This is a genomic window from Mycoplasmopsis ciconiae (genome assembly GCF_036350065.1).
GTDB classification, from domain to species: Bacteria; Bacillota_I; Bacilli_A; order Mycoplasmatales; family Metamycoplasmataceae; genus Mycoplasmopsis; species Mycoplasmopsis ciconiae.
Genome location: NZ_JAZDWZ010000003.1, coordinates 1 through 57,671 on the forward strand (window position 1 = coordinate 1; position 57,671 = coordinate 57,671).

The window sequence follows — 57,671 nt, forward strand, 5'->3', positions numbered from 1 at the left end:
TTTTTATCATTTACTTTAAAAACATGTTCACCTAATAAATGTTGTTCCCAAGCGTGAGTAAAATTGTTAAATCTAATTTTTGGCTTACTCTCTGATTCAGAAGCAGACATTTTATCCAATAATGAGGTTTTTTATTTGGTTTATATAAGTTCATTTTTGTTATCAGGTATTTTGATCTATTGAATTTCTTTTTATAAAACTAGAAAATTCAAATGTGGAATTTAATTTTCATAATTTGACCTTTTTTAAAATTTAGAAACGATATTGTGGAAAAAAACTGGAAAAATAAAACCTAATAATAATTGGTAATAGAATTAAGTCATCAATTTAAATGTAATTTAAAGAAGGTAACATGAAAAAATTCAAAAACTTAAAATCCATTTTATTATTAACATCAGTATCGGTGGCAACATTAATTACAACCGCTGCATGTTCAAATAAAAAAGAAGATGATACTCAAAAACCAACACTTGAAGATAAAAACCCTTCTTCTGGTTCACAAACAGAAACTGAATCACAAGAAACACCAAAACAACCATCTCAAGATCAACAAAACCCAACTCAAGATCAACCTAAAAATGACAATGATTTAGCTGAAGGAACAATCAAAGACGATAACTCTAAGGACACACAAGATTTAGATCCTTCAAAAGCTAGCGAGGGAAATGTTGATGTAGATTCAGGCGGTACAGCACCTAGCACTAAACCACAAGAGAGACCACATGTTTCAGGTTCTACACCTCAATTAGCACAAGACAATCCTCAAGAATATAAGCAATTAAGTGAAAAACAAAGATTTGATGTAGATTTTCAAGCTTATAAAAATGCATTTTTAGACAATTTAGTCGCTTCAGGCACATTAAGTAAAGAACCAAATTATTCAGAAAAAGCCCAAAACACAGCACAATACGACGCAAAAGCGCAAAAATTATCCCAACCTTCGCTAGAACAAGCACAATTTTTAGGTTTTAGCTATGGAAAAGAAGATCCTAAAAATGCAAATCAAACTAAGTTAATTATTAATAGTGATGCTAAACCTTCGACAAGCAGGTATTGAAATTCACAACCTGATAATTTAGGTAAAGCTAGATACATTCCTAACCAAACATATAAAAATATTGCTTTACAAACTTTTTCATTAGAAATTATTAATACATTACCAGGTTCATCAAATAAAGATGCCAAAACAAGTTTTGGAACAGCTTGAATTTTAGATTATCAACTTGATGAAAGTGGTCAATATCCAACAAAATGATATTTGGCAACAAATGTTCACGTAGCTAATGCATTTTTAAAATTAGGTGAAGATGGAAATTATAAATCTAGAGCTTATGGTGAAGAATTAGGACAAAAAAGAAAAGATTTATTAGCGCAATTAGATAAAGTTAAAAAAGATAATGATAAAGTTGCGCAAGAATATTTATCATACGAAAAACTACAAAATTTAAGAAAATTTTTAAAAGACTATGATCAAGCTGATCAGAATCACATTAATGATGAATTAGTAAAAATTGCACAAGATTTATATAAACAAACCGTTGCTCAAGTTCAAGAATTAGAAAATGAAATTGCTTACTTAGAAACTAAAGATAACACTTCAACACAAGTAACCAAATTAAAAGCCCAAAAAGCTACATTAACTAAAGAGTCTAACGATTACACAGATGTTATTAAAAATCAATTTTCTTCACAAGCTAAAATTTCAGCAAAAGTTTTTATGAAAAGTTTAATTACAAAATTAGCGGCAGAATTACCAATTAAAGATGAAGCTCAAATTGATGAAAAATTAAATGAGTTACTTGTTAAATATAATGAATTAATCAAGCAACAAAAACAAATTGAAGCAGATTTAAATAATTTTGCTGGAGTAACTTCGGCGGTAGTTTTACATAAATTTAACGAAGACTTGCCACTTAATCAAACACTAAGAACAACAATGTTTGACCCAAGAAGCGAATCATTTACCTTTAAACCAGAGCAAATTAAAACAGTTTATTTAGGTTTAGATTTTCTTAAAACTTCGCCAAAAGATTATGTGCACAGTTCATACAAATATCTTGATGCAGAAGAAATGGCCGATTTTGCTGTTTTAGAGTTTGATTTGACAAATTCACAAAACAAATATTCATACATTCAAAATAACACAACTAAAGATTTACAAAAAGAAGTGGTTGTACATGATGCACATGAGCTAGCTCAAGCTTTAACAAATAATTATGCAAAACTAGCTAAAGAAAATCAAGTACACTTTAGCGCTAAAAACTTATATGATCAATATCAAGAAGACAAAAATGCAAAACTACCAAATCAGCAAAACACCCAACCTTTACAACTACCTAAACAATCATTTAACTTATATGCTGTAGGATTCCCTTTAGCTGATTTTGATGCACAATTATCTAAAGACTTTAACAAAGACACAAATCCTTTAAGCGAACCTGAAAAAGCTTCGCTTAAATACACAACAAGTATTTGAGTTAACAAACCAACTGACATTTCTAAAGATCCAGCTGATGTAAATGGTTTAAACCATCAATACGGAAAAGGATTCACTAGAGCGCTAACATGAAGAAATTTCATAGATAAACCTGGTATAGTTGATGCTTTAATTGTTAATCCACAACTTAGTGGTGACAAACCTTTTGAGATTTTTGTTAACGATAATAATAAATCAACATCAATAGAAAATTATAAAAACTCAGTTGTACAGAACAAACCATTTAAAAATAGTTACTATATAACATACGGATTAAATTATGCACTAGGAAGTTGAGCACCTTTAGGTGGGGCTAGCGGAAGTAGCGTTAGAGATAATGACGGAAATGTTGTGGCTATAAATTATTTTGCTAACCAAGCCGCCTTAAGTAGTTTAGCATTTGCCTTTAGAAGTAACGGTATTAACTATGATGGCTTATATGGAAATTACAACATGGAAAAATACGATTTAATTTATGGTGGAGCTCCACAACAGAGAACATCATATAGACAAGCTTTACAAAGTTTATACGGAAACAAAGTAAAAACAAACCTATTTCCTAATGGAACAGACGAATCTAAAATTCCTGATCAATTCAAATTTAAGTAAATTTAATTACAAAACACATTTACATACTTGCGTAAATGTGTTTTTTCTTTTAAAAAGATATAATTTAAATACTAATAAATAATAATTTGGGAGGAAATGGATGATAAAAGAGTTAAAAAACATTAGGACAACATCGATCATTAGTTTAGTGTTTGCTAGCATATTTATAAGTATTTTGGTTATTTTTAGTATTTTTTTATTTATTGATTTAAAAGGATTAATTATTAAATTTGAACAAAATCAATTATCAGATGAACAAATAGTTGAATTTTTTAAGAATATTTTTATATCATTATGATTTTTCTTAGTAATTAGTTGAATTGCTAATTTGGTTACATCAGTTTTATTAGCTGCTAGTGCAGACAAATTCAAACATCTTACAAACCAAAAAACAGAATTAATTTTGAGTATTATCGGGATCTTTTTTGTTTTTTTAAGCTTCGCTACAGCAATTATGCTAATAACCAAAACTAAAAAAATAACCAATAACCTTAAAAATGTTCGCGATGGAGTTATTTTAGAAGAAACAGATAAAATTGTGGCTAATAACTATAAATCTCTAAAAAGTGTTAGTGTTTCTTTTGTTGTTTTATATATTATTTGAATGGTCATTTTTATCTATTTAATAGCTATAGTTATTTTTTCTTTAATAGTATATAAAGTATTTAACACAACCCAAGGCAATATTTTTGTAACAGAACATAGATTTCAAATCTATTTTATTGCGAATTTATCATTTTCTGTTTCATATATTGGCTTTTTACCAATAACTTTATGTTTAATTATTTTTAAAATAGTGTTACTTATTTTATTATTCATAAACAAAAATAAACTTAATTTAGAAGTAGAAGTGATTTTGGCTTCAATTGGAATTATTGTACCTATCTTATCATTGATAACAGCGGTTATAGCGTTATTTAAAATTAATCAAAAATACAAAAATGAAGTGCACTCTCTTCCACAATGAACACTAGAAAACGTTTAAAAAATATTCAAGTTATTCGCTTGAATATTTTTTTTATTTTTTTGCCTACAGAATCTAATAAAGAATAAAATGTGGTAATAAAATTCCACAAATTAAGGCAATACAAGAGTGTTCATAATAAATATGGAAAAAAACTGGAAACATACTATATATAAATATATAGGTATAAAATTAAGACAAATTGTTTGAGGCAAATTGAAGGGGCACAGATGTTTAAAACAAGAAAAAGAAAATTGAAAAATTTAATAATAATGAGCGCTTTAACTACTTCATTAGTTTCTTTAAATGCTTTGTCATGTCAAAAGCAAAATGATGAACTCAACACCCAAAAAGATGAAAATGTTAATGTTGAAGACAATAGTGTAAAAAAGACAAATCAATCAAATCAAAATAACCAAGACTCACTAGATACAAACAAAACACAAGAGCAAGAATCAAAAGTCAAAGAAAGCGAGAATCTTCCTCTTATTGAGGTGGAAGATTTATCTTCAATTAAAGAAGATCACAACAAAGACACCGCAAGCTTAGATCCTTCCCAAGCTAGCGAAGGAAGTTTTGAGGCTGAAGGGAAAGCTACTAACTTAGATTTTTTTGATCCTAATGAAATTAGAAGCGAATCTAAACCGAACATGGATTTAAATGAATATGCTAAGTTGGATGAAAATCAAAGATATGATGTAGATTATGAAGCTCACAAAAAAGCGTATTTAAATCGCTTTGGTGATGTTGTTTACTCAAGTGATAATAAATTTGGAGATGCTATTGTTAATGCTAATCAATACAACACACAAGCGCAAAAACTATCACAACCTTCAAAACAACAAGCACAATTTTTAGGTTTAAGTTACGGTCAGCAAGATCCTAAAAATAATAATCAAACAAAATTATTAATAAACAGTGACAACAAACCGGCCACAAACAAATATTGGGCTACAGCTCAAGGCAATAATGGTAAAGCTAGATATTTAACAAATCAAAAATATAAAAACATCGCTCTACAAACGTTTTCAATTCAATTTATAAATGCAAAACCTAATTCAAAAGATTTTCAAACACATTTTGGAACAGCTTGAATTTTAGATTATAAACTAGATGAAAATGGAAAATACCCTACAAAATGATACCTAGCCACAAACGTGCATGTAGCAAATTTATTTATTAAAAATGCTCAAGATGGTAATTACAACTCTCGCTCTATGTCTGAAGAAGAAAAAAATAACTACAATCTTATGAGCCAAAAATTATCTACTTTACAAGAGTCACAAAAACAAATTACTGACGAGTATTTACCTTATGATCAGTATCTAAAATGAAACGCTGACTTACAAAAATTTGACTCATATGATAAAAGCGAAAAATCCAGAGTTGTTTATGATTTAAATTTAATCGCTACACAAAGGCATCAAAATTTAGTTAAACAAATGCAAAGTATTGAAAATGATATTAATTATTACACAAGCACAAACAAAAATTCAACAAAAGTAACTGAATTAAAGGCACAAAAATCATCACTTTTACAAGAATTAAATCGCTTAGGTGATTTTATTAGAAGTGATTTTCAAAATGCTCAAAAAATTTATTTAAAAGAATTAATTAACGAAGCTAAAAGTAAATTAAAAATTCAAGACTTGCAAATGATTGAACAAAGACACCATTCTTTAGAAGTGCAATATACAAAAAACAGCGAAGAAATTAAGTCAATTGAAGCTAAAATGTCGCTGATGCCTTTTTATACTAATAAAGTGGTGCTTTCTAAATTCACTGAAGATACAGAAATTAATCAAACACTAAGAACAACCGAATATGATCCTCGTTCAATATCATTTATTTTTGAACCTTCCCAAGTTAAAACAGTGTATTTAGCTTTAGATTTTCTTAAAACTTCACCAAAGGATTATGTACATAGTTCATATAAATATCTTGATGCAGAAGAGATGGCGGATTTTGCTGTTTTAGAGATAGATTTAGAAAATAATTCAAACAATTATGAATACACTCAAAACAACAATATAAAAAATTTAGTTAAAAAAGTTCAAGTAAATGATGCGCAAGAGTTAGCTAGAATTTTTAGTAGCGATTATGCAAAATGATCAAAACAAGATCAAGTTTCATTTAGCAATAAAAATTTATACGATACATATGAACAAGATAAAAAACAAAAAATTAAAGTTAACAACACACAAGTAGATAAATATAAATATAACTTATATGCACTAGGATTTCCGCTTGCACAGTTTGATGGGCAACTACAAAAAGATTTTAATCCTAATTTCTCAAGTAGAGCAGTTGATGAAATTGAAGCAGATAACAGAAGTACAAGTATTTGAATTAACAAACCTTCCTATTTATCAAAAGGAGTAGAAAACGAAAAAGATTTAGATCATCTTTTAGGTAAAGGTTACAATAGAAGTTTAACCTTTAGAACTTTTAAAGATAAACCAGGAATAGTGGATGCAATTATTGCCAATCCTCAAATTAACGGAAATAAACCTTTTTCATTGTTAATTAATAGTGATAATAACAAAAGTGGTATTGAAAATTTTGACTCTAGCGTTATTCAAAATAATAAATTTACAAATAACTACTATATAACATACGGACTAAATTATGCACTAGGAAGTTGAGCACCTTTAGGCGGAGCTAGCGGAAGTAGTGTTAGAGATAATGACGGGAATGTTGTGGCTATAAACTATTTTGCTAATGATGCGGCTTTAAGCAGTTTAGCATTTGCATTTAGAAGTAACGGTATAAATTACAACGGTTTATACGGAAATTACAACATGGAAAAATACGATTTAATTTATGGAGGCGCTCCACAACAGAGAACTTCATATAGACAAGCCTTAGAAAGTTTATACGGTAAAAACTTTAAAAGTAATTTATTTCCTAATGGTGTTGGTCAAGAACAAATACCTGAAGAATTTAAATTTAATAACTAATTAGACAAGGAGCTATTATGACCAAAGCAAAAGCAAAAAAATTATTAATAGCAGCATCTATGATAGGTGGAGTGGTAGTTGGAAGCTTAAGTGTTTCAGCAATTATTATTAGTTCAACAAGCCAAGACACTACATCAGCAAAATTAATCATTAATGATTCAAACGACAAAAACATTTTGCGTTCTGAAGAAATTGTTTATAACGACAAAAACAACTCTATTTTAGATAGAAACGTTGAAGTGGTTACAAAAGAAAAAGAAGAAGATAAAATCACAACAATTAACTTTGTTTTAAAAGGCGAAATTGTTGGGGTAAAAACTTTTGCTAATTTACAAACAACTGAAGATATTGTTTTAAGCGATTATTTACCAACAGGTTTTAAATTAGCTAAAGAAGAAAATAAAATTGTTTTAAACGAAGTTAATAATGTAGAAGTTATTCAAGAAGATGTTAAATTTACAACAGTTTTTGATTTTGTTTATAACAACACAACAATTAAAGAAATTACTATTCAAACAATTAATGATGAAGCTATTGATGTTCAAAAAATCTTACCTGCAGAATTACAAGCTGAATATAGAATTAAATTTGAAGAGGGATTTAACTTACAAATAGGAGCAACAAACAAAATTCCTCTCGAAAAAATAACTAAAAAATTTGTTACTAAAATTATTTATAAAACAGCACAAAAAACTCTTTTAGAAAAAGATTTTACAACTTATGACGATCAAAAAGTAAATTGAGAGAGTGCAATTCCTCAAGGTTATGAATTAGCTAATAAAGAACAAGAAGTTGTGATTAACAAAAACCAAACTAATGAAATTCTTTTAGTTGAAATTAAAAAAGAAGAAGTTGAAGAAGAAATAAAAGAAGAAGTAGTGGTCCCTAAAGTCGAAGAAGTTGTTATGGTCGAAACTACTCTTAAATTCCGTAATTTCGGTAAATTCTTTGAGGAAATAAAAATTTCAACACCACAAGATTCAACAATTAATGCGGCTCAATATTTACCACAAGGATATTCATTTGTAAAACAAAACACCGACAAATCAGGTGGAATTATTATTGTTGATGTTAAAAAAGAAACTAAAGAATATACAACAACATTACGTTTTATAAATAATGGCCAAGTTGTACATACAAAAAGTAATATAAAAACTTATGGAGACAACCCAATTCAAGTTAATTTATATTTACCTGAAGGTTATGAACTAGTTAATAAAAATCAAACTGCTGTATTAGGACAAATTAACGACATTCCAGTTAATTTAATTGAGAAAAAAGCAGTGGAAGAAAACCCTAAAGAAGAAACAACTCCTGCTGTTGTTATAAAACCAAAAGAAGTTGTTGAAGAAGAAATAAAAGTAGTTACTCCTCCATCAACTACAGTTACAGAAGATACTAAACCTCAAGCACCAAAAGAAGAAAAAAATCCAATTGAGATTGATAAATCTTTCGAAGTTCTTAAAGAAACAGAAGCAATCAGAAAAAAAGAAGGTAACTTCAACACAACTTTAGATAATCAACCAGATATAGATGTGAAATTAGAACCAACCAAACCAACTAGCTCAGCTGACAAAGAAGAAATTATCAGAAAAGCTCAAGAATCTGTTCAAAGAATAAAAAGAATTGCAGATAAATATTCAAAAGCTTCAAGTTTAACAGACGCAGATTGAAAAGAAATTCACGACGCATTAGGAGTGACAAGTCAGTGAGAAGATAATTTCAACTGATTTAAAAATAATTTATACGATTTAAGTCCAGGTAGAGATAACTTTACACACTTTAAACTCTCACTTGATTGAGTAAATAGAGAATTTCAACAATATAAAAACAAAGGAATGATACCTGTTTTAAACTGACAAGGTGGTGGTATTATTTATGCATTTGATTATGTTAATGAAAAAGATAATCCTGTATTAAATAGTTATATTAAATTAAACGAATCTAGAACATTTGGAAGCAGCAATAAATATCCACATCGTGATCCTTCATCAGTTGCAAATGGAGACTATCCAGGATGAAGTAAAACAGCTGTAACAAACGAGTATTCACAATTTGGTGCTAGTGTAAATGACGGAGTAGAAATTTTCAAATATACAATTAATCCAGATAATAACACCCCAGGAAACAGAGAACCAAAAGTTATAGCTGTGTTAGATGCTACAAACAAAAACGGATACGCTAAATTCCTTGATATTCTTAAAAAAGCTGATCAAGCAGGAAAAAGAATTGATGGTATAGTAATTAAAAGAATTGGTGAATTAAATGAATCACAAAGTTTCAGAGATACTTTAAAAGACATGCCTGAATCAATTAAAAAAGTTTCATTATTCTTTACTGGTAAAGACACAAGTTCAGTTTATGCTTTAAAAGATAAAAAAATTGATGAAGTTGAGATTTTTACAAGTGGTTCATTTACAAAAACATATGATAAATACTGAGGAATTGATCCTATTTCATTTAAAAATACTAAAGTTATTAGTTTTGATTGAAACGCTCACCAAGATTACGGAACAAATGTTAACGTAAGTCAATCAATCGTATTCAATACTTTAAGATTCCAATCAAGCAGTATAAGTGAAATTAACGAAGGTCTATATATGACTTTTGTCTCAAGACGTGGAGAAAGAATTTTCCAAGGTATTATGCCTGGAAGTTATCCTACAATTTTAGATTTTTCTAAAACTTCATTACAATCAATGAAAGGGCTTGATTTACACGGATACGCATTTTATGAAGTTGTATTCAACTTAACATCAAACACATTTACAGTTGATTTAACAACATTATCACAGCAAAATTGAAAAAATCTTTTAGTTAAAGGACCAAAACGTCCTGAAATTAACTTTACAGGAAAACAAATTCAAAACTTACACTTAAAAGGTTCGACAATTTCAAACAATTACGGTCAAGATCTATATGGATTAATGGAAGGTTTAAGAAACTACAGTCTAAATGTTTATGTAGATTCAGAAGCTATGAAAAACGCAATTTTAAGCACTAGCGCTTGAAGAAGTTTCGGTTCAAACAAAAGAATTTTTGTTGGTAATCCACCAGTAAACTCTAATGGTGCTTCATCATCATTTAACGCTGGAGGTTTCGATGACTAATTCACACGCTTCAGTTAAAACAAAAAAGAACAACTCATCTTTTTTAAGTGAATTTAAATTTGAAGTAAAAAAATATTTTGTTTTTAATGTTAAAAATATTCTCTTATGGATTAATTATTTATTTATATTCGCCTTAAGTGCAGCTTATTTATTCTTAGTGCCAAGATTCTTTAACGAAAAAGGAATATCGTTTAACACGCTTTTTGATTTTAGTTCTTATCAAAATCAAGGTTACAACTTTGTTTCTTTATATTCGTATTTCTTTATGTTCTTAATAATGCTAATAACATTAACTAAAAACGCAAATAATATTAAAAAGAATTTCTTTAATTCGCTTTATTATCTGCCTTGATATGTATTATATTTATCACTTTCTATAGCCACACTAGTAATTTTAGATTATGGTAGTGATTCTGATTTAATGTTATTGTTTTACAAAAATTTAATAATTATTCCATTATTGCTTTTAAACTTCAGTTTTGAGTGATTCTTAACTATTAAAAAATATAAAGCAAGCCCAATTAACTCCAAAGAACAAAACTTTTATTATGTATCAATATTTTTTAGATTTGTTATTATTGCTCTTTATTTAACTTTATTCTACTTATTTATAAGCGGTAACAACAACAAAATTTTAAGTGTAGATACTTTATTTGTCGAAAATCAATTTATTAATTTTTGAAAAGCCAATTTATTAACTAATCATTTTGTTAATGTTATTTATTTAACATTGGCCATTAGTGCAATGGTTTTTGTTGTAATTCTCTCAAGAATTAACTGAGTTTTAACAACTAATAAAAAAGAAAAAATTAAAAACTTTTTTAGCACTCAAACATATGTTTTATTAAGTGTTTTTGTTGCTGCACTAATTTGATTTGCTTACAATTTAATTACATTAGACTTTAATGATTTTATTATCATTAAACCAAAATTAGATTTTTATCCTTTTGTGTTTTATTTATTGCTAAATATCATAATTGTTTCTATTGTTACTTTTTTAAGCTACTCTTCAAAACTCAAAAGTTTCTCAGTAAATATCATTAGTTTTATTAATCTATTGGCGATTTTGGTAATTTTTAGCTTATCAATTATTTTAAGAAGTTTTGATATTGATCGTTTAAATGATACTGTTATTGTTTTTATTAATGCTTTAGCGATTTTACTTTTATTTATCAATTCAATTATCAAAACCAAAAACAAAAACTTGTTCACATATATTATTTACACAATTTTATTTATATCAATCTACTTCATTTTAATTTTCCAAATTTTTGAAGTTTATTTACTTAATCACAATAACAATCAACTCTCAAGTATTCCAAGTCCATACAAAATTGTTGATTTTTGAATAATTTGATCAATTTTAGTTCTTTTTGTTTATTTATTCGCCCAAGCTGCAATTTGATCATATAGCGGATATGTAATATACAAACATAATAAAAAAAATAGAAAGTTAGGAGTAAAAAATGTTTAATAACTCAAAGACCAAAAAAATAAGAGACAAAAACAAAAGCGATTATCAAAAATATCAAGAAATGGTTTTTAAAGATTATTACACTCTTAAAAATTCTGATTCTTTTATTAGTTTTGACCAAATTAAAAATCAACTTTTGATCATTAATCACATAAGTGAAGATGATTTGGTAACCGTACAACTTTTTGATGAAGCTCAAAAGCATTTTCTAAAACATGAACAACTTATTTACAGAGATTTTGTTTTAGGTTGAACTAGAAATCCACGTTTTAGCTTAACACAATTAATTCCAAGTATTAGTGATTTTGAAAGTTCTAATGTTTTAAGTTTTAATATCAACACAAGCAAAGACAAAAGAACAGATTTTATCATTAGTCAATATAATGATTTAATTACAAGATTACTAAAAGAAAATAACCCAATTGAAATTCTTAAAGACGTTATTTTATATTTTGATTCTAACACCAAAAAAATAAAAGTATTTTTCGCGCCAGGTTTAATTAAAGATGAATTTGAAAAACTTGACTTCTAAAATCGAAAGTCTTGAAAAAATTTCAAAAATATTAGAATCAAAGAAAAATATAACTTTAATTAACATATTAAAGTTATCTAAACAAGTTGGAAAATATTTTGATAGAGCTCAGCAATCTAAAGATTTTATTGATTTTATTAACTCTAAATATGAAATCAACAATAATTTATTAATTCCCCAAAGTTCTATTTTAAAGCCGAATAAGAAAAATAAAGAAGCGCTAAATTATCAATATCCTTGTATTTATGTTTATGTTTCTGAAAAACAGGAAAATAACTTAAATTTATATAGTAAATTCGAAAAACAACTAGATAATATCGTTAATTTTAAAAGAGATTATTTTATTGCTATAGGAGAGAGCGCTTTAAAATATACTCAACAAAAAAACGCTAATGTCATTTTTTCATATAAGGAAAATGATGTTGAATATTTAAGTGATTTCTTACCTAAACTTATTGATAAATTTATCAATAGTAATGGTTTTCATAATGTTAAATTTATTATTAACTCTTCTAAAACTAAAGACAAGATTCTTAATGTTTTACCCATAGATAAAATTAATTTTGAATTAAGTCACAAAAATAACATCTTGAATGAGAAATTTGATATTAAAAACTTAAAAATTTATCCAGATATTGAAGAATTTGCCAAAAGCGAAGTGACAAACTATTTAAATTATATGATTTTAAGTTTACTAGTCGAAAGTGCGCTAATTAGAGAAAAATATATCTTAGTAGATCAAAATCAAAAAATTAATGATCTAGATAAAAAAATAGCATTAAAAACACGTATGTATTTAAGAGCAAAAAGAGAATTAGAAGTTGAAGAAATTTCAATTTTAACCAAGAAAAAAGATTTATTACACACAAATGAGGTAAGTGATGATCAAAATTAAATTTGTTTCTTCAGATTATTCTAAAACTTACATTGAAGCACTTAATTTACAATTAAACGTACACAACAAAGATCGATGAGAAAAACTTAAAACTAACTCTATCGCCAGCTTTGAAACTTGTTTTTTTAGAATTGAAACTTCTAAAAATAACTATCAATACTACATTTTAAACAACGTCTTTATGATTTATGTTAATAACACAATTACAATAAATTTTAAAAACAAACTAACACTTTACACACAAACTAACAATTCTAGCCAAATTAAAGATTACACAAATATCATTAAAGCACTTAAAGAAGAATTAAGATACTACAACTCATTAAATAACTTAAATATTTCAGAAGTTGAAGAAACTAAAATTAATTCTTTAAAACAAAAAATTAATAAATACGAAATTTTAAATAACTTCTCACTAATCAAAAACACAAAGGAGACTAATAATGAAAATTAGAAAAAATAGATGACTAATTTTATCTGCATCATTAGTTCCTTTAAGCGCTTTTAGTTTTGTTATAAGTGCTAACGAAACTGAAACAACCACTAATAATAACCAAAACCCTGATAATAACGACGCTTCAGACGAAGAAACTAAAACAATTTCGCCAGATTTTGATACTTTCAAAGAAAAAGCGGCTGAAAAAATTAAAATCAGGCTCGAGACTTTATTAGTTGAAATTAAAAAAACTTTAAACCAGCAAGTTTTAAGTTTAAACGAAACTATCGATAAAATCGCTGAAGCTGATTTTAAACCTACTTTAGCTAAACTTATTTATTATCAAAAGTTTATCCAGTATTTTGATAAAAATAAAGATAAAATTGTCAATGACTTTAGTGATTCAGCTCTAAACCCTACATTTTTAAATGTTTTAAGTAGTGTTAAAAACTACTATAAAGCTGACATAACACTTTTGGATGAAGATTATAATCCAATTATTTTTTCTAAAGATAACCCTCAACAAAATTATGATCAAATAGTAAAAAAATATAACGGACAAATTAATGATGTAACACCAAAAACTTCAGAAAATGTTGTTACTTTAGAGGAATTAGAAAAAACAATTAATGATTATTATGACGCTTATAATACAGAATTAGAGAAAATATTAACTAATAAAGATGATTTACCTAAATTAGAAGAAATTAAATTTTCTAATAACGAAGAAGATAAACAATATTTAGATCTTAAGGTACCAGAAAATTACGCTAATTGAGATGAATATTTTAAAGAAAAATTACAGTTAAGAAACACAATTTTTGATATTGAACAAAATAAAAACTATACTCAAGAAAAACAACCTCCAACACCTACACCAGCAGAGGATCCTTCGAAAAATCCTCCTATAGTTGTGGATGATTCGCAAATTGATAAACAACTTAACAAAATAATTCAAGAAAATATTTCAAGACTGCCAGCTTATATCGATGTTAATGCTTTTAATATTTCGCCAATTAACTTAATTAATGAATTCAAGCAAGATCCTATTGAATTCAATAAAAAAGGCTATTTAGTTTTTGAAAATTCAATTTTAAGCCGTTTTGACTATCAATTAGTTAATTTAGAAAATGTTGAAGGGCATTTAGTGGCAACAGCCAAAATTTATGATCGTCTAAGCAAAAGTTTTTCAGCTGAATACAAAGTTAATGTTATAAAAAGAAGAGATGAAAGTGTTCAAATTAAATACAACATCTACAATAAAATACTTTCAAATTTATTTAAAAACTTTTATGAAGCGCTTGGTATTGGGGATATGATGCTCTTTAGCTCATTATCAAACAAAGACATTAGCCTAAGTGTATATAGAATGATATATGTAGCTGTACAACTTATTAATAAAGAAGAGTACAAAAATCAATTAAAACAAATTATCGCCAACGATACAAGCGTGCTAAATAACTTAGTAAATCAAAAAATTAATTCAGATTTTGAATCATTAAAAACTAATGATTTAACTTCTGATTTAGTTAGTCAATTAAGTTTACTTGTTAATAAATCTTTAAGTAATTCATTAATTAATGGAAATACCTTTTTTAACTTTCTAGCAGTTGAATATGACAAAGTATTTCGCGATCAGTTTATTCAATATATTCGTGTAAATAAAGAAAAAATTCTTGATCAATTTAGACTTTTAAGACTAGATCCTCAAAAATTAGAAAACGCTGTTCAAACTACAAGAAAAGATATTTCATACTTAAGAGGAATAACAAGTGAAAACAATTATTCTGATTCGCATATTGAAAATATTTTTAGTAAATACAAAACTATTCAGTCTCAAATTTACAATTTAGGAGTAGTTTCTACAACAACATACAAAAACTTCAGTGAAGATGCGCAAATACAAGAAAAATATAAAACCGCTTACAATAATTTAATAGTAGAGAATAAATTTGTGATTACAGCAAATAAAATTCTTTTAATTATTTTAGGTTCTATTATTTTACTTTTCTCACTGATTTTAAGTGCTATAAGTGCTTTAATGTATAAATTTAAGCGTTCAAAAATTATACAAAAAACAAATTCTAAAATTTGATTCTCCTTAGCAATAAGTGGTGTTTCATTTGTGATTGGTATAATCATTTTAGTTTTAGGATTAATTTAAAAGAAAGGCAAATATGAAAAATACAAATATTAAAATAAGTGCTGTTTTTGACTATGTTATAGAGATAGAGGGAGAATTTGATTACGAAAATAATCAACTTTTTTGCTTAGAAAATGATCCTAATACTAAAGTAATGGTAATTAGTGCTACAAAAAATAAAGCCTATTGTTTAGGAGATAAAACAGCAGACGAATACAAAGTAGGTCAAAAAGTTAAACCAATTGAGCAATCAACAACAATTACTACATCAAGCAAATTATTCGGAAGTGTTATTGACATATTCTCAAATGTTTTATATTCTAAAAATACTAACACAAGCGAATATGTTTATCCTAATACAAGTAGCGCCTTTAATAAACCAAACCAATTAATGGATTATTTACCACTTAATGAACAACTTAATACAGGTTATAAAGTTATTGATTTATTAATACCTATTGGTAGAGGACAAAGAGAATTAATTATTGGTGATAGAAAAACAGGAAAAAGTTTTATCGCTTTAAATACAATAATTAATCAAAGAAACGAAAATGTTAAAAACATTTATGTAATGATAGGTCAACAACAAAATCAAGTAGCTTCAGTGTATGAAATGTTAGATAAATATTCAGCATTAAATAACACAATTATTATTTATGCACCTGCAGACAAGCCATATCAGCAATATTTAGCTCCATACATTGGTATGGCTCACGCTGAAAATATAGCTCATGAAGAAGATGTTTTAATTGTATTTGATGATTTAACTACACACGCAAACATTTACAGAGAGATGGCGCTTTTAACAAACAAACCAGTAGGTAAAGAAGCCTTTCCAGGTGATATGTTCTTTGCTCACAGTAGATTATTAGAAAGAAGCGGTAAATTCGTAAACAAAAAAAGTATTACAGCCTTACCAATAGTTCAAACAGTAGATAACGACATCACAAGCTTAATAGCAAGTAACTTAATTAGTATTACTGATGGGCAAATTGTTACTAACTCTAACATCTTCGCATCTAATAAATTACCTGCTATTGATGTTGATTTATCAGTTTCACGTATTGGTGGAAGCGTACAAAAACCACATATAGCCAAAAGTGCTAGTGAAATTAAAAAAATATATACTTCATACAAAAGACAAATGAAACTTAGTTCCCTTAAATATGACTTAAACGATAAAACTGGAAGTTTAATTTTAAGAGGACAATTAATTGAGCGTTTATTTAATCAAAAAGGTGTAAGTTTATATTCTGAAAAAAATACATTTTTATTTTCAAAAATGATTTCATGAGGATTATTAGAACACATTAATGAAGTTGATTTAGCACTTAAATTCTTAAATGTTCTTATTAAAGAAAACCAAATAGCTTCAAGTGTTTTTGAACAAATCTTAAGCAACACAATTAAAGATGAAGAATTAGCTAAAGACTTTTTTGCCTTTAGTTTAGACCAATTTGCTAAAGCCAAAAATTTAAAATGAAAACTTAAATTTAACCATGATTTTGTTAAATTTGAAACAGAAGAATTTAAAAATATAGTACAACTAACAGGAGAGTAAAATGAGTGCAAAAATATCTAAATTATGAAATGATGTTATCGAAGTAGAATTTAAAAATGAAAATGCCGCTAGCGTTGATTACATTTTGACTACAGAAGATAAATTAGCAACATTTATTGTTAAAAAAATTATTAATGACTCTAAAGTTTATGCTGTTGTTATTGATTCTTCTAGAAATTTAAAATTAAATGAAGCTTTAGTAAATACTAACCAAAAATTCCAAGTAGCTGTTGGTGAAAGTGCTAAAAACAACATTTTTGACGTTAAAGGTAATAGTTTATTAAATAAAAATGATGATTTAAAATATGTAGAAATTAACTCAACAATTAAAAACAATGACAACTATCAAGTTCAAAACGAAATTTTAGAAACAGGAATAAAAGCGATAGACTTTTTCATTCCTATTTTAAAAGGTTCTAAAATTGGAGTTTTTGGAGGGGCTGGAGTTGGTAAAACTGTTTTAATGAAAGAGATTATCTTCAACCTTTCAAAAAATCAAAACAAAACTTCTTCAATTTTTATTGGTAGTGGAGAGCGTAGCCGTGAAGGGGTTGAATTATATAATGATTTAAAATTCTCTAATTTAATGAAAAACTCTTCAATGTATGTTTCAAAAATGAACGAAGCAGCCGGAGCGCGTATGACAATTGTGCCTGCTGGTATTACTGCTGCTGAGTACTTAAGAGATACCCAAAAAGAAAATGTTTTATTATTCATTGATAATATTTTCCGTTTCTTACAAGCTGGTAGTGAGGTTAGTGCCTCTTTAGATAAAAAACCATCTTTAGGTGGATATCAATCAACACTTAATACAGAAATATCAGCTGTTGAAAATCGTTTATTTAGTAATCAAAACGGTTCAATAACATCATTCCAAACCGTTTTCTTACCTATGGATGATTTAAGTGATCCTTCTGCTGTTGCAATTTTTAACCACCTTAATGGTAGTTTAGTTTTAAGTAGGGATGTAGCAGCACAAAACATTTTCCCTGCTTTTGATGCGTTAAATAGCTCAAGCAGCAGTGTTGATCCAAAAATTATTGGTCAACAACACTATGAAGCGATTTTAGAAACAAAACGTGTTTTACAAAAATATAAAGAATTAGAAGATGTTATTTTAATCTTAGGTTTTGATGAATTAGATGAAGAATCAAAAAGAGTTGTTAAAATAGCCTTACAATTACAAAACTTCTTTAGTCAATATTTCTTTATGACAGAACACTTTACACACGAAAAAGGAGTTTTTGTCCCTAGAGAAAAAACAATTGAAAGCGTAAGTAGAATTTTAAATGGTGAATTTTTAGAAATTCCCGCTGAAAAATTTGCTTATATTCAAAGTGTTGACGACTTAAACAAAACAAAAACTCAACAATAATTAAAACCCAACTAAAGCTAGTTGGGTTTTTAAATTCACTATTATCCTGACACCAACAATTGAGCCTAAAACAAAAGCACGCTAATTAAGCGCGCTTTTTGTTATTGTTGATTATCTTCTTTTTTCTTTTTGGCAGCTATTAGTCATCATATTAATGCTGAAGCTGGAATTATTAATAGTAATAGTAGTAATCAATAAAGATTGTCTTTAGTTTGTAATTTAGGAGTGTAAGTTTTTAAAATACTTTGAATAATTTTTGGTAAGTCTTGAGAATTAGCTACATTAGTGTAGTTATTTAATTCTTCTTGAGTTACTTGTGTTTTATTAATCATTTCAAAAATTTGGTTCTCAAGTATAATTTGTTTTATTTTTTGGTTTTGTTGTGAATTATCTTTGTTTGCTGCTTGAATAAATCCATCTTTATTCACTGATTTAAGTGATTCACTCATATTGACAAATGTAACGATTTGACTTGTGTTTTGTTTAATTTTATTAAGTAAGTTTTGATTAATTTGATCAAAAGTATTTTCTAAGTTAAGTTGATTTTTAACTTCACTTAAATTATTAACAAGTTCTTTAATTTGATTAATGTACTGGTTATATTTGTTTTTGTCTTCAGAATTTTGGTAATCTAATTCTTGATATTTTTGGAATAAATCATTTAAATTATTTAGTTGTTCAATAGCTAAAAGAGAATCTTTTGCACTTTGAGTAAAAGTTTGATCGTCTTTAATTTGAGCAATTAAATCTTGAGTTTTATCTTTAAGTATTTGATCGTATTTATTAATTAAAGACTTTAGGTTTTGCAATATTTGTTCTTTAAGAGAATCATCTTCATTTACAGGTTTTTGTGCTGAAGATTCATCTATAAAATTATTGATTATGTTTTCAGCTTCAGTTATTGCGTTATTAAAATCATTAGTAAAATCTATTTGTTCAATTTGATTTTGAGCTTGATTTTTAAGATCTAAATCAGCTTGATCATTGTTGTTAATAACATCTTTAAAGTATGATTTTAAATTATTTTTTAATTCTTGTTCTAAGTTATTAACTTCAGCTTTATTTCAGTTATTATTTTCTTTTTCAACAAAGGTATAATTACCAAAATCATCTTTGTTTATAGGTGTATTTGTAATTAATTTATTAGCTAATTCAATACCGTCACTAATGTTTTTGATTTGAATATCGCTTGCTGGATATTTGTTTAAATCATACGCTTGTAAAATGTCTTTAGTAGTTTTTAAATCTCCCATAGCAGCATTTAAAGAATCAATTTCTTCAATTACTTGCGCTGAAGTTTTAAAAGTGTTATTTTGATATTTAGAATCTAAAAGTTTAGGGTTATTAACGGATTTTTTTAATTCATCTTTAGCGTAAGAAATTTGATCTTTATTTAAATTTGGATAATCTGAATCTATTTTGTTTGTTAATTGTTGCTTAAGAGTGTTTTCTACTTGCGCTTTTTCAAAATTACTTTGAGCTTGTTTTAGTGATGTAGAAGATTTGATTAAGTCACTAAAGTTTGATATTTCAATATTTGAAAGATACTCTAAATTAGCTACTGCTAAGCTTCAGTTTTGTTTTTGTTCGTTTAATTGTTCAATTTCTTGATTATTTAAATGTGCGTAGTTTAATTTATCAATAGCCTCTTGAATTTGTTCTTGTGTTGCTGGGAATGTGTTTATAACATTTTTGGCAAACTCTAAAGCCTCATCAACTTTTGGAGTTTTGTTTTCAAGTTGTAAAACTTCGTTGTATTTATTAAACAATTCATTTTTGTTTTTCAAATCTTGTAGTTGTTCAAAAGTTTTTATATATTCTAAATACATATGTCAACTTGAATCTTGAACTAAAGTTTTAGCTTCATTTAATTTTGGAATAATTTCGGAAGCTAAATCTGTTTTTTGCTCAAGTGATTGCACTAAAATACTTAAATTGTTTTTGGTTTTAGTCATTAAATTTTGTGCAGAAGTGTTGATACTTTCTAAATCATTAATTGAGTTTGAAACTTTATAAACATCTTCTTGAGAGTGTTGTAAATTATTTTGGTAGTAATTTAAGATTTGTTCAGCAGTAAAAGTTAATTGATTTAAGTTAGTTTTTAACTTTAACGCTTCAGTTTGTGTATCTGGGTTTAAAAGATCGTTTCACTCTTGTGATTGATCATAAATTTCTTTTAAATGCGCTAAATCAATTTTAAAATTAATTAAATCAATATTGTCATTAATTTCTTCGATACTGTTAGAAGAGTTGATTTGATTTTTAATTATTTCTTTTGTGTTTAAGTCAATTTCATTAGTTTGATTTAACAAATTTAACGCATATTCTTTAGCTACTTCAATTAACTTATCATATATATTATTAATTTGTTCAATATCAGAAGCTTGTTCAAAGTTATTTTGTTGTTTGAAATTATCTTTGTTAGGTATTTTTGACAAGTTAATTAAATTATCTAAATTATCTTTAGCTAAGTTAGTTGCCTCATTTAAGTTTTGTTCGATTTCAACAAAATTTGAATAGTATTCTTTAGCAATATATTGATTTTTTTGGTTTTGATCAAGTGTTTTAGAAGTTACTATTAAAGCATTTGCATTTTGTTTAGCGATATTTAAGGCTTTGTTTTCAATATTGGCTAAATCTTGCGCTAATGATTTGGCACTATTTAAAGCTAATATTTCTTTGGCTAATATCTCTTTATTTTCTTCATTTAAAAGTGTTGGATTAACATTGTTAATTTCATTTAATAAAGTTATTTTAGCTAAATTAATATTTGCACTTAAGTCCGCACTTAAGTTTGCAATTAATTCTTCGACATTGTTTTGTAATGTTGTAAATTGCTCTTTATTTACAAAATTTGTGTTAGAAATAGTTTCTATTTGTAAATTAAAATCATTTAATCTATTTTTATATACAAGCAACTCTTGCTCGATATATTTAGCAAAATCAGCATTTTCAAATTGACTTAAGTTAAATGCATAATCACGTGCTACATTTAAGTATTCACCAATTTTATTATCTAACATTATTGCTAAATCTTTGACACCATTAGCAGCAGACTGAGAATCTTGTGTTAAGGCCACTAATTTAATAGATTCTTTTTGAGTTAGATAAATGATGTTAGATAAATCAACATCATAACTAAAGTTATTAATTTCTGCTCAAGTTTGGAATAAATTGTTTCTTACTGTGTTAACGTAGTTTTTGTCAGTGTTAGTAGCTGTGTTAAGTAAGTTTTGAGCATCATTTAAAGCATCTTCAAATCTGGTTTTTAAATCTTCGTTAGCTAATTTATAAGAATTAGTTTTTCTAAATTCAACTGGATTAATATCATTTACTGTATTTTTTAATTCAACATAAGCATTATTTAAATCTTTGGTTGATTGTAAAATTGAAGCTAAAGCGCTTGAATTATCAACAACAGATAAATTGATATTTGCATTAGTTTTAATTGACTCATCAATGATTGAGAGCTGATTAATTTCATCAATTGCATTTAATTTTTTAAGGATTAATTCAACAGAGGCTGTTCTGGCTGCTACTGTTTTTCACTCATTTAAAAGATTGTTTTTCAATTGAGCATTATTTAAAGCATCAATACGCACTTTAGCTTGTTTCATTAGTGCGTTTAAACTTGTAGCCAATTCAACAAATCTGCTTTCAGCGTCTTCTGAAATAATTTTTTCTTTATATTGACCTAATTGTGTTTGGTTTAAATAACCTAAATCGACAATCTCTTGGTATTTGGCCTTTTTGAAATTATTATTTGTAATTGCTTCATTTAAAGCGTTGTTAACAGCTTCTTTAGTTGTTGCGCTGTTAATTTGGTTTTTAAATGCATCTTTTTTATTTTGTCTTAAAAATTCTTGTTGATTTAAAGTGTTTATAGCTTGTTTTTTAAGATTATGTAATTCAATTTGATAATTTAAGTTATTTAAATCAGCTTCTAAAGTGCTTTTTAAGTTTTCAAATTGATAATTATTATGCGGAAGTGTTATTTTTATATCGTTTTTAGCGGTATTTATTGCATTAGTTAAGGAACTAAAAGCAGGGCTTAAGCTTGTAGCTTCAGTAATTTTTGTTTTTATTTGTTCAATAATATTATTAATAGTTTTGAGATTAACATCTCCATTAAGTTCATTAAATTTGTTTTTTATGTCGTTGTTTAAGCTTGATACGTTATTTTTTAGATTATTAATATCACTAATACTACTTAATGTTGCATTAGGATTATTTGTGTGTGTTGTTAAGTTTTTAAGAGAATTATCAAAATTTGTTTTAGGTTGAATTGAACTGTAGGCATATTTATTAAGTTCATCTTTGGTTGTTGTTTGTGTTAAATTGTTATTTTTGATATTTGTGTATTTTGTAACATTTTCAGAAGCTTGAACTAATGTGTTATTTAACTGCACACTAGCATCAATAAATTTTGCAGCTTCTTCTAAATTAGCTGAATTGATCATTAATTCAACAATTTGGTTATAGTAATGAGAATTTAAAGTTGTAGGTATTTGAGCAATTAATTTATCTAATTCCTCTTTTCCATTTAAAGCTCTTAAAGCATCATCAAAAGCTTGATTGTAACTTTTGATGTTATTTAAAGATTGTTGTGATATGTATTTATCAGCTCCAAATTCAATTAAGGAAGCGTCCTTGGTTTTATCTAAATTAGCAAAAGTTAATTCAAAGTTATCTCTTTTTTGCTTATTTGAAAATTTATAAGCTACTAGGCTGTTTATGTATTTTGAGTTTGTTGAATATTCTTCAAATGTTATTTTTGTACTTATATTTTGCTTAACTTTAGGACCTAGAATTTTGTTTTGTTCAGCTAAGATTGATTGTTGGTTAATTTCAAAAATATAACCATATCATTTTTGTTTATTTGAATCGCTAAAGTGTTGAGGATTTCAATCGTTCATCAAACCACTTAAAAGTGCATCTTTTTGTTGTTGTGTTAATACATTGTTAGCTAAATTTAAAGTAGATGCACTTGGGTTTTGAACAAGAGCGTTTTGTTTTACTAAACGAAGTAAAACATCTTTATTAATTCCAGTTTGTGTAAGAGAAACGCTAACTTCGTCTTTTCATGTTTCGTTTTTGTATTTTAAATCTTGAGCGTTTTTAAATGTGTTTCCGTGATTTGGTCTTTCAAAGACTAATCCTCTTTTAGAAACATTAAAGAAAGCGCTTTGAGTTTGTCCATCTTCTAATTGCGGAAATTTTATAACAGAACTTACATATTGAGTGTTCATTTCGTAGTTTTTAATAAAACTCACCGAACCTTTATTTCAAATGAAGTTATATTTGAAATTTTTGTAATTACCATTTAAATCTACTTCAACGCCACCTCTGTAACTGTTAATAAAATTCAGACCTTTCTCTGGGTCATTTTGAAATCAAGTTAATAGTCAATCATATGTTTGCCCATCTTTATTTCAACTTGGCATATAGTCATATTGAGGTTTTAAAATCGGTTCAACATTTTGTATAGTTTGATTAGGATTTAAAGGGTTTTTAAATGAAATATTATTTATTGTGTTTTGAATATCAAGAGTAACGGGTATGTTTTCATTTATACTACTTGAGTTAAAAAATGAAGTTTTACTTCTTATGTATGAAGCTTCTCTTTGAGGGACAAAGTTAGGTTTTTCAGCGTTATCTTGTTGTTCGTAGTATTGTCACACATTTGCGTTACTACTTTCGCTTTTTGGGGCAACAAAAATAGAAGAAACGAATGAACCTTTTTGTGTGCTAGAATTATTTGTATAGTTTTGTGGTCTTCTACTTACTCTTGTTAAAAATTTAACTTTTATTGTTGGTAATATGTCAGAGTTTTCTGTATCTTTTAAAAGACCATCTTCTGTAATTGAATCTTTTTTAGCCAATCTAAGTTGCCCTGTTAAAACAGAACCGATTTGATCATAATTTATTTCTGCAAACTTAATTTTTGAGCTTTCGCTAATTAAACTAGCTGCTGTAGCTTTATTAACATCACTTGAAAATAATTTATCAGTCAATTTAGTTTTAAATGAGTTTGCGTTTTGTTGGTTAGCATCAACTTCTCAGTTATTAAAGAATGATAAATTACTTAAAACAGCAACGTTTTTAGAGTCAGAATTAGGGATTAAAGAGTCAAAGACAAAATTAGGTTTAATGTCGAAACTAGAACTTAAATCAGCATTTGAAATTATTGATGATTTAGGGTTATCTTTTAAATCGTCAAAAATTTTATCTCCTAATGGTGATTTATTTTTTGGGAAATTAGGGTTATTTTTATTACTTAAAATATAACTGATATTAGAGTTGGTTCCAATTCAAGGTAAGTAACTTTTATTAACTTCGTCATTTTCAAAGAAAATAATTTGTCCATCATACCCTTCTGTGGATCTACTTACTTGTTGTGCTCTTCAATTCCCCTTAGGTCCAAAAGGTTTAAATCCTGAACCTTGTGTACCAGCACCAACATTATCAAAAACAGGAACATTATCTTTAAAACGTTTAATAGCACCAATAATTAATGAACCAGGAACAATTTCAATGTCTTGGCTTAAAGCGATGGCAAAGTTGTAAACTTGCGGTATAAATTGAATAGGGCCACCGATTTTTGGGTTATCATAATTTGTTGAAACATTTAATTCTCTGTTAAAATCAACCATTGCAGCACTATTGAATTCAAATTCTCATTGTTGATATTGTTCATTTTCATTTTCGTTTGTAAAATTACTTCAATTTTTATTTCAAAAACCGCCCGGTGTATTTATCTGTGAATCGTTAAAAGTGTACTTGTTTTTAGTTTTGTTTGAAGGTGTATAAATTTTAAGCGAATCATCAATAAATTTATCGTTATATGAGTGTTGATAAAAAGAATTACTTACGTTTCAATTATTATCTAATTGAGAAAAAGCAAGATTTTGAAAATTATATTCTTGAAATGCATTTTCAGATGTAAATCAATTGTATTGAGAATATTGGTAATCTACACCTTTATATTTATATCAAGGTAGGTTTTGATTGTTATATTCTTCAGTAGTTTGTGTGTTGTTAGCGGGGTTAATTCAATTTGTATCAATATTTTGATCTTGATTTTCTTTTTCTGTCCCACTACTTAAGGATAAAAATGGAAGAGTCAAAAGTGATGTACCTAAAAGTATATTAAGGCTATTCCTTATTTTATTCTTTTTCATTATTCCTCTTTTCTTATTAAATAAGACTTTATGTTTTATTTGGAAATTATATATTTTTAGAATTATAAAAAAATTTAAAGAGGATTGTATTATGAGTGGTTTGTGGAATATTTCACACATTGCGAATATTGCTTATTTATAGGTGTTTTAGTATTTTTTTAGAACTTTTTGAATAAGTAATTGCGAAAAAAATTGAAAAATTTTCGCGCACGCTTAAACAAATTTAGCTTTTATAAAAATAAATAAAAAAACCCACCTGTGCGGGTGGGATAATATTGCCTATACTCGTAGCAAATTTTTTTATATATTTATAGCATAATGCTTTTTAATTGTTATCATCTCACAGATAAGAGGTCAATCTTAACTGTTCTGTTAAATTATACTATAAAAAAATAATTTCGTAAAAAGTTTTTTATTTTTTTGTTTTTATTTCGTTTTTAGGTTTATTTTTATTGAAAATTACATCGAAAATGTCATCGTAATATTTGACTGGCACATATGTTAGTGATTGTTTTATTTCATCAGGGATATCTTTTAAGTTTTTAACATTATCATCTGGAATGAAAACAACTTTAACACCTTTTTGAGTTGCAGCAAATGATTTTTCTTTTAAACCACCAATTTCTAATACTTTACCTCTAAGTGTAATTTCACCGGTCATTGCGTATTTAGAAGGTACTGGTTTTTTGGTTAAACTACTTATAATTGCAGTGGTAAAAGTAACACCAGCACTAGGTCCATCTTTAGGAACAGCTCCTTCAGGAACGTGAATGTGAATTGTGTTATTTTCAAAATCAAAATCGTTAATTCCGAATTTTTCAGCGTTAGCTCTAACATATGTTAATGCTATTTGCGCTGATTCTTGCATAACGTCTTTAAGTTGTCCGGTTAACTTAATTTCACCTTTACCTGGATATGTTGTAACCTCTATTTGTAAAGTTGAACCTCCATAAGAAGTGTATGCTAATCCATTAACAACACCAGGAAGAATGTGTGTATCCTCTGTTTCTTCTTTATATTTTATTACACCTAAAAGTGATTCTAAATTATCAAGTGTTATTTCAAATTCTTTTAGCGAAGGATCATTTAAGTGTTTTACAACAATTTTACGCGCTAACTTATCTAAAATTCTTTTTAGCCCTCTAACTCCAGCCTCTAATGTGTAATGACGAATTACATATTTAAGTGTTTCATCATCTATTTTCATCATTTTTTCCTTAAGTGAAACTTGTTCTAACACTTTAGGAATAAGGTGACTTCTGGCAATTTTTACTTTTTCAGAAATTGTATAAGGGTTCAATTCAATAACTTCAACCCTATCAATTAACGGTCCTGGAATATCTTCATATGAATTAGCTGTAGCGATGAAAACTACTTTAGACAAGTCATATTCGTGTTCAAGGTAGTGATCTTGGAATTTAGCGTTTTGTTCTGGGTCTAAAACCTCTAACATAGCGCTAGCTGGATCACCTTTCATATCACTAGCCATTTTATCGATTTCATCTAATAAAATAAGTGGGTTAGAAATCTCGCACTTAAGCATACCTTTAATAATTTTTCCAGGCATACTTCCTACGTAAGTTCTTCTGTGACCTCTAATTTCAGCCTCATCATGAACTCCACCTAAACTAATTTTTAAGAATTTTTTATTTAAAGCTTCGGCTATGGCTTTACTTAAAGATGTTTTTCCTGTCCCCGGAGGACCAACAAGTGTTAAAATAGGCACATTGTTAAATGTTTCTTTTTGGTTTTTAACTTTTTTATCTTCTTTAAATAAATTCAAATCAATTTGATAATCGTCATCAATATTAATTAATTTTGCTTCGTTTTTAGCTTTATTTTTCTTTTTATTATTAACCATTACGGCAATATATTCGATAATACGTTCTTTAACTTCATCTAAACCATAGTGGTATTTATCTAAAGTTTCTTTAACTTTGTTGAAATCTAAAAAGTCTTTTTCAACTTTTCTTCATGGTAATTGTTTTAATGTTTCAATGTATGTTTTTGAAACATTAGCCTCAGGACTAGCAGGCATAATTGATGCTAATTTTTTAGTTTCAGCTTCGATTATTTTTACAACTGATTTAGGGTAGATGAATTTAAGTTTAGGGTCTTCGATCTCTTTTTCGTAACCACCCTTATCTTTGCCATCAATTTTATCCAAACGTTGTTGAATGGTTTTCATTTTTTCACGTAAAAGATATTCTTTTTGGTGATCGTACATGTTTTTATTCATTTCAACAACAATGTCATTTTCAATTTGTAGTGCTGTAGTTAAATTGCTTAAAAACTCTGTTCAGACTCTGTATTTACTCTTAAGTGAATTACACTCTAAATATGACATTTTGTCAAGGCCATATAAATTGTCGCGAATAAAAGAAATTAAAATATCTACTAATATTACACTGCCATCTAATTCATTAAATTCTTCTGAACTTGAATCTTCGAATTGAAGTTGAATAATTTCTTCAAAAGTATAAGGCTCATCAGTACTTGGGTTGATTACAGTTATGTGATCATCAATTTTCTCTTGATTTTTAAATGCATCCCTTAAGATATTGACCATTGATGATATATCTTTTTTAGGTATGCTTTTTAGATTATCTTCTTCAATAAAGTCAAATCTAACTATTGTTTCAAGATTAATACCTTTTTTAGTAAAAGTTTTATATTGATCACTTTCAACTTCTGTTAATAAATCAAGTGATTTAGTTTCGATGTATTGAAGAAGTGAAGCTGTGCAATTTACCTTTTTTAAACCTTTAAAAATTAAATAATCAACATTATCAATTTTCTGTATTTTTAAAGGTTTAGCATAAATTCCGGTGTTAAAAATTTTGTTCTCATTTGAATAAACAACAATAAAACGATCAAATTTTTTGGTTTTAAATTCTTTAATAAAATCATCATTTTGGATCGGAACTCTATATACGGCTTCTGGATAACTTATTTGTGATTGGTCACAAACTAAAATTTTTGCTAACATCTATCCTCCTAATTTCTAATAAATTTTAGCAGATTAATAATTTATTTGCTAAAAAAATAAATTATTTTACAACAAAGTTTATTAATTTATTTTTTACGTAAATAACTTTAACTATTTGCTTGTCTTCAAGTCAATTTCAAACGCTTTCTTTTGCTAAGTTTTGGATATTTTCTTGAGATTCATTAATGTTTACTTCGATTTGATTTCTAAGTTTACCATTAACTGTAACTCCATATGTTATAGTATCTTTAATTAGTGCTTTTTGGTCTATTTTAAAGTCATATAAGTTTTTAAGATCAAAAAACTCTTTAGATAATTCTCAACTTAAATGAGGAGCAAAAGGTTCTAAAATATTAAGAGCTACATATAAATATTCTTTTAACAAGACTGAGTTTGTAATATTATCATACGCATTTAAAGTTTCCATGCATCAAGAAATAAGTGTATTAAAAGCAAATTCATTTTTAGGATTTTCAAATATTTCTTCTAGTTTGACTAATCCTTGATAAAGTTTTCTTCTAGCATTTTTTTCTTGATCACTTAATGTCATTGAATCAATAACACTTATATCGTCTTCTTTATTCACTTTTAGTGATAAATCATAAACTCTTTTTAAGAATTTAAAGCAGCCTGCTACAGCTGTGTCACTTCATTCTAATTCTTTTTGTGGTGGAGCTGCAAATAAAATAAATAATCTTGTAGTATCAGCACCAAAATCCTTAATCATTTGTTCAGGGTCAACAGTGTTACCTTTAGATTTTGACATTTTTGAACCATCTTTAAGTACCATACCTTGAGTTAAAAGATTTAAGAAAGGTTCTCTAAAAGGTACTAAATTCAAATCACTTAAAGCTTTAGTGAAAAAACGAGCATATAACAAGTGTAAAATTGCGTGCTCAATTCCTCCAACATACTGATCCACTTGGTTTCAGTATTGTAGATGTTCTTGGCTAAAAATCATTTGTTCACGTAATTGTGGTGGTGTTGTGTATCTTAAGAAATATCAACTTGATTCCATAAATGTATCAAGTGTATCGGTTTCTCTTTTTGCTGGATTGCCACATTTTGGACACTTTACATTAATTCATTCTTGGTTTGTAGTTAAAGGATTTCCAAAACCACTAAATTCAACTTGTGTTGGCAGTGTAATTGGAAGATGTTCAATTTTTTCAGTTACTACACCACAATTTGAACAATTAACTAAAGGAATTGGTGTTCCTCAATATCTTTGTCTTGAAATCCCTCAATCTCTTAAATTGTATTTAACGCTTTTGGCTAAATTAATTTCTTTTTGAATTGTTTGCTCTTCAAAGGCTAAATTATTAAATTCCATAAACTTTTGATTTGCTTCATTTAAGTGCGAAATAATCATATATTGTTGTTCAGGGTTAACCGAAGAAAAATCAGTAATTATAATTTCAATATTTTTATTATTTATTGGATCATAGGCAAATAAACCGCTTTTAATGCAGATTTTTTCGTTGAAAATTTTTGAGTTAGTATTGGCAATAATTTTTTGAGCTAAATTTTCTTTTTGTTCATCTCATAAGTTAGTTAATTTTAAAAGTTTAACTAAATCACTATTAACATTAGCTCCGATATAGTCAGCGTTATTAATAAAATCTGAATTTTCTTCAAAAACATCTAAAACAAAGTCACTTACATTTAAATGTTTTAATGAATTTGACTCTAGTTTGAATTCAAGTTCATAACCTTCTTTACGACCGATTCAGTTTTTTTGCATCGCTAAAACTTGAGCAGGTCAATGATTTTCTAGTGTTTTTAAATCATCTAATAATTCTTGTGCATATTCAGTGATTTTTAAATAATATTGTTCCATTTCTTTTTTAACAACAACTGAATCACATCTTCAACATTGATTATTAATAACTTGTTCGTTTGCTAAAACTGTATTGTCAACTTCACAAAAATTTAATAGTGTTGTTTTTTTGTAAATTAAACCTTTGTTTCATAATTGAATAAATAAAAATTGTTCTCATTTAGAATAAATAGGATCGGCTGTTATGCACTCATAGTCTCAAGCGAAACTAATTCCTAATTTTTTAAATTGAGCATTCATTTTTTCGATGTTTTTATATGTTCAATTTCTTGGGTGAATTTTGTTTTTAATAGCTGCGTTTTCAGCTGGAAGACCAAAAGCATCTCATCCAAAAGGATGTAATACATTGTAACCTTTACGTCTAAAATAACGGGCCATAGCCTCGCTTAAAGAATAATTTCTAACGTGACCCATATGAATATTTCCGCTAGGATAAGGGAACATACTTAAAATATATTTTTTTGGTTTAGTTAAATCTTGTGAAGGTTCAAAATAAGAAGTTTCGTCTCATATATTTTGTCATTTTGCTTCAATTTGTTCAAAATTATATTCTTTGTTCATGTAATTTCCTTTTTTCTTTTAATAAGAATAGTAAGATTTATTTTTAATTCTGCTTAAAATGTTTGTGTTTTCTTCGAAAATCAAAACTAACACAACAAATGTAGAATTAATCAGTAAATTCATCGCGTTAAACGATGTATAAAGTGCATAACTACCTAAATAATAATCAGGGATATAAAAGAAAAATACTTTAAATGTTGAATCGTATTTTTCAAGAAGTTCACCTAAAGAGACGTGATTTAAAATTCTAAATAATTTAAAATAAATCAAATTAAAAATAAATGTGTTTAATGTGGCCATAATTAAAGCTGCAAAAGTAATTGTAAAAATCACAACCACACTCATTCTCACAACTCTAAAAAAACGCGTTTGATAAGGTGTAGAATTTATTTTTTCTTTTCTATAGAAAAACAAATGTTTAATCCCCAAAAACACACCAATAAAAAGCATTTGCGTCAAAATTAAAATAAAAACACCTAAATAACTTGTAGCTATATCACTTGTGTGTGAAAATAGTGGTGAAATTAAAAATCGCGAAATTTGTAATAAACACACATATACAAAACCAACATAGTGTCAAGTTACAAAAACAAACACAATCGATAAGTCAAAACTTAAAAAATCAGCAAAAGGAAATTTCAAAAATGAGCTACCATAGCTAACTAAAAGCGTTAAAGCTAATAAAATAGAAGTTAAAACAATTTTGTGGATGTCAAAAAACTTCCTTAATTTCTTATTTTTTTGTTTTTTTTGCGTGTTTTTCATCATATCCCATTCTAATAAAAATCGTAAAAAATTAAATTTAATTTAATTTTACTTTATTTTTTATTTTTTTGCTTAATTACTGTTAACAAAATCAAAAAATGTAAGCGAATGTTTCGCTTACATTTTAGGTAGTATTATTTTAGTCCATAAGCTAAAAAGAAAATTAAAATAACGATACCAAAGAAAAATAAAGTTGAAATAGCATCACTTAAAGTAGATAAAATTGGTGCAGACATAACTGCTGGGTCTTTTTTAAGTTTAACAGCTATAATCGGTATTATTGTTCCTAAGAATTTAGCTAATATAATTACAAATCATAAGCTTAAACTACTTGCTAAAATCATAAAAGCTGTATCAACTAATTTAGTTTTGTGTTCAGCTTCAACTGTAATTTGGTTGGCGATTAAAAAGTAAATTATTAGTCTAATTATATTCGCGATAAACAAAATTGCACCAATAATAAGACTAACTTTAAACTCTTTTCATACTGCTGTTTTAACTTTTTCTTTAGGGATTTCACCTAAAGCAACAGCACGGGTGATTGTGGTTGAACTTTGGCTACCGGCGTTTCCTGCTGACCCACTTATAACTGGAATAAGCGATACAATAACAGCAGTAGAAACACTAGCTCCTAAACTTTCAATAAAATGCTCACTAATATTAGTGAAAGCTTGAATAATAGCTTGACTTAAAGTGGCGCTAACCATTAGAATAATTAATCAAAAAACACGAGATGAAACAATTTTTTTAGTTGATGTTTTTAAATATGACTCTTCAGCTGCATCTGGATTAATTCCGGCTAATTTATACATATCTTCGGTTGCTTCTTCTTGAATAACATCAATAACATCATCAGAAGTTATCATCCCAATTATTCTTTCATCTTTATCAACTACAGGTAAGCTGGATAAATCGTGTGTTGAGAAAATTTGTGCCGCGTGCTCTTTGTCATCGTAATTTTGAACACTTGTAACAGGGCTCATAATATCTTCAATTAAATCGCTCTCGCTAGCAAAAACAATTTCTTCCAAAGTAACGCTACCCAAAAGTTGTCTATGTTCATTTGTAACGTAGAAATAGTGAGTGAATTCTTTGTTTGTATTCTTGTAGTCTCTTTTTAATTTATTTAAAGCTTTTTTTGTTGTTAAATTAGATTCTAAAGTAGATATGTCAACGGACATAATGCTACCTACTTGATCTTCTGAATAACTTAGGATTTGATTTACTAAATTACGCTTTTCTACAGACGTTTTAGCCAAAATAGAAACTTGTAAGTTAACAGGAAGTTCTTCGATTAAATCAGCTAATTCATCACTTTGGAGTTCTTGAAGAATGTGAATACCATCTTCATCGCTAAATTTTTGAACTAAAGCTGTTTTTTGATCATCTTCCAAATAAGAAAACAATTCAGCAGCGTCATCTTTTTTGAGTGTTCTTAAAAAATAAAGCTGATCAATTATATCTAAATGCCCTAAAGCTATAGCAATGTCAGCCACAGGAAACTCATCCATAAAATCTCTTATTTTACGAATACTTTTAGAGGCGATTAATTCTCTCATTTGTTCTATAATTAAGTCATTTTGCTCTTCGTATTGAATTTCAAAATTATTTTCCATATCTACTCCTTTCTAGATTAAAAAACGATTTTTTCAATCGTTTTTTAATCTTGTAAATATTTGATTAATTGAACTTGGAACTCATCAACATGAATTTCAACGATATTCCCTCTTTTAGCAATAGAAACAGCTCCAGTTTCCTCAGAAACTACAACAGTAGTAGCGTCACAAATTTCACTAATACCCATTGCTGCTCTATGTCTAGAACCGTAACGGTTATCCATACTTTTACGTGTTATTTTGTAAAAAGTAGAAGCATAGTAAATTTTATTATTTCTAATTACAACAGCACCATCGTGCAACGGACTTTCTTTATTAAAAATACTAATAAGTAAACTTGAAGAAATATTGGCATTTAAAATAACACCATCAGTTCTAAGATTATCGATATTTTCGGTATTTTCAATTGTTATAATTGCACCGATTTTGTGTTTTGATAAATAAACAACAGTTTCTCTTAATTGGTTAATTAACCTAGCTTGTGAAGATTTACCAAGTTTGTTATATTTTGATTTTACAATTTGTGTTTTAATAAAACTAATAACATAAGGAAAGGAAACTAAAATAACAATAACTATTGTTAAAAATAAAGTTATATAAATTGCTATTTGCATATTACTTAACTCCTAAACCACCTAAATATAAAGCTAAAAATATTAAACCAATTAATACAAATAATGTAGTAAACATTAATATTAATTTTACTTTTCAATCTCTTTTACTTCAGTTGTAGGCACTAAAAACTTTAAATAAATCTTTAGGTGCGTGAACGCTAACCTTAGAAGTTTTTTTAAGTTGCTCAATATTTTCTTCGTGTTGCTTTTGTAAAAATTTAATTCTTTGCGCAATTAAATCTTTGTTATTTTGATCCATTTTGTCTCCTTTGATTGTAATTACAATAAATATAATTATATTCTATAATTATAAACCTAAAAAGCTGATAATTTTGCATATTATTTTCGCAGTATATTAATAAGCTTTAATAAATTAATTTGACTAATAACATTGTAAAAAAGCATTATTAGTCAAATATATGTATTTCATTTTAAATATTTATACAAATTAAAAAAGTACTTCATTTTTTAGAAGTACTGTTATTGATTTATAAATCAATAAAAATATAAAAGTAAAAATCTTTATTTTATAAATAAACATTTAAATTTTATTTATTTCAATAAGACTGTGAGGAACATCTTTAGTTTTGGTTTGAATAACTTTAAAAGTCGCAACTCTATCTAAAGTATATCTAGTGTTTTTAGTTAATCTTTGTCGTTGAGTTTTTAAAAGTAATCACTTACCAATTGTCATTTCTCACTCTTGATCACTAATGTCTTCATTATCCAATTCAAGCTGTTTAAAAACATTTTTAAGTGGTGTGGTTGAATAAACACGAGATTTTTCTAAATTAATTTCGAAAATATTTTCTTCTTCATCTGTTTCATCGTATATTTCGCCAACTAACTCTTCTAAAATATCTTCAATAGTAATGATACCAATAACATCACTAGAGTTATTATTTTCAATCACAAAAGCCATTTGCGCCCTAGCTATACGCATTTTATCCATTGCGCTGCTAAGAGTTGAATTTGCACTAACATATGGAACGGTTTTTAAATAATTTATTATTTTCCCTTTTTGTAAATTAAAAATATCTTTAAGTAAAACTATTCCTATTAGTTGTGAATTTTTCATAACAGGCAAACGTGAATAATTTGTTTCTTTAAACATATCTAAAGCTTGTTGGATGTTTGCTTTGTAATCTAAAAATTCAACATTTTTTAATCTTACATAGTGACTGCTTACTTTAGTTGAATCCAAATCCAACGCCTTTTGCACTAATAAACTTTCAGCTGATTGAAGAACTCCCTCATCCTTAGCGATATCTACCATTGTTTTTAGTTCGTCTTCGCTGTTAGTTATATAAACTTTTTTACCCAATTTTGAAATTGGGATAACAACTCAAAAGAAACATCAATAAAACACTTCGATTAAAATACAGAAAGTTTTTAAAAATATTTCTGGTTTATTTTTTGCCAATAATTTCGGAAGAATTTCTCCAAATATAACAAGAATTGGAGTTACCAAAACAGTTGAAATCAAAGGTATATAAGTAGAATTGTGATCAGTTAATCAAATACTTAAGATGGCACTTGTTATTGTTGAAGAGGCAACATTGACGATGTTATTACCAATCAAAATAGTGCTAAGTGTTGCATTGTAATTTTTATATTGTTTTTGTATTAAGTGACTAAAACGTTCTTTGTTATCTACCATTTGTTGAATTTTAGCAGCACTTATAGATGTGTAAGCTGTTTCGCTACCACTAAAGATACTACTAAAAATAAATAACAACACAACCAAAACAAAAAATGTTATTTCTAAAGCTAAAGACATAAAATCTCCTGCTTTAAAATTTTGTTATTTTTTATACATAAATAACTGGGGCTCTCGTCCATTTTTTCTCCTATTGTTAATAAATAAAAATTTCAAAATCCGATTATAAAACATTTAAAATTCAGGATCTAATCTCACATCCTGGAATTTGGAAATGTTCATAATGAATCTAAGTTTTAAAATACCAGTGGGACCATTACGGTGTTTACCAATTATTAATTCAGTAACTTCTCCGCTTTCATAAGCACTAGGGAAGTTATTGTCGTTATTAGAATTATTAGCTTCTTTTTTACGTTTATAATATCCTTCACGATATAAAAACATAACCATATCAGCATCTTGTTCAATACCACCACTATCTTTAAGATCACTCATAATAGGGCGTTTATCTTCACGTTGTTCAACACCTCTAGATAACTGAGAAAGCGCTATAACCGGTATTTCTAATTCTCTAGCTAATTGTTTAAGACTTCTAGATATTTTAGCTACTTCATTTTGTCTACTTTCTACGTTTTTCTCTCCTGTAACTAATAACTGTAGATAATCGACAATTAAAATATCTAAACCTGAAATTTGTTTAAGTCTTCTTGCTTTTCATTGTAATTCGTTAAGTTTTGAAGAAGTGGAATCATCTATAAATAAGTCCATTGTGTCAATTTTTGTAGATTTTCCTATTAAAAGTCGGTTTCATTCTTCCTTTGTTATAAATTGTGGTTTTTTAATTTTATCTGCAGGTATTTCACACTCACTAGAAAAAATCCGCGCCATCAATTGAGTGTCAGACATCTCCATGCTAAAAAAAGCTACTTTTTTTCCGCTTAGAGCTGCGTTAGCAGCAATATTTAAAGCAAATGCTGTTTTACCCATGGCGGGTCTAGCGGCAATTATTATTAATTCACCTTCTTTGAAACCGTTTGTCAATTTATCTAAATTATAAAATCCACTTGTTACTCCAGCCAATTCAGAACTATCGCTACTACGTCTTTTTTGTAAATCCATCAATAAAGCTGAAGAGACTTCGGAAGCTCTTTTTAATTCGGTTGATTCGTGCTTAATATTAAGTTCTAAAATATCTTTATCAAATTTATTAATGTAATCTTGAAAGGTTAAATCAGTTGTTGTGTTGATTAAGCTTAAAGTTTTAATAAAAACATTTTCAAGTTTTCTGATTGAACTTAAGCGAGTAAGTTCTTGCATGTATAACATTAAATTTTCTTTGCTTCCGGCGTTGGAAATAACTTTGACTAAATAATCATTTCCGCTTATGCTAGAGTCTTTTTGGTGTGTTTTTAAATATGTGAAAATTTCTTCAATACTTATGTCTTTTAGCTTATTTTTATAAACTTGTTCATACATAACTTTTATAACACTAAAAAGCATTTTGTTTTCTTGGTCATAAAAGTCATCTTCTTTTAAATAATTAAGTGTTTCAGGTAAAATGTCAGCATATTGCAACATTAAACCTAAAACATGGTATTCATAATTAATACTTGAGTGAATTGTTTGATTCTTTTGCATTATTTAACCATTTTTAATTCAATTTTTAAATGAATTTTTGCAAAAATATCTTTATAAACTCTCACATCTACCTCATGAAGCCCTTGACTAACTAAGTGTACTTTTTCAACTGCGTGTTTATCTAGTTTGAAATTTAATTTTGCTAAATCTTTTAATACATGTTTTGTTGAAATAGATCCGTGAACATTTAAATTAGAGTTAGCATCAACATTAGCTTCAAGTGTATATTTTAGTGTTACTTTTTCTAATTCATCTTTGATTTTCAAAGCGTTAGTTCTGTTTTCGTGTTCTTGAGCTTGTAAATCATCAAGTTTTTTGTTTAAAGTTCTTTTAGTTGATTCATTATATGGTAATGCTAAACCTTTATTTATTAAAAAGTTAGTACCATATCCATTTGAAACTTCAATAACTGTATTAGCTTTTCCGTCTTTACAGTCTTTAATTAATATTACTTTCATTTTTATGACTCCCCACTATTGCTTGTTTAATATTATCGATAAAAATATCTAATGGTTCGTTTGTTACAGCTGCAGCTGTCCCAAAGTGACCACCACCACCAACTGCTTCACAAATTATTTGCACATTTGTTTTTATTCCTCTGGCGCTTAATTTGTAATTATTAGTACCAGCTTGTTTTGCGACAACAAATCCAGCTACACGACCACTAATTTTTAAAATTTCATCAGCAGCAATGCTGATAGTATCATTAGAAACTTCAATATCTTTATAAGCTAAAAAGTAACCTTTTTTAACTTCGTGAATGTTTTCTAACAATTCATTAACTAAATTAGATGTTTTTTCATCAATTTTTAATATTTCTGTACTTATAGCACCTCTAGCACCTTTGCTTTCTAACCATGAAGCAGCACTAAAAGCCCTTGGTGTAATACTTTTGGTAAATTGCCCAGTATCTAAATAAATCCCGTTCATCAACATTTGGGCAGTTGTTGAATCAATTTCGTTTTTACCTTCCATAAATGTAATGATTTCTGTAATGATTTCACACGCACTTGAGGCGTTTGGATCAATGTAACGGTTACTTCTAGGACAAAAATCAACACTACTTCCGACTCTGTGATGATCAAAAATAAAGATATTTTCATTTTTGGCGTTGTTTATGGCTTCTGGATTGTCAGTTCTAGAAATCGCGCTATTGTCTACAAAAATAACAACGGTATTTAAATCAGTAATTTTATTAGCTTGGAAAGGTCTAATAAACATATCGGTTTTTCTTAAATTATATTTTTGAATAACTTTTTCTGTTGTTGTGTCAAAAGTTATGTTACATATATAAGCTTTTTTGTTGTAATTCTTAGCTATTTTTCATAATGCGTATGCACTACCTAAACTATCTAAATCACAGTAGTTATGACCATAAATAATTACTTTTGAAACATCTTTACTTTTTAGTTTTGTTTCCAATAAATTGCTTATAAGTTTAATTTGGGTACGGCTGTTATCTGACATAATAACACTTGTGCTTCCATAATAAATTGGTGCACTTGTGTTAGAGAAGATTGTAACTTGATCACCACCTCTGTTTTTAGATTGTAAAAGTGCTTTTTTGGCTTGGTCAATTTTATCATTTAAGCTGAGCCAACCTTTTGCAAAACCAATAGAAACACTTAATTGATATTGATCACCAAACGTAGTTGTATCATCAAAGTTAAGCATATTTTTAAATTCTTGTTCTTGCAATAACTCTAATGTTTTTTCGTTGCAGATTACAATAAATTTTCCGTTTGTATATTGGCGATAAATTAAGTTATATCCTTGTTCTTGAGCACATTTTTCAATTTTATTTATTACTTGCTTGTTAATGTTGAATAATTGCTCTTCGCTTAGAATTGATTGATATAGCTGATAGTTATCAATTTCTATTTCACCAATTACGATTTTTTGCTCATTGCTTTCTTTGATTATGTTCATCTCGCCTGTTATGTCTCTAATGCTAATTGTATTTTTTAGCGGTCAAACTTGAGCTTCATAATAATTTGATTTATAGTTGAATTGAAAACTTACTTTTGTAAGTAAATCATCTGCGTTTTTGATGTAATTTTCAAAAAATTCCTTAACATTTAAGCCAATTGGGTCATTGTTAAGATTGTGCTTAATAAAAGAACTGACCCAAATGATTTTTTGGTCATTATCATATGTTATTATTCCGAAGTTGTTATTTGTGATAATGTCTTCAATAAAACTATTAAAACTATTCTTAACCAATTCTCTTGTTTTTGTAAACCTTTTAATTAAAAAGTATAAAAATGTTAAAAAACAAGAAATCATAAAAATTATTGATAGTGACAATGCGGTCGGAATCGCAAATTTAAATTCACTAAAATAACGACTAATTAAAACGAAAATTATTATTGAGAGCAAGTACAAAATACTTGCTGCTAAAAAGAAAATAATCGTTTTTTTATCTGTTTTTTTTCTCACGAAACTCCTTTTATCTTTATTAATATTTATAATATTAATAATGTCTTAATTATATATTTTTTCAGTTTTTATTATTTAAAAATTATTCCAGATAATTCTATTTATAAGCTTTTGCGAGCCAAAACGTTTAAAAATAATTTATTTTTAAAATTTCAAGAGCTTAGCAATAATATTGAAAATTTATGTTAATTAAAAAAACAAAGTTCCACCTAACGGGTGAAGCTTTGTTTTTTTAACGTGGTTCCTAATGTAAAATATTATTGGTTAAAAAAAGGAAAGGAACCAATTTAATTATATGCTATCAAATGTAAAATATTACAAAAATGTTTATGTGTGTGTAGAGGTTGAAGAAAAAATTGATAACGGATATAACAGAAAAACTCAAGTTACGAAAAATCGGCATTACTCTATTAAGAATTCACAAATAAACCAAGAACATTCACGCCTAGTAAAAGAAATTAATTCTCTAAAAATGCAAAGTACTCATAATTTTGAAATCAAGGATTTGTCTTATTTATTTGAACTTCTAAAATCACAAAAAAGTTTAAGTGCTATAAAAAAACAAATAAATTGAAGTATGAAAACAATCAAGAAAAACATCGAAAAAGCTTCGAGTTTTAATGATTATTCTATAAATTTTAAATGTGCTAATTGCAACAAATATATGACCAAAGTAACAGATCTTTCTTTTGATAATTGACTTTACAATAAAAAAGAAACAATTGAAAAAACAAAAGAAGTTTTAGAAGAAAAAGTTAAGAACAAATGAAAGACTTTTGAGTATTTTTTAAGATGATATCAAAGTCAATATCGTAAATATAGATATGTTTCAAACATCAAAAATATAGAAAACTGAAAATATAATAGACGAACTTCCGCACAAAGGTTAATTGATGATTTTCAGGAATGATTGGATAATGAAAAAATAGAGTATAAATTTGAGAATATACCTACAATACAGGGCTTATACTACTATATCGACCACATTTGTAATCAACCACCATACGAAATATTTTTAGTTAAACATAAGTACGGAAAATCCGAAAAAGCATTTAAAAGCGAAAATAAACGTGTTAAAAACCAAAGCAAAAGACTCAAATATGCTCAAAATATTTCTCAAAGACCTGAGTATATTAATGATAAAAGTGAATTTGGTCATTATGAATTTGATACTGTTGTTATGAATAAAAAAGAAACTAATATTTTTGTAACTTTATATGAAAGAAAGTCAAAACTCGGCTTTGCTATGATATCAAAAAGAGACGCAAATTCTGTTTCTGAAACACTTAAAAAGTTAATAAAAAAATATAAATTAAACATTAAATCTTTAACAATGGATAACGGTTCAGAAAATGCTTTTTTATATAAAGTAGATAGTAAAATTAAATTTTATGTTTGTGACCCTTATTCATCATGACAAAAGGGTGGTATCGAAAATTATCATAAAGAAATCAGAAAATTTATACCTAAAGGTAAAGCACCAAAATGAGTGAATAATCAAAATATTTCTGTTCTTGTCGATACTATTAACAACACAAAAAGATGATATAAAACTGATGATTTAAATCAACTTATTAGATTAACTCCAACTGATTTTTTCAACAAATACAACACACTTCACTAAAAAGAATAATAAAAAACGAGTTTTTGCTCTAGCGAGCTTATTTTTTTATTGCTTTTTTATCAAAAACCTTAAAATTTAATTAATCAAAATGTCTTACAAAAGGAAACCACCTTAGGTGGAACTTTGTTTTTTTAACTTTCCTATTGAAAATTTATTAATATTTTAGTGTAAAATATTAAATATGCCGTTATAGCTCAGCAGGCAGAGCACATCCATGGTAAGGATGAGGTCGCTGGTTCAAGTCCAGTTAACGGCACCAAAAAACGCCCGAAGGCGATTTTTTTTATTTTTTGGTGCTAGTCAATGATTTTTTCAATAAAATCATCTTCGTTTTCGAAATTAACATTCTTATCTATTCACTCTTTTCTAGCTTTAGCATTATCTCCCATCAACATACTTACTCTACGCTCAGCTACAGAAGCATCATCTATAGTGACTTTAATAATACTTCTACTTTTGGGATCCATTGTAGTTTCTCACAACTGTTCAGCGTTCATTTCACCTAAACCCTTGTAGCGTTGAATTTCTACTTTTGATGTTTCTTTTGATAATATTTCTTTTAATTGTTGTTCATCTCAAGCATATTGAGATGTTTTTTTAGACGTGTTAAAGATTTTAAAAAGCGGAGGTAAAGCGATAAAAACTCGCCCTTGAACTATTAATTCTTTCATAAATCTGTATAAAAAAGTTAGTAGTAAAATTTGGATGTGAGCTCCGTCAGTATCAGCGTCAGTCATGATAATAATTTTTCCGTATTGCGCTTTGTTTATGTCAAAATCTTTACCGTATCCTGCACCAATTGCGTTAATAATTGTTGCGATTTCATTGTTTTTTAAAACATCAATTAATTTTGATTTTTCAGAATTAATAACTTTTCCTCTTAAAGGTAATATAGCTTGATAATATCTATCTCTACCACTTTTAGCACTTCCACCAGCTGAGTCCCCCTCAACTAAAAATAATTCTTTTTCAAGTGGTTTGTTAGATTGGGCTGGGGTTAATTTGTCACTTATTATCGTTCTTTCTTTAAGAATTTTTTTAGAAGTTCTTAATTCTTGTTTTCTCTTTTTTTCATCGTTTCTAATATCATAAGCTCTCTTAATTTTTTCAAGAACTTTTTTAGCTATTTGTTTGTTTTCTGTGATTCATTGTTTTAAGTATTTAGAAACAATTTCCTCGACAGCACTTTTAGCTTCGGGAGTTCCTAGTTTATCTTTAGTTTGCCCGACAAACTCAAGAATTTTTTCAGGAACTTTCAAACTTAAAACTGCACACAAACCTTCTCTAACATCACTTCCTTCAAAGTTAGGTGCTTTAGCGCTTTTAAATACTTTTTCATCAGAAGCAAATTCATTAAAAACTTTAGTAAATGCACTCTTGAATCCAGTTTCGTGTGTACCACCATCTCTGGTTTTGACGTTATTAACAAAACTTATTAATAATTCGTTGTAAGAATCTGTATATTGAAAACCAAAATCAACTTCGATTCCATTTTTAGAATCTTTAAAGGATACTGGATTTATAAGCGGTGTTTTAGAGTCATTAATGAAATTTATAAATTCAACTATTCCGTCTGAATATTTATATTCTTCGAAACTACCTGTATTTTCGTCACTCAAAGTTATTTGTAAATTAGAAATTAAAAATGAACTTTCTTTTAATCTTTCGCTTATTGTTTCAAAATTTAGTTTCGCTTTTTTAAAAAAAGCATAATCAGGCATAAATGTGACTTTTGTACCTGTGCCATTAACTTTGGTAGATATTACCTTAGTTGTTTGGGTGATTAGATCTTGTTTGAAGCTTGTAAAATATTCTTTATTATCACGTTTTACATAAACTTTAACTCACTCACTTAAAGCGTTAACCACAGAGCTACCAACTCCATGTAATCCTCCACTACTTTTGTAAGCGCCTTCGTTGAATTTTCCACCCGCATGTAATTCCGTAAAAACTAACTCTACAGCTGTTCTTCCGTCTTCAGTTTTTCCTACAGGGATACCACGACCGTTATCTTCCACAGAAATAGATTGATCTTTGTGAATGGTTACATTTATTTTATTTGCATAACCAGCTAAAGCCTCATCTATAGAGTTATCAACTATCTCTCAAACAAGATGATGAAGACCATTAACATCTGTAGAACCTATGTACATTCCTGGTCTTTTTCTAACCGCTTCTAAACCTTTAAGTTGCTTAATATCACTAGCTGTATAAGTATTGTTCGCCATATTAACTAATTATATAAAAAATACTTTTTTAATAAAATGAAAAGTTAAAAGGGGATTTTAAAAAATTAAAAAATACTTAAACACAGCAGTTTAAGTATTTTTTAATATTAATAATAACCTAAAAGACAAATTTGAATATTTTTAGGTTTTGTGTCAATTAATAACTCAACTTCTTTTTCAATTTCTTGAGTTATTAGTCTAAAAATATTTTCGGTATCATCTGATTTTTTATTCAATATTTTTATATCCACAAAAATATTGATGTTTGTTTTATTATCGACCAAACTAATTCTAGAGTCAAATAATTTAACATTTTTAGTGTTTGATATAACATTTTTAACTAATTCATAAAAGACGTTTTCATAAATTGAAAAATAGTTATCTCTGTTATAGTTTAAAGTTAATAAATTCATTATTATTTATTACTTTTTCCTACGTATTTACCAGTTTCTGTTGAAACAGAAATAACATCACCTTCTTTGATGAACATTGGTGTTTCCACTTCAAAACCTGTTTCTAAAATTACTTTTTTCTGAGGGTTGGTTGTTGTGTTACCTTTAACAGCATCTGGTGCTTCTGTAACTGTTAAATCAACGTTTGCAGGTAATTCAACATCTAAAACTTCTTCGCCATATTTTCTAATTTGGACTACATTACCTTCTTTAAGGAAGTTTAATTCTCATTCAACATTTTTAACTGGAATTTCAACTTGTTCGTATGTTTCATTATCCATTAAAATTATGTTTTCTCCATCTGAATATAAATAGTTCATTTTTCTTTTATCAATATGAGCTGGCTTAACTTTATCTCCACCTGTGTAAGTTTTAATTGTTGTTGAACCACTTCTTAAATTTTTCACTTTTGCTTTAACGTTTGCTTGACCACGCCCTTGTTTTGAGTGTTGTGCTTCTAAAACAACAAAAATATCACCACCATCTTCAAAAGTAATACCTGGTTTAAATTCATTTACATTAATCATTTTTACTCCTAAATTAGTACATTTTTAAAATTATATATTATTTTTTTCCTTGTGATATAGCTCTTTTTAATTCAAAGTCGCTACGGTAAAGATAATCATCAATAGCTTCTGCTAAACCATTTTGTAGAACATCACTTGTGTAAAATTTAGCAGCTTTTTTGGTTTCTCTATTTGCGTTATCCATAGCATAAGAATAACCAGCTTCAAGTAACATAGGAATATCGTTTTCACTATCTCCAATTGCCATAACATCTAAAACACTACATTTAAAGACATTATCACACAATCATTTCATTCCTGAGGCTTTAGAAATGTTGCTCTTTGTTATTTCAATGTGTGATGTTAAGTAAATTATATTTAAATCTAAATCAGCTTTTGATAAAACCTCGTATGCTAATTTAACTTCATCATAATTACCGTAAACTTCTATTTTATGAATATCTGAATTTATTCTTCCATCTTCAATTCACTCATCATATTCTAAAAAATCACTTAAAAAAGTTTTCATTTCTTGATCATGATTGTGTAAATAGTATTGATCTTTACCAAAATAATATAGTTTTGCTTTAATTTGATTAGCTATATCAAATACTTTTATGGCTTCTTGCATGGGGATTAACTCTAGATGAATATAAGAGTTTAGTTCATTATCATAAACAGCAGCCCCGCCAGAGCAGACCATATAACGAGAATTAGTTATTTTGGCTAATCTCTTTATTTTCTCAAAAGGACCATTACCTGTATTTATAACAAAAGGGACACCTTTTTTAGAAATTTCAATCATTTTTTCTTTATTAACTTCAGAAAGTTTTTTATCCGGGAAACCATAAATTGTTCCGTCTACATCACTAAAAATAGCTCATTTATTCATATTTTAAATTATAGTAAATTTTATAAATTTACTAATAAATATTTTATTAGTAAAAAAACAATGATTTGACAATAAAAAAACAAAGCTGTTAGACTTTGTTTAAATGTTTAATGAATTATTTAACAACGTGTTCTGTAATTGAGTGGTTTTCAACAACTAAGAATTTATCACCTGGTTGAGCTCCAAATGGTTTTAAAGCTTCTAATCCTAAATTGTGATCTTTTTTGATTTCTTTGAATAATCTTGCTGAATCTAATGATACATAAACACTTGAAGTAATTCCGAATCCACCTAATAAACTTGTATCTTCTAATACACCAATAATTGCTGTATTTGGACGGAATTTAGCAACTTCTTTAAGTAAGCTTCCTGTTCTAGACAATACAACTGCAAATTTGTAATCACCACGACGAACACGGTTAGCAACATCATAAGAAATTAATGATCTTGTGTCTTCGCTTGAGTTTTTACGAACTTCTTCTAATTGAACATCATAGTATGTTTTTGAGTAAAATTCTTTTTCAGCTCTTTTGTTAATTGTAGCCATAACTTTTACAGCTTCTAATGGGAAGTTTCCGTTTGCGGATTCACCACTTAACATTGTTGCGTCAGCCCCTAATTCTGTTGCGAAGTATACGTCAGTAACTTCAGCACGAGTTGGGTGAGGGTTAGATTCCATTGAGTCTAACATCTGAGTAGCAACAACAACTGGTTTTCCTGCTTCACGACATTTTCTAATCATAACTTTTTCGTAGTAAGGAACATCATAGTAAGGGATTTCTAATCCTAAGTCTCCTCTAGCTACCATAATAGCATCACTAGCTTCGATAATTTCGTCAATGTTCATAATTCCTAAGTGTGATTCAATTTTAGAAATAATTTGAACATGTTTACCATTATTTGCATCTAATAAATCACGTAATTCTTTAACGTTTTTAGCTGAATTAACAAATGAAGCTGCTACATAGTCAATTTGTCCTACGTTAACACCAAAAATAACGTCATTAATATCTTTTTCTGCTAAGAAAGGTAAAGTAAAGTCTACACCTGGTAAGTTAATACGTTTGTTTGTTTTTAATTTGTGTGAGTTTTCTGTTTTAACTTTAACTCATCCATTACCAACTTCAGTAACGATTGTTGATAATTTACCATCATCTAATAAAACTTGGTTTCCTACAACTAAATCTTGTGCCATGTCGTAAGCTACAGTAATTTCTTTATCTGTACCTTCAAAGTTTTCGTATTTATCTTTTGTTGTTCAAATAATAACTTCTGTATTTGCTTTTATTAATTGAGCACCATCTTTCATTTTTCCGACACGAATTTCTGGACCTTTTGTATCCAAAATAAGAGAAACAGGAATATTTAAATCTTGTGATACTTTTTTAGCAATTTTGAATTTGTTTAATTGCTCAGCGTGATCACCGTGGCTGAAATTTGCTCTAATAGCTGTAGCACCAGCTTCAACAAGTGCACGTAATGTATCATAATTATCACTTGAAGGACCGATAGTAGCTACTAATTTACTTCTTTTATCTGTTAAATTCATAAACTTATCTCCTAAACTTTTTAATTAACCTAATTTTAACATGGTTATTATTTTTTTTATATTTTATCAAAAAGTAATATGAAAATGCACCCATATGTATTTTTATTAGCCAAATTAAACAAAAAACACTAAAAAACAACGATGTTTTCAAACGAATTTTTTGACTATTATGAGAAAGAATTAAAAAATGGAAAAAATTAACATTTTTTTACCAAAAAAAATATTTTTTTGAACTTTAATTTCCATATTTTTTTAAAATAAAATTAATACTAAAAGGAGAAATATGAAACAAAAAAAGATAAACAAGATTGCAATTTTTGTAATTGAGTTAGTTATTATTTTTTTATACCTTGTAGGTTTATTTTTATTAATATATAACCTTAATGTTTATTTCTTCTATATTTTTATTTTAACTTTGTATTTATTGAATGTCTTTACGATGATAATGATCTGAAAACAAAATAGAGAAAATAGTTCTAAAATATCTTGGATAGTATTTTTCATTTTATTCCCGATAATCGGCCACTTTTTTTATTTTACTTTCGGATTATCTTATGTTAACAAGCAAGAATTAAAATTAACACAAGATAAATCTTATTATTATAGTTTTTACAACTCTCAGAGCCATTTTACAAACGAAGACACTGAAACAGATAATTGTCTTTTAGATTATGCAAAAATTTCTAATTCTAATTTACTGCCAGCTAAATTTAATATGTATTATCAAGGTTATGAATTCTTTAATGTTCTTATTGATAATTTAGAAAAAGCTCAAGAAAATATTGATATAGTAACCTACATTATCAAACCAGGGGATTCAACTTCGATTTTTTTAAAAACTTTACTAAAAAAAGCTAATCAAGGTGTAAAAATCAGATGGTTGATAGATTATTTTGGTAGCGGATTTATGTCTAATAAATACTTCAAACCACTAAAAAAACACCCAAACGTAGAAATTCATTACATAGGTAAAATTTACTACCCTTTTATAGTAAGTAAAAGTTTTTATCGTAACCACCAAAAATTTATTATTATTGATAATTTAAAAGTTTACAGTGGTGGGAACAACATAAGTGATGAATATGTTAGTTTCAGTAAAAAATACGGTCACTGAATTGATTTAAATTACTGCGTAACAGGCCCATATGTAAATTTATATATAAATCACTTTTCTAGATTTTATAAAATTGTTACATATAAAGAAGATGACCCAACAACAAAATTTAAATATTATAATTCTGAAGATTTACAAAAATATAATTCTAATGCTGTTTTGGTCACTGACTCTCCTGTTTTGAGTTACTCAGAAGCTGAAAGCGTTTGACTAAAGGCTTTTGCGAACGCAAAAAGTTCAATCAAAATATCGACACCATATTTTTCAATAACAACAGCTCTATGAAAACAGCTTATAATAGCTCTTAAAAGCGGAGTTAGTGTTGAAATATATATTCCTGGATCACCGGATAAAGCTTTAATTTACGAAATAAGCGTAAACGAAATAAAAGAACTTGTAAAATATGGTCTGAAAGTGTATGTTTATAATGATCACTTTTTACACAGTAAACTTGGTTTAATTGATAATAAATTCGGTTGATTTGGAACAAATAACTTTGATAAAAGAAGTATGTTTTCGCAGTACGAAAGTATGGATTTAGTTCAAGGTGAAGTTATCCAAGATTTAATAAACATATTTGAAGAATACAAAAATAATTGTTCAACTATTTCTGAAAGTGAAATAGTAAACAAAAGACCAAATGCATTGATTAGAAGTCTTTATAAATTATTAAAAAACATAGTTTAACTATTATGTTTATTCAAATGAGCATATTTAAAAATTAACACACTGTTGTTAATTTTTTCATTTAGCGTGTTAAATTTGTAAAATATACATATGTTTAAAAATATAGTCAACAAAATTTTTACCAAAAACCAGCAGATTGACCGAAGTGAAAATTTATATATGCCTTGTGAAGGTTTTGTTCAAGATTTAAGTGATTTTAAAAAAGACTTAAAATACAAAAACCTAACAAATTTTCCTGGCGTTAATATAACTTTTGATCAAGGAAAAGAATTTTTATATTTGTATTCTCCTTTAGAGGCAAAAATTAAATTTATTCACGAATGTAAACACACACTAATTTTACAAACTTCTAATAATAACAATTATATGCTGCATTTTGGAATTGATATTTTAAGAGAAAGCACAGAAGTTTTTCAAATTTTTGTAAATGAAAACCAAGCAGTAACTAATAACGACATACTTCTTTCGCTTAATTTAAAAAAACTAGTAAATAAAGGTTATTACGTTAATTTACAAATACTACTTTTACCTGATTCAAATTCTAAAAATTTGAATATAGAACTAAAAAACCAAAATCTCTCTGCTCACACCAAGGTGGCTAACATTAAGTAAATCTTAAGTTTGCTGTACCTTTAAATCTCATTTCTTTTTCGATATTTTTTACCAAAGTGAAGAAATTTATATTTAACTTATCGTTACTTAATAGATTTATTAAACTTTCTACAATTTCTATTTGACTAGTATCACTTATTTCTTCGTTTTCTAAATCATCACTAACAAATTCAATTATGCTGTTTTTCTTAATTCTGTAAACATTATTGATGTCTATAAAATAGCTATTATTTTTTAGATCGTTAGTTCATATTTTTAATGTATCTTTAGTACTATCTGAACTTAATTTTGAAAATGTGAAGGTAAAATAGTAATAATCTTCATCTGAGCTTACTATAACTATTTTGTTATCAATATCACTTCTTTCAACGTATTTTGCTAATTTTTGCGAAACATTTATAATTTCTAATACTCTAATTTTATTTTCTTTTTTCATAACTTTATTCTACTGTTTTCAATGGCTAAAATACAAATGTCAGAGTCCAGTTTTAGTATAAAGAAAGTATTTTTTAAGTTGCCTTTTACTTATTAACAAATATAATTGATTACTAATTGTCCTTAAAGTAGTATTTTTAGGAAATTGTAAAAAAACTAAACTAATAAAAAAGTAAGCAAAAAGCAACATTGCAGTAAAATTTTTTATTAAGTTAATTCATTTATAAGAGCAAAAATAATAAAAAATTAACATTTGGCTAAATGTTAATTTTTAATTTCTTAGTCTAATTCAATTGCACCTGTAAATAATTTAAAGTATTGAGCACCTTTTTGCATTAATTCCTGGTGGTTACCCATTTCAATTATTCTACCTTGGTCCATAACAACGATTAAATCACAATCTAAAATTGTGCTTAAACGGTGAGCGATAACAAAGCTAGTTCTATTTTGCATTAAATTATACATGGCTTCTTGAATGTGTTTTTCAGTGTTGGTATCAATTGTACTTGTAGCTTCATCCAAAATTAAAATAAGAGGGTTTAATAAACTAACTCTAGCAATTGATAAAAGTTGTTTTTGCCCTTGTGAAAGGTTGTCTCCGCTATTTTCTAAAACACTTTCAAAACCGTCATTCATTAAATCAATAAAACGATTTGCATTACTTAAATTTGCTGCATTAGCTATTTCAGCCATTTCAGCTTGTTCTTTACCGTAAGAGATATTTTCTTTTATTGTTTTTGTAAATAAGGATGTATCTTGTAAAACTAACCCAAGTGATTTTCTAAGGGATACTTTATCAATATCATTTACATTAATCCCATCGATTAAAATTTCTCCGCTTGTTACATCATAAAATCTATTAATTAAATTGGTTATTGTGGTTTTTCCAGCACCTGTTGCCCCTACAAAGGCTACTTTTGTTCCTGCTTTAATATTTAAATTAATATCTTTTAAAATTAATTTATCACGAGTGTAACCAAAGTTTACATTTCTAAATTCTACATTACCAAAGGCGTTTTTGTAAATTGTTTCATTGTTTTGTACTATTTTATAAACAAATTGATTTGGTTGGTTTATTTGTTTTTTAATATCTTCTAATAAAAGCGAATCAACTTTTTGTGTATCAATAATCTGGATTGTCCCGCTGTTGGTTTCAGGTTGTTGCTCAAGTGTGTCAAAAATCCTTTTGCTTCCTGCGATACCCATAAAAATAGTATTAAATTGTTGAGCAATTTGACCAATAGGGTTTGAAAAGTTACGAGCATATTGTAAAAATGAAACTAAAACCCCTATATTTAAAGTTGAAATAAGTCAAGATGGAAGGTCATTTGAGAAAATAACCAAAGCCCCACCGATTATAGCTAAAAGACCATAATATAAATTACCCATGTTAATCATTATTGGGAACAATATATTAGCATTTAATTTTGCTTTAAAATCATATTTATAAAACTCATCACTTACTTTTTCATATTTATCAAATATAGCTTGTTCATAGTTAAATAATTTAATTACTTTAACACCATTTATCATTTCATTAACGTGTCCATTTAACTTAGCCATTAATTCTTGACGTTTGAAAAAGTATTTTTTATTATTTTTACCTAAAATTTGTCCTAAAACTAATAATAAAGCAACTAAAAATATTGCAATTAAAGTCATAAATCAACTAAAGTAAAGCATTAATCCTAAACTTACGATTATAGTTGTTAAAGAGTTAAACATTTGTGGAATGCTCTCAGAAATCAATGTTCTTAGCGTTTTAATATCATTGTTAAAAAGTGAGTTTATATCACCTTTTAAATTAGTATCAAAATATTTTAAAGGTAATGTTTGAATGTGCGAGTAAAGATCATCTTGTATATTTTTTATAGTTTTAAATGTAAGATTAACACTTAAACGTGACGAAATCAACTGACTTATTACACCTAAAATATACATAGCACCTAAAATGCTAACAGCTAATGTAAATCCTGCTCAATCAAAAACAGCATTAGGTATAGCTAAAAAAGGAACTAAAAATTTATTAAATAGAACTAACCCTAAAAAAGATTGTGCGCCGGCCATAACAGCACTAGATATAATTGTCCCCAATATAATTAAAGAAAATAAAAAAGGTGAGGTATTTCAAATATACTTAATCAATTTTGAAAAAGCTGAAGGAGTTTTTTTATTTTTCTTCATTTTTCTCTCCTTTTTGAATTAAATATAAATCTCTATATAATTTATTGTTTTTTATAAGGTTTTCATGCGTATCAAAATCTAATATTTTACCTTCATCGATAACAATTATTTTGTCAGATTCTTGAATTGATGAGATACGTTGTGAAATTATAATTTTTGTTATATCTTTTAAGTTTTCTTTAAGCGCTTGTCTAATTTTTTTGTCAGTTTTATTATCCACAGCACTTGTTGAATCATCTAAAATTAAAATTTTTGATTTTTTAACTAAAGCTCTAGCGATACATAAACGTTGTTTTTGTCCACCACTAAAGTTATTTCCTTTTTCTTCTACATAATAATCAAGATTGTTTTCTTTTTCATAAACAAAATCATATGCGCTAGCTATTTTTAATGCTTGATCAATTTCTGAATCACTAGCTTGAGGATTTCCTCATTTAAGGTTTTCTCTTATTGTTCCGCTAAATAAAACATTTTGTTGTGGAACAAAAGAAATATTTTTACGTAAGAAATCTAAATCATATTCTTTAACATCGACTCCACCTATTTTTATACTTCCTATTGTGGTGTCATATAGTCTTGGAATTAAATTCACAAAACTACTTTTTCCGCTTCCTGTTGTACCGATAATACCAATTGTTTGACCTTGCTTAATTGAAAGATCAATATTGTTTAATGAGTATAGTTTAGAATTAGAATTGTATTTAAGTGATACATTAACAAAATCAATATCACTATTAGGCATTTGTTTAATTCCGTTATTTGGGTTTTTTATACTTTTAGTTTCTTTTAAAACTTCTGAAATTCTGTTGTGGCTAGCTTTAGCTATAGCTATTGTAACTATAGCTAAAACAAGTAATAACAAGCTAATAAATACTTGTCACATATAACCTATAAATGAACTTAAAATCCCAAAAGTCATTCCGCCTGTTTTAGTTACTATTTGGTTTGTTGCCACAATAATAAATATAAATACACTTAAAAATATACTTCCAATAAAAATTGGTTGTGTGTAAGAAACAATTTTTTGTGCAGAAATTGATAATTTTTTCACTAATAATGTCTCTTTTTTAAATGATGATAATTCTTTATCTTCTGTAGCAAAGGCTTTGATTGTTCTGATACCATTTAAATTTTCGATAATTTTGTTATTCAATTTATCATATGCTTGAAGTTGTTTTCTGAATCTTTTGAATGCTAAAATTATTAATGTAAAAGTAACGGTAGCCAAAACAATTACAATCGCTAATAAAACTGACGCTAAAATAACATCTTGTGTGTATGCCATAATTACAGCGAACACAAGCATAATTGGTGCACGCATCATTAATCTTATAATCATCATGTATGCGTTTTCGACATTCTGAATGTCATCAGTTAATCTTGTGATAAGGCTACCATTTGAAAATTTATCAATATTCTTAAATGAAAAACCTTCAATTCTCTTAAATAATTCTTCCCTGATATTTTTTGAAAATTTTGCAGCACTTTTAGATGCTGTAATTCCTCCTAATACCCCAAAAATTAAACTTATTACAGCTAAAGCAACAATTACTAAGCCGTATTTTAAAGTTTCATTTCAGTTGGGTTGATTATTTTCTGGAGTTAACCCATAATCCATTAATCACGAAACAACTTTTGGCATTAAAGTTGTCGCAATAACTTCTAAAATAACAAAAATAACTGTAAAAGCACTTATAAGTCTAAGACCTTTAGTCAAAGAAAAAAGTGTTTTGTTATTTTCTTTCATAAGACCTCCTAATGTGTTATTTTAATTTAAAAATATGGGTTTATTATATAACTATTGATTAGAGGGTAAGAAATTAGTTTTGATATTTTAAAAAAAATAAAAAAACTATGCCACAAAAATGACATAGGGTGACTCTTGGATAAAATATCCTCGATGTCGGCTCTTAATAATTTTAGCATATTTATCAATTAAAATTGACTTTTTATATTATAATAATAAAGCCATCGGAACGATAACATTGTAACTTGGTCAGGTCCTAACCGAAGCAGCCATATCGATAAGTGTCGTGTCCGGCGGTCTTTTTTTTATTTTTGAAATTGTAATAATATTTAAAAATACACATTAACCAATTATTAAACTGAGGCAGAAATTTTGGGCCTAGTTTATATTGATAATGTGTATTTTTATTAAACTATTCTATTTGCTATTTGTGCTGAATCGTTAATTTTGTCAATTAATCTTTGAAGTTCTTGTGTTTTGATAACAAGCACATTTAAAGAATCTATTTTTGTTGGATCGATACTTAAATAATTGTCAACTTCTTCTTTAAAAGAGTGAAGATCATACCCTTGTTCTTGGTCTTGGGTAAAAGTTGTTTTTAATTTGTTTTTTAAATTATCAAAATAGTTGTTTAATTGATCTTTATTTTGAACTAAAGTTAAAGCAAGTTCTATTGTTTTGGACGCCTCTTTTGTGTATTGAACCACATTAAGAAATTGCTCTACGGTGTTGGCTGAATTTGTAGATTGTTCATATTGTTGTTTAATATCTTCAAGTCTTTGAATGAAAATCTCTAATCCAGGCATTGATGATTTTTCTAAATTTAACATCTGAATTGAATCATTAACTTTGGCAAAAAATCTTTGTGCTTTTTTTGTTATCACTTTTTGAACTTGATCTTGACTTCCTTTTGTTAATGTAACATTAGCATCAATGATTTTTTCAAGTGCTAACAAATTATTAACTTTTGCAATCTCTAAGGTTAATTCAGCGTTAGATAAAGATTTCAATTTATCTTTTTCAATTAATGCGGTTTGAGAAACCTTTTTAAAATAATCTTGATCATTTAAGTTACTTGTGGCTTTAGCAAACTTTTGATTTAAATTGTCAATTTTTTGAATTTCATTCTCTATTTCAGAAGTTATTTTTTGTCTTTCACTTAAATAAGCTGAAAAAGATTGCTTTATTTGTTCAACTGTAGCTTCAAGTTCTTTTTCTTCGCTTTCTGTAACTTTGTTAGCAGATGTATAAAATTTAACAACTAAGGCTTTATATTTATATTGTAATAGATCATTTTTTTCAAAAAAGTTATAGGCTTCTTGGGTTTGAGGGTTATCTTTTTGTTCTTTTTCTCACTTTAAAAATTGTTGTTCAATTTTTGAAGTTAATTCCTTATTGTAAGAAATAGTTTGATTAAGGGAACTTTTTCTATTAACCAATATATATGTAGTTGCTCCCCCAAAAGCAGCCACTATTAAAACTAAGGGAACGAATCTTCAATTTTTTGCTAATTTACTTTTTATTGATGAATTATTATTAGGTAATGGATTTGAATTATTAGGTTCTTGATTGTTTAAATCAGGGTTTTGGTTTGAGTTATTTGCGTTTTGGTTCATAATATCAAAATTATAAATTAAAAACAAATATATATTTAATATTTACTATAACATTTCTATCAATTTTTTAGCTTCTTCTATTGCTTTAATAATTCTTTCTTGATATGAAGGGAACTGGCTTACATTTGAAACTTCTACACTTTGTGATTATGGTCTAATCCCATATGAATAAGAGCTATATGAAGGTTTTGATTCTTTTCGAACTGAAACACTTCAACCTTTTGTTGTTTTTAATAGATTGTCCATGGCTTTTAAAATATCTTTTTTAAGTCTAGCTATTTTATTTTTGTAAGCGTAAAATTCATCAGTTTTAAGCTCTAGATTATATTCTGCTACACTTATTTGTCTTCTTGTATTTTTAATGCTTTCTTGTAGTTCAGCAATTTCTTTAGCTTTTTTCTTTACTTCTTCATTTAGTTTTTGGTAATTAGTTTCTAAATTATCATAATTTGAAGCGAGCTCATCATAACCGTCTTGCAGATTGTCTAAGTCGTTATTTAGTTTGTTATTTTCGTTTTCAAGTTGTGAAATTTTTTGACTTCTTTTTTCTAAATCTTGTTCTTGGTTTGAAATAACCAATAATAATTCGTCTCTTTTATTGATTAAATCACTAATTGTTTTTTCTTTTTCTGATATCACCTGTTTTAAATCGTATATCTGCCCCAATAAAATGTCATTTTTTAAGTCTGATTCAATTTTTTGTTCTTTGATTTTGTTTAATGAATTTTCCAGTTCATCAATTTTATTTAGTAATGTTGAGTTTTCGTTATTAGCATTATTTACTTTTGAAGAAATAACACTTATTCTTTTTTGTAAATCATTGATTTGATTATCTTTTTGTGCTACTAAAGTTAAAAGTGATTCAATTTGAGCTTTAAGTTCATTTACATCTTTTAAATTAGCTTCTTCATTTAATTTGATGATTTCTTCAAGTCTTGTTTTTTCTTTTTGTACTATTAAATTAGAAGCATTGGCGTCGTTTATAAGTTGTTGTAATTTTTCGTTTTGCTGCTTTATTGCATTATTTAAGGCATCTTTATCATTTATTTGTTTATTTAATAATTCAATGTTTTGCAAAAGCTTTTCTTTTTCATCACTAAGTGAATTGATAATTTCATTTAATTTTATATTTTCGTTTTTCAAATCACTAAGCTCTTGTTGTTGTCTTTCAAGCTCCCCAAGAAGTTTTTCTTTTTCGGTGTTTAAACTTTTTAGTGAATTATCAAAATCAATTGAAGCTTTGTTGAATATATTTGCCATTTGTATAAATTTATTAGAAATAGTTAAAACTATATTAGTTTCAATATTTTTTAAGATTTCAAAATCGCTAATAAATTTTTTGTTACCAAAGTCTTTTTTAGGTGATTTTTCTATTTGTTCTTCAATTTTGTTAATTTCTTGTGTTAGTTGGTCTTTATACTCTTGATTTATATAAGCTGATGTTTGAATTACTGAATTAATATTTTTTAGTTCATTTAAGGAATTAAACATTCTTAAAGTGCTTTCAAGCATAATGTTATTTATTAATGCTTCTTTTTCTTGAATAGTTAATTCTTGCGATTCATTAATTTGGTTTAACTGTTGAATTAATAAATTTTGATTATCTACCTTATTTTGTAGTGTTTCAATTTGTTTTAATAATAATTTTTGCTCTTGCTCAAATTTAGTTATTGTTGCATTAAGGGTTAATTCATTTTCATTGAAATCTTCAATTTTTTTAACTAAAGCACTAAATAAACCTCTTTCTTTTTCTTGAATAAGTAAAAAATTTGTCTCAAAATCTTTATAAAAAAGACCTATTTTTTTATCTATAATTTCTACATTTTCTAACGAAACCTCTTGTTCTTTAAAGTCATTTGAATATGAAACAAGAAAATTTATAAATTGTAAATGATATGAACTAAGTATCTTAAAATTTTCTAAATCACTTAATATTGATGTTTCAAAAATTTGCTGTAAATTTTCGTTTGTTAACTTAATATTTTCGATAGTTTTATTAATAAAATCAATTGTCTTTTGTTTATTTAATATAATTTGCTTAATTAAAAGATCTTTATCATTTTCTGAAACTACGATGTCATTTTTTAAATCATCAATAATCTTATTTTTGTCCAAAATATCATTGTTTAAGTTGTTTATTTGATTTTCTGCTTCAATTTTTGAATTTACCAATTCCTTATTAAGATC

At 27.2% G+C, this 57,671-nt stretch carries 35 protein-coding genes, 1 tRNA gene and 1 other RNA gene (1 of these 37 running past the window's edge); 16 read left to right on the forward strand and 21 right to left on the reverse strand.

Annotation, left to right across the window (positions count from 1 at the left end; translation table 4 throughout):
* Nucleotides 1–352: 352 nt before the first annotated feature.
* From mip (V2E24_RS01085) to V2E24_RS01135, 11 genes are all read left to right on the forward strand, one after another.
* On the forward strand, nt 353–3,085 hold the full coding sequence (gene mip / locus V2E24_RS01085) for an Ig-specific serine endopeptidase MIP (RefSeq protein WP_330500585.1): 2,733 nt from the start codon (nt 353–355) through the stop codon (nt 3,083–3,085).
* 100 nt (nt 3,086–3,185) lie between these two features.
* Nucleotides 3,186–4,070, forward strand: a complete 885-nt coding sequence (locus V2E24_RS01090) for a hypothetical protein (protein WP_330500586.1) — start codon at nt 3,186–3,188, stop codon at nt 4,068–4,070.
* Between the two features lie 209 nt (nt 4,071–4,279).
* Nucleotides 4,280–7,009 carry an Ig-specific serine endopeptidase MIP gene (gene mip, locus V2E24_RS01095; protein WP_330500587.1) on the forward strand — a complete coding sequence of 910 codons (2,730 nt, stop codon included), beginning with the start codon at nt 4,280–4,282 and terminating at the stop codon, nt 7,007–7,009.
* A 17-nt stretch (nt 7,010–7,026) separates the two neighbouring features.
* Complete coding sequence (locus V2E24_RS01100; RefSeq protein ID WP_330500588.1) at nt 7,027–10,119, forward strand: putative immunoglobulin-blocking virulence protein; 3,093 nt, start codon at nt 7,027–7,029, stop codon at nt 10,117–10,119.
* Nucleotides 10,112–11,593, forward strand: coding sequence for an MSC_0624 family F1-like ATPase-associated membrane protein (locus V2E24_RS01105; protein ID WP_330500589.1), 1,482 nt, complete (start codon nt 10,112–10,114; stop codon nt 11,591–11,593). Before V2E24_RS01100 ends, V2E24_RS01105 begins: the two co-directional genes overlap by 8 nt.
* Nucleotides 11,586–12,125: an MSC_0623 family F1-like ATPase-associated protein gene (locus tag V2E24_RS01110; protein WP_330500590.1), complete on the forward strand. Its 540-nt coding sequence runs from the start codon at nt 11,586–11,588 to the stop codon at nt 12,123–12,125. Before V2E24_RS01105 ends, V2E24_RS01110 begins: the two co-directional genes overlap by 8 nt.
* Nucleotides 12,100–13,020, forward strand: coding sequence for an MSC_0622 family F1-like ATPase gamma subunit (locus V2E24_RS01115; RefSeq protein WP_330500591.1), 921 nt, complete (start codon nt 12,100–12,102; stop codon nt 13,018–13,020). Before V2E24_RS01110 ends, V2E24_RS01115 begins: the two co-directional genes overlap by 26 nt.
* Complete coding sequence (locus tag V2E24_RS01120; protein ID WP_330500592.1) at nt 13,007–13,474, forward strand: MSC_0621 family F1-like ATPase epsilon subunit; 468 nt, start codon at nt 13,007–13,009, stop codon at nt 13,472–13,474. Before V2E24_RS01115 ends, V2E24_RS01120 begins: the two co-directional genes overlap by 14 nt.
* The gene (locus V2E24_RS01125) at nt 13,464–15,620 is read left to right on the forward strand and encodes an MSC_0620 family F1-like ATPase-associated subunit (protein ID WP_330500593.1); all 2,157 of its coding nucleotides are present in this window, start codon (nt 13,464–13,466) and stop codon (nt 15,618–15,620) included. The genes V2E24_RS01120 and V2E24_RS01125 overlap by 11 nt, the downstream gene beginning before the upstream one ends.
* Before the next feature lie 13 nt (nt 15,621–15,633).
* Nucleotides 15,634–17,160: an MSC_0619 family F1-like ATPase alpha subunit gene (locus V2E24_RS01130; RefSeq protein WP_330500594.1), complete on the forward strand. Its 1,527-nt coding sequence runs from the start codon at nt 15,634–15,636 to the stop codon at nt 17,158–17,160.
* Between the two features lies 1 nt (nt 17,161).
* Nucleotides 17,162–18,535, forward strand: a complete 1,374-nt coding sequence (locus V2E24_RS01135; protein ID WP_330500595.1) for an MSC_0618 family F1-like ATPase beta subunit — start codon at nt 17,162–17,164, stop codon at nt 18,533–18,535.
* A 101-nt stretch (nt 18,536–18,636) separates the two neighbouring features.
* Here V2E24_RS01135 and V2E24_RS01140 read toward each other — a convergent pair whose 3' ends face one another.
* The 11 genes from V2E24_RS01140 to V2E24_RS01190 all read right to left on the reverse strand — a co-directional run bounded on the left by V2E24_RS01140 (nt 18,637) and on the right by V2E24_RS01190 (nt 39,838).
* The gene (locus tag V2E24_RS01140; protein ID WP_330500596.1) at nt 18,637–25,716 is read right to left on the reverse strand and encodes a hypothetical protein; all 7,080 of its coding nucleotides are present in this window, start codon (nt 25,714–25,716) and stop codon (nt 18,637–18,639) included.
* Nucleotides 25,717–26,128: 412 nt separating this feature from the next.
* On the reverse strand, nt 26,129–28,705 hold the full coding sequence (gene lon, locus V2E24_RS01145) for an endopeptidase La (protein WP_330500597.1): 2,577 nt from the start codon (nt 28,703–28,705) through the stop codon (nt 26,129–26,131).
* 61 nt (nt 28,706–28,766) lie between these two features.
* On the reverse strand, nt 28,767–31,106 hold the full coding sequence (locus V2E24_RS01150) for a class I tRNA ligase family protein (protein WP_330500598.1): 2,340 nt from the start codon (nt 31,104–31,106) through the stop codon (nt 28,767–28,769).
* An 18-nt stretch (nt 31,107–31,124) separates the two neighbouring features.
* Entirely contained in the window at nt 31,125–31,874 is a 750-nt protein-coding gene (locus V2E24_RS01155) for an MPN527 family putative ECF transporter permease subunit (protein ID WP_330500599.1), read from the reverse strand.
* A gap of 131 nt (nt 31,875–32,005) precedes the next feature.
* On the reverse strand, nt 32,006–33,487 hold the full coding sequence (gene mgtE, locus V2E24_RS01160; protein WP_330500600.1) for a magnesium transporter: 1,482 nt from the start codon (nt 33,485–33,487) through the stop codon (nt 32,006–32,008).
* A 44-nt stretch (nt 33,488–33,531) separates the two neighbouring features.
* Nucleotides 33,532–34,110, reverse strand: a complete 579-nt coding sequence (locus tag V2E24_RS01165) for a diadenylate cyclase (RefSeq protein ID WP_330500646.1) — start codon at nt 34,108–34,110, stop codon at nt 33,532–33,534.
* On the reverse strand, nt 34,103–34,360 hold the full coding sequence (locus V2E24_RS01170) for a hypothetical protein (RefSeq protein ID WP_330500601.1): 258 nt from the start codon (nt 34,358–34,360) through the stop codon (nt 34,103–34,105). The genes V2E24_RS01165 and V2E24_RS01170 overlap by 8 nt, the downstream gene beginning before the upstream one ends.
* 282 nt (nt 34,361–34,642) lie before the next feature.
* Nucleotides 34,643–35,881: a hemolysin family protein gene (locus V2E24_RS01175; RefSeq protein WP_330500602.1), complete on the reverse strand. Its 1,239-nt coding sequence runs from the start codon at nt 35,879–35,881 to the stop codon at nt 34,643–34,645.
* 114 nt (nt 35,882–35,995) lie between these two features.
* Entirely contained in the window at nt 35,996–37,399 is a 1,404-nt protein-coding gene (dnaB, locus tag V2E24_RS01180) for a replicative DNA helicase (protein WP_330500603.1), read from the reverse strand.
* A complete protein-coding gene (gene rplI, locus V2E24_RS01185) occupies nt 37,399–37,857 on the reverse strand; it encodes a 50S ribosomal protein L9 (protein ID WP_330500604.1) in 459 nt (152 codons plus the stop codon). Before rplI ends, dnaB begins: the two co-directional genes overlap by 1 nt.
* The gene (locus V2E24_RS01190; protein ID WP_407940489.1) at nt 37,838–39,838 is read right to left on the reverse strand and encodes a GGDEF domain-containing protein; all 2,001 of its coding nucleotides are present in this window, start codon (nt 39,836–39,838) and stop codon (nt 37,838–37,840) included. The genes rplI and V2E24_RS01190 overlap by 20 nt, the downstream gene beginning before the upstream one ends.
* A gap of 295 nt (nt 39,839–40,133) precedes the next feature.
* On the opposite strand from V2E24_RS01190, the gene V2E24_RS01195 reads away from it, so the two are divergent.
* Together V2E24_RS01195 and V2E24_RS01200 are read left to right on the forward strand one after the other, a co-directional pair.
* Nucleotides 40,134–41,462, forward strand: a complete 1,329-nt coding sequence (locus V2E24_RS01195; protein ID WP_330500606.1) for an IS30 family transposase — start codon at nt 40,134–40,136, stop codon at nt 41,460–41,462.
* 183 nt (nt 41,463–41,645) lie between these two features.
* Nucleotides 41,646–41,721: transfer RNA gene (locus tag V2E24_RS01200), tRNA-Thr, on the forward strand.
* Between the two features lie 37 nt (nt 41,722–41,758).
* Here the strand turns inward: V2E24_RS01200 and V2E24_RS01205 are convergent.
* The 5 genes from V2E24_RS01205 to pyk form a co-directional block, all read right to left on the reverse strand.
* Nucleotides 41,759–43,690 carry a DNA gyrase/topoisomerase IV subunit B gene (locus V2E24_RS01205; protein WP_330500607.1) on the reverse strand — a complete coding sequence of 644 codons (1,932 nt, stop codon included), beginning with the start codon at nt 43,688–43,690 and terminating at the stop codon, nt 41,759–41,761.
* 107 nt (nt 43,691–43,797) lie between these two features.
* The gene (locus tag V2E24_RS01210) at nt 43,798–44,103 is read right to left on the reverse strand and encodes an MMB_0454 family protein (protein WP_330500608.1); all 306 of its coding nucleotides are present in this window, start codon (nt 44,101–44,103) and stop codon (nt 43,798–43,800) included.
* 2 nt (nt 44,104–44,105) lie between these two features.
* Complete coding sequence (efp, locus tag V2E24_RS01215; RefSeq protein ID WP_330500609.1) at nt 44,106–44,669, reverse strand: elongation factor P; 564 nt, start codon at nt 44,667–44,669, stop codon at nt 44,106–44,108.
* Between the two features lie 37 nt (nt 44,670–44,706).
* Nucleotides 44,707–45,540, reverse strand: coding sequence for an HAD family hydrolase (locus tag V2E24_RS01220; RefSeq protein ID WP_330500610.1), 834 nt, complete (start codon nt 45,538–45,540; stop codon nt 44,707–44,709).
* Nucleotides 45,541–45,655: 115 nt separating this feature from the next.
* A complete protein-coding gene (gene pyk / locus V2E24_RS01225; protein WP_330500611.1) occupies nt 45,656–47,089 on the reverse strand; it encodes a pyruvate kinase in 1,434 nt (477 codons plus the stop codon).
* A 283-nt stretch (nt 47,090–47,372) separates the two neighbouring features.
* Here pyk and V2E24_RS01230 point away from each other — a divergent pair, with 283 nt between their 5' ends.
* Both V2E24_RS01230 and V2E24_RS01235 read left to right on the forward strand, forming a co-directional pair.
* Nucleotides 47,373–48,890 (forward strand): phospholipase D-like domain-containing protein, encoded by a 1,518-nt coding sequence (locus V2E24_RS01230; protein WP_330500612.1) that lies wholly within the window; start codon nt 47,373–47,375, stop codon nt 48,888–48,890.
* Between the two features lie 90 nt (nt 48,891–48,980).
* Nucleotides 48,981–49,502, forward strand: a complete 522-nt coding sequence (locus V2E24_RS01235) for a PTS glucose transporter subunit IIA (protein WP_330500613.1) — start codon at nt 48,981–48,983, stop codon at nt 49,500–49,502.
* On the opposite strand, the gene V2E24_RS01240 is transcribed toward V2E24_RS01235, so the two are convergent.
* The 3 genes from V2E24_RS01240 to V2E24_RS01250 all read right to left on the reverse strand — a co-directional run bounded on the left by V2E24_RS01240 (nt 49,495) and on the right by V2E24_RS01250 (nt 53,868).
* Nucleotides 49,495–49,938: a hypothetical protein gene (locus V2E24_RS01240; RefSeq protein ID WP_330500614.1), complete on the reverse strand. Its 444-nt coding sequence runs from the start codon at nt 49,936–49,938 to the stop codon at nt 49,495–49,497. The two genes, V2E24_RS01235 and V2E24_RS01240, sit on opposite strands and share 8 nt — an antisense overlap.
* A gap of 278 nt (nt 49,939–50,216) precedes the next feature.
* Nucleotides 50,217–52,121: an ABC transporter ATP-binding protein gene (locus V2E24_RS01245; RefSeq protein ID WP_330500615.1), complete on the reverse strand. Its 1,905-nt coding sequence runs from the start codon at nt 52,119–52,121 to the stop codon at nt 50,217–50,219.
* Nucleotides 52,108–53,868, reverse strand: coding sequence for an ABC transporter ATP-binding protein (locus V2E24_RS01250; protein ID WP_330500616.1), 1,761 nt, complete (start codon nt 53,866–53,868; stop codon nt 52,108–52,110). The genes V2E24_RS01245 and V2E24_RS01250 overlap by 14 nt, the downstream gene beginning before the upstream one ends.
* Before the next feature lie 213 nt (nt 53,869–54,081).
* On the opposite strand from V2E24_RS01250, the gene ffs reads away from it, so the two are divergent.
* An RNA gene (gene ffs, locus V2E24_RS01255) (signal recognition particle sRNA small type) lies at nt 54,082–54,178 on the forward strand.
* Between the two features lie 97 nt (nt 54,179–54,275).
* Here ffs and V2E24_RS01260 read toward each other — a convergent pair.
* Both V2E24_RS01260 and V2E24_RS01265 read right to left on the reverse strand, forming a co-directional pair.
* Nucleotides 54,276–55,484 (reverse strand): hypothetical protein, encoded by a 1,209-nt coding sequence (locus tag V2E24_RS01260; RefSeq protein WP_330500617.1) that lies wholly within the window; start codon nt 55,482–55,484, stop codon nt 54,276–54,278.
* Between the two features lie 147 nt (nt 55,485–55,631).
* Nucleotides 55,632–57,671 carry the 3' portion of a hypothetical protein gene (locus V2E24_RS01265; protein ID WP_330500618.1) on the reverse strand. Its footprint extends 321 nt past the window's final position, so the window shows 2,040 of its 2,361 coding nt (coding positions 322–2,361); its start codon lies beyond the right edge, outside the window; it ends in the stop codon at nt 55,632–55,634.